At 75.0% G+C, this 57,671-nt stretch carries 49 protein-coding genes (2 of these 49 only partly in view); 20 read left to right on the top strand and 29 right to left on the bottom strand.

Annotated features, from left to right (window positions below; all coding sequences use genetic code 11):
• Positions 1–1,217 carry the 3' portion of a 1-deoxy-D-xylulose-5-phosphate synthase gene (gene dxs / locus ACFY3U_RS00285; protein WP_387192409.1) on the top strand. It extends 742 nt beyond the left edge of the window, so 1,217 of the gene's 1,959 nt are visible here — the last part of the coding sequence; its start codon lies beyond the left edge, outside the window; the stop codon is at positions 1,215–1,217.
• 106 nt (positions 1,218–1,323) lie between these two features.
• On the opposite strand, the gene ACFY3U_RS00290 is transcribed toward dxs, so the two are convergent.
• Positions 1,324–2,520, bottom strand: coding sequence for a hypothetical protein (locus ACFY3U_RS00290; RefSeq protein ID WP_387192412.1), 1,197 nt, complete (start codon positions 2,518–2,520; stop codon positions 1,324–1,326).
• Positions 2,521–2,796: 276 nt separating this feature from the next.
• Here ACFY3U_RS00290 and ACFY3U_RS00295 point away from each other — a divergent pair, with 276 nt between their 5' ends.
• A complete protein-coding gene (locus ACFY3U_RS00295; protein ID WP_387194059.1) occupies positions 2,797–4,605 on the top strand; it encodes a hypothetical protein in 1,809 nt (602 codons plus the stop codon).
• A gap of 49 nt (positions 4,606–4,654) precedes the next feature.
• Here the strand turns inward: ACFY3U_RS00295 and ACFY3U_RS00300 are convergent, their stop codons facing one another.
• Positions 4,655–6,553, bottom strand: coding sequence for a hypothetical protein (locus tag ACFY3U_RS00300; RefSeq protein ID WP_387194061.1), 1,899 nt, complete (start codon positions 6,551–6,553; stop codon positions 4,655–4,657).
• A 129-nt stretch (positions 6,554–6,682) separates the two neighbouring features.
• Here ACFY3U_RS00300 and ACFY3U_RS00305 point away from each other — a divergent pair, with 129 nt between their 5' ends.
• The 6 genes from ACFY3U_RS00305 (at position 6,683) to ACFY3U_RS00330 (ending at position 12,746) form a co-directional block, all read left to right on the top strand.
• Positions 6,683–7,969, top strand: a complete 1,287-nt coding sequence (locus ACFY3U_RS00305) for a PQQ-binding-like beta-propeller repeat protein (RefSeq protein WP_387192415.1) — start codon at positions 6,683–6,685, stop codon at positions 7,967–7,969.
• Positions 7,970–8,029: 60 nt separating this feature from the next.
• Positions 8,030–9,310, top strand: coding sequence for a PQQ-binding-like beta-propeller repeat protein (locus ACFY3U_RS00310; protein WP_387192418.1), 1,281 nt, complete (start codon positions 8,030–8,032; stop codon positions 9,308–9,310).
• Between the two features lie 82 nt (positions 9,311–9,392).
• Positions 9,393–10,055, top strand: coding sequence for a response regulator transcription factor (locus ACFY3U_RS00315; RefSeq protein WP_387192421.1), 663 nt, complete (start codon positions 9,393–9,395; stop codon positions 10,053–10,055).
• Positions 10,052–11,218, top strand: a complete 1,167-nt coding sequence (locus ACFY3U_RS00320) for a sensor histidine kinase (RefSeq protein ID WP_387192424.1) — start codon at positions 10,052–10,054, stop codon at positions 11,216–11,218. Before ACFY3U_RS00315 ends, ACFY3U_RS00320 begins: the two co-directional genes overlap by 4 nt.
• An 18-nt stretch (positions 11,219–11,236) precedes the next feature.
• Positions 11,237–12,151, top strand: a complete 915-nt coding sequence (locus tag ACFY3U_RS00325) for an AEC family transporter (RefSeq protein WP_387192427.1) — start codon at positions 11,237–11,239, stop codon at positions 12,149–12,151.
• 166 nt (positions 12,152–12,317) lie between these two features.
• Complete coding sequence (locus ACFY3U_RS00330) at positions 12,318–12,746, top strand: VOC family protein (RefSeq protein ID WP_387192430.1); 429 nt, start codon at positions 12,318–12,320, stop codon at positions 12,744–12,746.
• A gap of 207 nt (positions 12,747–12,953) precedes the next feature.
• Here the strand turns inward: ACFY3U_RS00330 and miaB are convergent, their stop codons facing one another.
• A complete protein-coding gene (gene miaB / locus ACFY3U_RS00335; protein ID WP_387192433.1) occupies positions 12,954–14,459 on the bottom strand; it encodes a tRNA (N6-isopentenyl adenosine(37)-C2)-methylthiotransferase MiaB in 1,506 nt (501 codons plus the stop codon).
• 146 nt (positions 14,460–14,605) lie between these two features.
• On the opposite strand from miaB, the gene ACFY3U_RS00340 reads away from it, so the two are divergent.
• Positions 14,606–14,848 carry a DUF2277 family protein gene (locus tag ACFY3U_RS00340; RefSeq protein ID WP_387192436.1) on the top strand — a complete coding sequence of 81 codons (243 nt, stop codon included), beginning with the start codon at positions 14,606–14,608 and terminating at the stop codon, positions 14,846–14,848.
• 113 nt (positions 14,849–14,961) lie between these two features.
• On the opposite strand, the gene ACFY3U_RS00345 is transcribed toward ACFY3U_RS00340, so the two are convergent.
• Together ACFY3U_RS00345 and selD are read right to left on the bottom strand one after the other, a co-directional pair.
• A complete protein-coding gene (locus tag ACFY3U_RS00345) occupies positions 14,962–15,441 on the bottom strand; it encodes a hypothetical protein (RefSeq protein WP_387192439.1) in 480 nt (159 codons plus the stop codon).
• 215 nt (positions 15,442–15,656) lie between these two features.
• A complete protein-coding gene (selD, locus tag ACFY3U_RS00350; RefSeq protein ID WP_387192442.1) occupies positions 15,657–16,646 on the bottom strand; it encodes a selenide, water dikinase SelD in 990 nt (329 codons plus the stop codon).
• Positions 16,647–16,819: 173 nt separating this feature from the next.
• Here selD and ACFY3U_RS00355 point away from each other — a divergent pair, with 173 nt between their 5' ends.
• From ACFY3U_RS00355 to ACFY3U_RS00370, 4 genes are read left to right on the top strand one after another with little or no spacing between them, the layout of a single operon-like run.
• Positions 16,820–17,566 (top strand): amino acid ABC transporter ATP-binding protein, encoded by a 747-nt coding sequence (locus ACFY3U_RS00355; RefSeq protein WP_387192445.1) that lies wholly within the window; start codon positions 16,820–16,822, stop codon positions 17,564–17,566.
• 57 nt (positions 17,567–17,623) lie between these two features.
• Positions 17,624–18,502, top strand: a complete 879-nt coding sequence (locus ACFY3U_RS00360; RefSeq protein WP_387192448.1) for a glutamate ABC transporter substrate-binding protein — start codon at positions 17,624–17,626, stop codon at positions 18,500–18,502.
• A 39-nt stretch (positions 18,503–18,541) separates the two neighbouring features.
• Entirely contained in the window at positions 18,542–19,249 is a 708-nt protein-coding gene (locus ACFY3U_RS00365) for an amino acid ABC transporter permease (protein WP_387192450.1), read from the top strand.
• Positions 19,246–20,211 (top strand): amino acid ABC transporter permease, encoded by a 966-nt coding sequence (locus tag ACFY3U_RS00370; RefSeq protein WP_387192453.1) that lies wholly within the window; start codon positions 19,246–19,248, stop codon positions 20,209–20,211. Before ACFY3U_RS00365 ends, ACFY3U_RS00370 begins: the two co-directional genes overlap by 4 nt.
• Before the next feature lie 53 nt (positions 20,212–20,264).
• On the opposite strand, the gene rny is transcribed toward ACFY3U_RS00370, so the two are convergent.
• From rny to ACFY3U_RS00425, 11 genes are all read right to left on the bottom strand, one after another.
• Complete coding sequence (rny, locus tag ACFY3U_RS00375) at positions 20,265–22,031, bottom strand: ribonuclease Y (RefSeq protein WP_387192456.1); 1,767 nt, start codon at positions 22,029–22,031, stop codon at positions 20,265–20,267.
• A gap of 974 nt (positions 22,032–23,005) precedes the next feature.
• The gene (locus ACFY3U_RS00380; protein WP_387192459.1) at positions 23,006–23,710 is read right to left on the bottom strand and encodes a 3-keto-5-aminohexanoate cleavage protein; all 705 of its coding nucleotides are present in this window, start codon (positions 23,708–23,710) and stop codon (positions 23,006–23,008) included.
• A gap of 4 nt (positions 23,711–23,714) precedes the next feature.
• Positions 23,715–24,410: a regulatory protein RecX gene (locus tag ACFY3U_RS00385; RefSeq protein WP_387192461.1), complete on the bottom strand. Its 696-nt coding sequence runs from the start codon at positions 24,408–24,410 to the stop codon at positions 23,715–23,717.
• Between the two features lie 13 nt (positions 24,411–24,423).
• A complete protein-coding gene (gene recA / locus ACFY3U_RS00390) occupies positions 24,424–25,470 on the bottom strand; it encodes a recombinase RecA (RefSeq protein ID WP_387192463.1) in 1,047 nt (348 codons plus the stop codon).
• A gap of 184 nt (positions 25,471–25,654) precedes the next feature.
• On the bottom strand, positions 25,655–25,855 hold the full coding sequence (locus tag ACFY3U_RS00395; protein ID WP_387192466.1) for a DUF3046 domain-containing protein: 201 nt from the start codon (positions 25,853–25,855) through the stop codon (positions 25,655–25,657).
• A 4-nt stretch (positions 25,856–25,859) separates the two neighbouring features.
• Positions 25,860–27,161: an MFS transporter gene (locus ACFY3U_RS00400; RefSeq protein ID WP_387194064.1), complete on the bottom strand. Its 1,302-nt coding sequence runs from the start codon at positions 27,159–27,161 to the stop codon at positions 25,860–25,862.
• 80 nt (positions 27,162–27,241) lie between these two features.
• Positions 27,242–28,384, bottom strand: a complete 1,143-nt coding sequence (locus ACFY3U_RS00405; protein ID WP_387192468.1) for an acyl-CoA dehydrogenase family protein — start codon at positions 28,382–28,384, stop codon at positions 27,242–27,244.
• Positions 28,385–28,404: 20 nt separating this feature from the next.
• Positions 28,405–28,989, bottom strand: a complete 585-nt coding sequence (locus ACFY3U_RS00410) for a hypothetical protein (protein ID WP_387192471.1) — start codon at positions 28,987–28,989, stop codon at positions 28,405–28,407.
• Positions 28,986–29,534: a hypothetical protein gene (locus ACFY3U_RS00415; protein ID WP_387192473.1), complete on the bottom strand. Its 549-nt coding sequence runs from the start codon at positions 29,532–29,534 to the stop codon at positions 28,986–28,988. The genes ACFY3U_RS00410 and ACFY3U_RS00415 overlap by 4 nt, the downstream gene beginning before the upstream one ends.
• A gap of 88 nt (positions 29,535–29,622) precedes the next feature.
• The gene (locus ACFY3U_RS00420) at positions 29,623–30,324 is read right to left on the bottom strand and encodes a UdgX family uracil-DNA binding protein (protein ID WP_387192476.1); all 702 of its coding nucleotides are present in this window, start codon (positions 30,322–30,324) and stop codon (positions 29,623–29,625) included.
• 77 nt (positions 30,325–30,401) lie between these two features.
• Positions 30,402–31,742 (bottom strand): aminotransferase class I/II-fold pyridoxal phosphate-dependent enzyme, encoded by a 1,341-nt coding sequence (locus tag ACFY3U_RS00425; protein ID WP_387192479.1) that lies wholly within the window; start codon positions 31,740–31,742, stop codon positions 30,402–30,404.
• Between the two features lie 38 nt (positions 31,743–31,780).
• Between ACFY3U_RS00425 and ACFY3U_RS00430 the strand changes: the two genes are divergently transcribed.
• The gene (locus tag ACFY3U_RS00430; protein ID WP_387192482.1) at positions 31,781–33,025 is read left to right on the top strand and encodes a bifunctional pyridoxamine 5'-phosphate oxidase family protein/GNAT family N-acetyltransferase; all 1,245 of its coding nucleotides are present in this window, start codon (positions 31,781–31,783) and stop codon (positions 33,023–33,025) included.
• Positions 33,026–33,027: 2 nt separating this feature from the next.
• On the top strand, positions 33,028–33,693 hold the full coding sequence (gene leuE / locus ACFY3U_RS00435) for a leucine efflux protein LeuE (RefSeq protein WP_387192485.1): 666 nt from the start codon (positions 33,028–33,030) through the stop codon (positions 33,691–33,693).
• A gap of 88 nt (positions 33,694–33,781) precedes the next feature.
• Here the strand turns inward: leuE and ACFY3U_RS00440 are convergent, their stop codons facing one another.
• The 10 genes from ACFY3U_RS00440 to ACFY3U_RS00485 all read right to left on the bottom strand — a co-directional run bounded on the left by ACFY3U_RS00440 (position 33,782) and on the right by ACFY3U_RS00485 (position 44,184).
• Positions 33,782–34,702, bottom strand: coding sequence for a sporulation protein (locus tag ACFY3U_RS00440; RefSeq protein WP_387192488.1), 921 nt, complete (start codon positions 34,700–34,702; stop codon positions 33,782–33,784).
• A gap of 351 nt (positions 34,703–35,053) precedes the next feature.
• Entirely contained in the window at positions 35,054–36,118 is a 1,065-nt protein-coding gene (locus tag ACFY3U_RS00445; protein ID WP_387192491.1) for a hemolysin family protein, read from the bottom strand.
• A complete protein-coding gene (locus tag ACFY3U_RS00450; protein WP_387192494.1) occupies positions 36,115–37,488 on the bottom strand; it encodes a hemolysin family protein in 1,374 nt (457 codons plus the stop codon). Before ACFY3U_RS00450 ends, ACFY3U_RS00445 begins: the two co-directional genes overlap by 4 nt.
• Positions 37,489–37,649: 161 nt before the next feature.
• Entirely contained in the window at positions 37,650–37,985 is a 336-nt protein-coding gene (gene mnhG / locus ACFY3U_RS00455) for a monovalent cation/H(+) antiporter subunit G (RefSeq protein ID WP_387192497.1), read from the bottom strand.
• A 55-nt stretch (positions 37,986–38,040) separates the two neighbouring features.
• A complete protein-coding gene (locus ACFY3U_RS00460) occupies positions 38,041–38,304 on the bottom strand; it encodes a monovalent cation/H+ antiporter complex subunit F (protein ID WP_387192500.1) in 264 nt (87 codons plus the stop codon).
• Positions 38,301–38,873: a Na+/H+ antiporter subunit E gene (locus tag ACFY3U_RS00465; protein WP_387192503.1), complete on the bottom strand. Its 573-nt coding sequence runs from the start codon at positions 38,871–38,873 to the stop codon at positions 38,301–38,303. Before ACFY3U_RS00465 ends, ACFY3U_RS00460 begins: the two co-directional genes overlap by 4 nt.
• A complete protein-coding gene (locus ACFY3U_RS00470) occupies positions 38,870–40,375 on the bottom strand; it encodes a Na+/H+ antiporter subunit D (protein WP_387192506.1) in 1,506 nt (501 codons plus the stop codon). The genes ACFY3U_RS00465 and ACFY3U_RS00470 overlap by 4 nt, the downstream gene beginning before the upstream one ends.
• Positions 40,372–40,848 carry a Na(+)/H(+) antiporter subunit C gene (locus ACFY3U_RS00475; protein ID WP_387192508.1) on the bottom strand — a complete coding sequence of 159 codons (477 nt, stop codon included), beginning with the start codon at positions 40,846–40,848 and terminating at the stop codon, positions 40,372–40,374. Before ACFY3U_RS00475 ends, ACFY3U_RS00470 begins: the two co-directional genes overlap by 4 nt.
• Positions 40,845–43,676, bottom strand: a complete 2,832-nt coding sequence (locus ACFY3U_RS00480) for a Na+/H+ antiporter subunit A (protein ID WP_387192511.1) — start codon at positions 43,674–43,676, stop codon at positions 40,845–40,847. Before ACFY3U_RS00480 ends, ACFY3U_RS00475 begins: the two co-directional genes overlap by 4 nt.
• 127 nt (positions 43,677–43,803) lie before the next feature.
• Positions 43,804–44,184 carry a hypothetical protein gene (locus ACFY3U_RS00485; RefSeq protein WP_387192514.1) on the bottom strand — a complete coding sequence of 127 codons (381 nt, stop codon included), beginning with the start codon at positions 44,182–44,184 and terminating at the stop codon, positions 43,804–43,806.
• 218 nt (positions 44,185–44,402) lie between these two features.
• On the opposite strand from ACFY3U_RS00485, the gene ACFY3U_RS00490 reads away from it, so the two are divergent.
• Positions 44,403–49,226, top strand: a complete 4,824-nt coding sequence (locus tag ACFY3U_RS00490) for a DEAD/DEAH box helicase (protein WP_387194068.1) — start codon at positions 44,403–44,405, stop codon at positions 49,224–49,226.
• A 57-nt stretch (positions 49,227–49,283) separates the two neighbouring features.
• Here the strand turns inward: ACFY3U_RS00490 and ACFY3U_RS00495 are convergent, their stop codons facing one another.
• Positions 49,284–49,835, bottom strand: coding sequence for a hypothetical protein (locus ACFY3U_RS00495; RefSeq protein ID WP_387192517.1), 552 nt, complete (start codon positions 49,833–49,835; stop codon positions 49,284–49,286).
• Positions 49,836–49,929: 94 nt separating this feature from the next.
• Between ACFY3U_RS00495 and ACFY3U_RS00500 the strand changes: the two genes are divergently transcribed.
• The 4 genes from ACFY3U_RS00500 to ACFY3U_RS00515 all read left to right on the top strand — a co-directional run bounded on the left by ACFY3U_RS00500 (position 49,930) and on the right by ACFY3U_RS00515 (position 56,054).
• Positions 49,930–50,751 carry an S-adenosyl-l-methionine hydroxide adenosyltransferase family protein gene (locus ACFY3U_RS00500; protein ID WP_387192520.1) on the top strand — a complete coding sequence of 274 codons (822 nt, stop codon included), beginning with the start codon at positions 49,930–49,932 and terminating at the stop codon, positions 50,749–50,751.
• Between the two features lie 44 nt (positions 50,752–50,795).
• Positions 50,796–51,038, top strand: a complete 243-nt coding sequence (locus tag ACFY3U_RS00505) for a CPCC family cysteine-rich protein (RefSeq protein WP_387192523.1) — start codon at positions 50,796–50,798, stop codon at positions 51,036–51,038.
• Positions 51,039–51,278: 240 nt separating this feature from the next.
• The gene (locus ACFY3U_RS00510; RefSeq protein WP_387192526.1) at positions 51,279–52,205 is read left to right on the top strand and encodes a zinc finger domain-containing protein; all 927 of its coding nucleotides are present in this window, start codon (positions 51,279–51,281) and stop codon (positions 52,203–52,205) included.
• Between the two features lie 171 nt (positions 52,206–52,376).
• The gene (locus tag ACFY3U_RS00515; protein ID WP_387192528.1) at positions 52,377–56,054 is read left to right on the top strand and encodes a hypothetical protein; all 3,678 of its coding nucleotides are present in this window, start codon (positions 52,377–52,379) and stop codon (positions 56,052–56,054) included.
• A gap of 14 nt (positions 56,055–56,068) precedes the next feature.
• On the opposite strand, the gene ACFY3U_RS00520 is transcribed toward ACFY3U_RS00515, so the two are convergent.
• A complete protein-coding gene (locus ACFY3U_RS00520) occupies positions 56,069–56,875 on the bottom strand; it encodes a hypothetical protein (protein ID WP_387192531.1) in 807 nt (268 codons plus the stop codon).
• Between the two features lie 23 nt (positions 56,876–56,898).
• Positions 56,899–57,671, bottom strand: partial view of a PspA/IM30 family protein gene (locus tag ACFY3U_RS00525; protein ID WP_387192534.1) — the 3' portion only. The gene runs 106 nt beyond the window's last position; 773 of the gene's 879 nt are visible here — the last part of the coding sequence; its start codon lies beyond the right edge, outside the window; the stop codon is at positions 56,899–56,901.

Raw genomic sequence — 57,671 nt, forward strand, 5'->3', positions numbered from 1 at the left:
CGATGTTCGAGGACCTCGGCATCAAGTACGTCGGCCCGGTCGACGGCCACGACGTGCCGGCGGTCGAGGCGGCGCTGCGCGCGGCGAAGAACTTCGGCGGCCCGGTGATCGTGCACGCGGTCACCCGCAAGGGCTACGGCTACCGCCCGGCCGAGGACGACGAGGCCGACTGCCTGCACGGTCCCGGTGGCGCCTTCGACGTGGAGACCGGCAGGCTGGTCGCCGCCCCGTCGGTGAAGTGGACCCACGTCTTCGCGAACGAGCTGGTGGCGATCGCCGACGAGCGGCCGGACGTGGTGGGCATCACCGCCGCGATGGCCGAGCCGACCGGCATCGCCGCGCTGGCCCGCAAGCACCCCGACCGGGTGTACGACGTGGGCATCGCCGAGCAGCACGCCGCCACCTCGGCGGCCGGCCTGGCTATGGGCGGGCTGCACCCGGTGGTGGCGGTCTACGCGACCTTCCTCAACCGCGCCTTCGACCAGGTCCTGCTGGACGTGGCCATGCACAAGCTCCCGGTGACCTTCGTGCTGGACCGGGCCGGGATCACCGGCCCCGACGGGCCCAGCCACTACGGCATCTGGGACATGTCCGTCTTCGGGGTGGTGCCCGGCCTGCGGATCGCCGCGCCGCGGGACGCCGACAGCCTCCGCGAGGAGCTGCGCGAGGCGCTGGCCGTCGACGACGGCCCGACCATCGTCCGCTTCCCGACCGGCACGGTCGCCGCCGACCTGCCGGCGATCCGCCGGGTCGGCCCGGTCGACGTGCTGGCCGAGTCGGCGCGCACCGACGTGCTGCTGGTGGCGGTGGGCTCGTTCGGCCAGCTCGGCATGGAGGTCGCCGCGCGGCTGGCCGAGCAGGGCTACGGGGTCACCGTGGTCGACCCGCGCTGGGTCCGCCCGGTCCCGGCCGAGCTGGTCGAGCTGGCCGCCGGCCACCGGCTCGTGGTCACCGTCGAGGACGGCGTCCGGGTCGGCGGGGTCGGTGACGCGCTCGGCCAGGCCATGCGGGACGCCGACGTCCGGGTCCCGCTGCGTGACCTCGGCGTGCCGGCCGACTGGCACCCGCACGGCACCCGGGCGCAGATCCTCGCCGACCTGCGGCTGACCGCCCAGGACGTGGCCCGGGACGTGACCGGCTGGATCTCCGGCCTGGACGGCGACGCCCCGTCGGTGGAGACGGTCCGGCTGCCGGCCCGGGACGCCAGCCCCAACTGATCGCGTACGACCCGACGGGCGGTCCCGGTTCCTCCGGGGCCGCCCGTCCGGCTGTCGCGGCCAGCCACGGTCCGGGTCGCCGCCGGCGTCGGTGTGCGCCGGACGGTCAGCGGCCGCCGACCGAGCGGTAGTAGGTCTTCTCGGCCGTGGCCAGGCTGAACGCCTGCTTCGCGGTGGGCATCGGCACCACCACCAGCCCCGGCCGGTCCACCAGCCGGGGCGTGCCCGGCGGCACCGACAGCGAGGCGTCCCGGGCGGGCCGCCAGGTGAGCACCACCAGCGGCTGCCCCGGCACCGGCAGCACGTACGTCTGTAGCGGGTTGGAGCGGTCGGCGGGCGATACCACCGGCGTCCCGTCGCCGGCCGGCCGGTACACCACCGACGTCATCGTGCCGGCCGCGGTCTCCCAGGTGAGCTGCTCCAGGTCGCCCGGGTCGTGCCCGCCGCCCAGGGTCATCTCGCTGATCGCCCGCATCGTCAGCTTCTCCACCGGCCACGACTCCGGCGCCGAACGGTCCGCCGTGCCGTCCCCGATCCGGCGCGGGACGCTGCTGAACGGCCCCTTCGCGCCGGCCAGCACGCAGGTGTCCAGCCCGTCCAGCGCCCGCCGGCCGGAGCCGGTCTCGTCCCGGACCAGCGGGTAGCGCGGGTCGGCGGTCGCGGCACCGAGGTCGAGCAGCCGCTCGGCGGCCCGTCCTCGGGGCAGCGACTCGGTGGCCCGCAGGGTCGCGGTCACCGGCACCGCCGCGCAGGCCGGCACGGTCACCGGGCCGGTCAGCCCGTCGGTGACGGCCAGCGACCGGCCGTTCGGGCCGAGCAGCCGCTGCACCCGGCCGGAGGTCAGGTAGTGCCGGCCGTCGCTCAGCTGCACCGGCAGCACGTCGGCGTAGGCCAGGTAGCCGGGGTCGGTGTACTCGGCGGCGCGGGTGACCACGTACCGGCCGTCGGCGCCGGTCACCTGGAGCAGCCAGGAGGCGCCCTCACCGGGCACGTCGGCGGCGACCAGGGCCAGCGGGGCGCCGGCCGCCTCGCCGGACCAGAGGATGCCGGAGGTCGGCAGGTGCGCCCGGTCGTCGATCGGGGACCGCCAGGCGCGTACCGCCTCACTGATCGCGGCCGTCGCCGCCGCGTCGCCGGCGAGCCGCCCGCGCGCCGGCCACACCCGCAGCGTGCCGTCGAGGCTGTCCACGCCGGCCCGCAGCCGGTCGGCCTGCCGGCCGGTCACCGGGGCACAGCCGGTGCCGGTCAGCGCCACCGCGAGCAGGGCGGCGACCGTTCCGCCGAGGGCGCGCGCCGATCCCACCCGTACACCCCCGATTGCGTGGTCGTCCTCCGCCGGAAGCTGCCATCGTACGCAACGGCCGGCGCCGGACCGCAGTCCGTGCCGGGTGGCCACAAGGGACACCAGAGCCACATTCGGACCAATCGCGGGCTCCGGTAGACTCCGGCGACTGTGACGTCTGCCCAGCCGCGCGGCCCGTACGCGCCGGACACCGACGCCGCCCCGAACGGCGTCCGCGGCGCCACGGCGACCGTGACGGCGCCCCCGCCGGCCCCCACCCGCCCCGACCCGCCGCGCGTGAACGGCGTACCGGGGCGGCCAGCCGCGCCCGACCCGGCGGCCACGCCCGCGCGATCCCGGCGGTGGCGGTGGACCTCCCGCCGCAAGGACCTGGCGGTGTACGGCGTCTTCCTGCTCGTCGCGCTCTGGGTGACCGGCCCGATCTGGGTCGACCCGGCCGGCCGGGTGGCCTCGCTCTACAGCAGCGACCCGGCGCAGGTGCAGTTCTTCCTGGCCCACTCGGTACGGGTGGTGCTGCACGGGGAGTTCCCGTTCTTCACCGACCGGTTCAACTACCCCGACGGCGTGAACCTGATGGCCAACACGGCGGTGCTGGCGCTGGGGATCCCGATGGTGCCGGTGACCCTGCTCTTCGGGCCGGCGGTGTCGTTCGTGGCGCTGGTCACCCTCGGCCTCGCCGGCACCGCCGCCGCCTGGTACCACGTCTTCTCCCGGCACCTGGTCGGGCGCCGGCTGGCCGCGGCGGTCGGCGGCTGGTTCTGCGGCTTCTCCCCGGCGATGCTGTCGCACGCCAACTGGCACCCGAACATCATCAGCCAGTTCCTGCTGCCGTTCATCGTCTGGCGGGTGCTGGTGCTGACCCGCTCGACCCGACCGGTGCGCGACGGGGTGCTGCTCGCCCTGCTGGTCACCGCGCAGGCGTTCATCAACGAGGAGATCCTGCTGTTCACCGCGCTCGCCTGCGGGGTCTTCCTGACCGCGATGGTGGTGCAACGGCCGGCGCTGTGGGCCCGGGCGTGGCGATCGCTGGCCGTCGGGCTCCCGGTGTGCGCGGTGCTGGCCGGGGCGCTGCTGGCGTACCCGCTCTACGTCCAGTTCGCCGGGCCGATGGCGTACCACGGGCTCAGCGACGCGGTCCGCGACTACGGCAACGACATCGCCGCGTTCTTCGCCCCCGGCTCGCCGACCTTCGGCGGCAACGAGCGGGCCAACGTCAACCTGGCCCCCAACTACTCGGAGGAGAACGCCTTCTTCGGCTGGAGCCTGTCGCTGATCGCCGTCGGCATCGTGCTCTGGCTGCGCCGGGAGGTGATGGTCCGCGCGCTCGCCGCGACCGGGCTGTTCTTCGCGGTGCTCTCCCTCGGCGAGCGGGTCTCCTGGTGGGACCGCGACCTGTTCACCGGCCCGTGGGACCTGCTGGTCCGGCTGCCGCTGCTGGACGCGGTGGTGCCGACCCGGTTCGCCCTGATCACCTCGGTGGTGATCGGGGTGCTGCTGGCGCTGGGCGTGCAGCGGGCCTTCACCCTGAACGGGCCCGAGTGGCGGCACGCCCGGACGGTCGCGGTGGCCGCGATGGTGCTGGCGCTGCTGCCGATCGTGCCGATGCCGCTGAAGGTGACCACCCGACCGCCGGTGCCCGAATTCGTCACCGCCGGCCGGTGGCGGGAGTACGTCGGGCCGGACCAGACGCTGGTGCCGGTGCCCGTGCCGAGCATGGGCAACACCCACGGGATGCGCTGGGCGGCCACCACCAACCTCGACTTCCGGATCCCGGGCGGATACTTCCTCGCCCCGCGCAACGGCAACACCGGCGACCCGGGCCGCTTCGGCGGCCGGCCCAGCGGGATCGGCGACCTGCTCGACGAGGTGGCCACCACCGGGCGTACGCCGAAGCTGAACGACCGGCAGCGCCGCCGCTTCCTGGACGAGCTGCGGCACTGGAACGCGGCCGTGCTGGTGCTGCCGGTCGGTCAGCACAACGCCGAGCCGCTGCGCCGGACGGTGGAGCAGCTGGTCGGCCCCGGCCGCGAGGAGCTGGACGTCTGGGTGTGGGACGTCCGGCGGCTGAGCGCCCGCTCCGCCTGAGCCGCCGCTCGTCCCCGGTCCCGGCCCCTCGGGCCCGCGGCCCGGCCGGTCAACCGACCAGCGGGCGGACGTCCCAGAGCCACACGTCGTCGACCCGGCGGGCCGGGCCGAGCAGGCCGGTCATCAGCTCGCGCAGCACCGCCTCACGGGGGTGCGCGCCGAGCACCACCACCGACGCGTTCCAGTAGCGCAGGTCGGCCACCGCCCGACGGCGGTCCTCGTCGGTCAGCGGCGGCACGGTGCCGGCGTCCATGGTGGCGTAGATCAGCGTGCTGGTCGGCCGGTTCGGCGCGCCGAACACGCCCTCGCCGTCCGCGTTCGGCCCGATGAAGTAGCCGCCCGGGATTGGGAACGCCTGCCCGGTCAGCGCGCTCCAGCGCAGCGTGGACAGGCCGTGCACGTTGCTCGGGACGGGCACCGGCACCAGGGTGCGGCCGGCCGGGACGTACCCCCGCCAGCCGCCCGCGGTGATGAAGTGCGGCGGCGGGTCGACGTGCTGCGCCGGCAGCGGACGGGGGGTCAGCGGCAGCACGGCCAGCGCGATCGCCGCGTAGCCGGCCGGCCGGACCCAGCGCCGCCCGGCGCGGGCCGGACGCCCGTCGGCCGCGCCGGCCGCCGGCCCGCGGTCGGTCGCCGTCGAGGGCGCGTCGTCCGGCGCGGTCCGCGGGGCGGGCACCACGGGCGCCGGCGCGGCGGCCGCGCGGCCGTGCCCGGCCAGCGCGTCCCAGGCCAGCGCCAGCAGTACGCCCACCGCGGCGGCCACCACCAGGGTGAGCCGGGTCGGCATCATCATCTCCACCAGCGGCAGGTCGTCCGGGACGTACGCCCAGGGGCCGGCGATCCCGGTCTCCTCGCCGTCGAAGCGGACCACCGGGCCGATCGCGGCGACCGTGAAGACCAGCACCAGCACGCCGGCGATCCGGGCGGCCAGGCTGCGCCGCCAGAGCAGCACCAGCGCGGCCAGCCCGACCAGCACCAGCGGCCAGCCGAACCAGGTGTTCTGCTCGGTCACCCCGATGGTCTTCTCCACCGCCTCGGTCCCGGCGACGGTGTCCCGGGCGAAGGTGACGAAGGCCATCAGGTCCTCGCCCCAGCTGTGGAACACCCCGCCCTGCAGGCCGCGGTAGGACTGCGGGCCGTCGAACTGGAACCAGATCGGGTAGGCGGTGAGCAGCAGCGCCAGGCCGCCGCCCACCCCGAGCGACGCCAGGAAGCCGCCGGCCCGCCGGCCCGCCGCCCGGGGCCGCTGCGCCGCGTACGCCAGCACCACCACCAGGCAGGCCAGCGCGGTGAGCAGCAGCATCTCCTCGTTGATGAAGACCTGGTACGCCACCAGCAGGCCGAGCACCAGCCCGTCGCGCAGCCACCGGCCCGGCGCGCCCAGCCGCAGCACCCGGGCCACGATCAGCGGCAGCAGGAAGTTGGAGACGAAGTTCGGCTGCCCGTTGGCGTGGTGCACGATGCCCGGTGCGAAGCCCAGGAACGCGCCGCCGACGAACGCCGCCGCCCGCGAGCGCACCACGTGCCGGGAGAGCATCCAGTACGAGGTGGCCGCGGTCGCCGCCAGCGCGCCGCCCAGGTAGAGCGCGTACGTCACCTGCGGGCCGAACAGCCAGGTCACCGGGGCCAGCGGCAGGGTCACCCCGAGCAGCGAGGTGTTGGCCATCATGTTCACCCCGTCCGGCGCGTTCTGCCGGGCGCTGAACAGCGGGTTCTCCAGGTGCCGCAGCGAGTACGCGCCGTGCGAGAAGAGCCACTCGAACCAGCTGTGGTCGGTGGGCAGGTGCGAGGAGACCCGGTGCTGGACGTCCACCCAGTAGTTGAGGCAGACGAAAACGCCCAGCAGCACATAGGCTCCGATGGCCAGCGCGTCGGCCCGCCCGGGGCGCCGTCGGGGTCGCTCCGCGGCGACCGGCTCGACCCGGTCGGGCACGGACGTCTGGTTCAACGAGGGGTCTACCACCGGCACAGCCACGACGCGCCATCGTACAGGCGGTGCCGGGTCGGCCCGGGTGGGCCGCTGAGCGTCCCACTCCGGCGCCCGGGTGGTGGTGGCACGACGGTCGGGGAGGTCGGCGTGACGGTCATCGAGCTGGGCGAGCTGCGCGACGAGGCCGGCCCGGAGCCGCCCCGCCGCGCACCCCGCCCGATCGGCCGCCCGGCCCGGGCCGCGCTGGTGCTGGTGCTCGCCCTGCTGGCGCTGGCCGGGGCGGCCGCGCCGGTCCGCCGGGAGGTGTTCGCGGTGGCCGCCCCGTCGGGCTCGGCCGCCTTCCTGAGCGCCGGCCGGTTGTTCGTGACGGAACCGGCCGGCCCGTCCGCCGGGCGCGCCGCGCGGCTGTCCGCGTACGCCGTGCCGGCCGCCGGTCGCGGCCCGCTCACCCCGCTGTGGCAGGCGCCGATCCCGTTCGCCACCCCGTACGGCGAGGTCGGCGTCCGCGACGGGGTGGTGCTCTTCGTCGGCGGTGCGGACGCCGAGGGGCCCTACCGCACGTACGCGTTCGACCTGGCCACCGGCGAGCGCCGCTGGGAGGAGGACGGGGCGGGGTTCGACGTGCCGGGCGGCCTGCTCATCAGCGAGGGGGAGGAGCCGGCCAGCCGCACGCTCCGCTTCGTCGAGCTGGCCACCGGGCGGGTGCGGTGGACGCTGCCGGTGCCCGGCCCGGTCGGCTACCGCGCGGGCCCCGACGGTGTCGACCGGATCGTCACCACCCCGCCGGGTGGCCCGACCCTGGTCTACGACGCCCGCACCGGTGCCCGGCTGACCGCCGCCCGGATCGACCCCGCCGCCCTGCCCGGGGAGTTGTGGGGTCAGCCGGTGGGCGACCTGCTGCTGCTGTCCCAGGAGAACGCGACCCGGCTCACCGCGTACGGATTGGACCGGCTGGACCGGCGGTGGGAGGCCCGGGTGGGTCGGGTGTGGTACGTCTCCGGCTGCGGGCCGGTGCTCTGCGCGTACCTGCAGCCCGGCGGGATGCGGGGACTCGATCCGGCGACCGGCGCGGTCCGCTGGTCCTCTGCCACCTGGACGGGGACGCTGCTCGAGCGGGGCGGGCGGTTGCTGGTGGCCGACGAGCCGGGGTCGGGTGCCGAGCAGCGGGTGGCGTACCTCGACGCCGCCACCGGCCGGGTGCTCGCCGAGCCCGGCCGGTGGTGGCTGGTCAGCCGGCGGCCGACGGACCGGCGGCTGGTCGCGGTGCGCCGGGCCGACGACGGGCGGGCGGTGGTGGCCGAGCTGGACGTCGCCGCGGCCCGGGCACGCGTCCTCGACGTGTTGTCCGGCGTCGCCGGCGCCTGCGTGGCCGACGGCGACCTGCTGGCCTGCCGGCGGTCGGACGCCGGGTACGGCGTCTGGCGGCTGCGGTGACCACGGCACATCGAGCGGGGGCCCGGGGACGAGAACCCGGGACCGGAGGGACGGGTGGCCATGACGCTGATCGACCTGGGGGACGTGACCGACGGCGCCGAGCCGGCACCGGCCGACCGTCGGCCACCGCCCTCGGTCGGCCGGCCGCTGCGGGCCCTGCTGGTCGGCCTGCTCGCCCTGCTCGCACTGGCGGCCGCGGCGCCCGCGCCGAGCGGCCCGACGCTGCTGTTCTCCCGGGACGACTCCGCGGCGGTTGGATACTCCCTCGGGGACAGCTACCTCCTCGGGGATCTGTTCGTCGTCGTGGAGGGCGGCGAGGGGCCGCTCCGGGTGCGGGGCCTGACCGCGGTGGGGCTCGCCGACGAACGACCCCGCTGGCGGTGGACCCCGCCGGACGGCGGTCAACTCCGCCGGATGGAACCGCGGGGCGACGGCCTGCTGGTCTCCACCGGCGCCGAGGGCGGCGGCGAGGAGACCGTCCTGCTCGATGCGGCCGACGGGCGGGTGCGCTGGCGCGTGCCCGGCACCGTTTCCCTGCCGAGCGGGGATGTCCTGCTGCTGGAGAGCGTGCGATCCGACTCGGTGACCGTACGGGCGGTGGACGGCGCGACCGGCGCGATCCGGTGGACGGCGAGCACCGGCGCCGGGGCAGTCGGCTACGGCACGGCCGGGGACACCGTGACGGCGGTGGTGCTGGTGACCCGGGCCGGCCGGGCCGAGGTACGCGACCCGCACACCGGCGCGGTGCGTACCACCCTGCCGGTGCCGCCGGCCCGAGACGGCCAGGAGACGGCCCGGGTCGCCGGCGACCTGTTGCTGGTCGACGAGGCACCGGACCGGCTCGCCGGCTACGACCTGGTCACCGGCGCCCGGCGCTGGCGGGTGCCGTCCGAGCAGACGGAGCGGATGTTCGCCGGGCCCTGCGCCGACGCGATCTGCCTGTACGGGATCGGTGGCTCCCGGGTGCTCGACCCGGCCACCGGCCGGCCCCGCTGGCCGAGCGACGTCTGGCAGCCGCTGCGGATGCAGGGTGACCGGATGCTCGCGGTGCGGGTGGACCCGGGCGACGAGCGGCTCGGCCTGCTCGACCCGGCGACCGGCCGGGTGATCCTGGACCTGGCCGGCTGGCAGCTCGGCGGCTCGCCGGACGACGGCGCGACGCTGCAGCTCACCCGGCCGGTCTCGGCCGGTCGGCTGCTCCTGGCCGAGCTGGGCACCGACGGGGAGGTGCGACCGCGCGACCTGCTGCCGGAGCGCGCGGAGGGCTGCGGCGGTCGCGATCGCCTGCTGGTCTGCTGGCAGCGCAGCGGTGGGCTGCGGGTGTGGCGGTTGCCCGGCTGATTCCGCCGTCCGGCCGGCCCTGGCCCGTCGCCGGTTTGGCGACCCCGGCTAGGTTGTCGGGCAGGTCGGCGAGGAGGTCGGGATGCGGGTGCTGGTGGTCGAGGACGAGCGGAACCTCGCCGACGCGATCGCGCGCGGACTGCGCAAGCGCGGCATGGCGGTCGACGTGGCGTACGACGGCAACGCCGGTCACGAGGCCGCCTTCGTCACCCGGTACGACGTGCTGGTGCTCGACCGGGACCTGCCCGGCATGCACGGCGACCAGATCTGCGCCGAGCTGGTCGCCTCCGGCACGCTGACCCGGGTGCTGATGCTGACCGCCAGCGACAGCGTGGCCGACCGGGTGGAGGGGCTGGGCCTCGGCGCGGACGACTACCTGCCCAAGCCGTTCGCCTTCGACGAGCTGGTGGCCAGGGTGCAGGCGCTCGGCCGGCGGGCCACCCCGGCCGCGCCGCCGGTGCTGGCCGTCGGTGACGTGGTGCTGGACCCGGCCCGCCGGGTGGTCACCCGCGCCGGCGCGCCGGTCGACCTGACCAACAAGGAGTTCGGCGTGCTCGCCGAGCTGGTCAAGGCGCGCGGCGCGGTGGTCTCCAGCGAGGAGCTGCTGGACCGGGTCTGGGACGCCAACACCGACCCGTTCACCACCATCGTCCGGGTCACCGTGATGACCCTGCGGAAGAAGCTTGGCGACCCGCCGCTGATCGAGACCGTGGTCGGCGCCGGCTACCGCACGGTCAAGCCATGACGGTGCGGCCCACCCTGCGGCTGCGGTTGACGCTGCTCAACGGGGTGTTGCTGATCGGCGCCGGGGCGATCATGGTGGCGCTGGCCTGGTTGCTGGTCCGCGACGCGCTGCGCCCCGCCGACGAGCTGCGCGCCGGCACCACCGTCTCGCTGGCCGACGGGCGGACCCTGGACGCCGCAGCCTGGCAGCGGCAGCTGGTGGACGCGGCGTCGCAGGAGCTGCTGCTGCGGGGGTTGCTCGCGCTGCTGCTGATCAGCGTGGTCGGGGTCGCCGGGGCGTACCTGGTGGCGGGGCGGACGCTACGCCCGCTGCGGCAGGTCACCGCGACCGCGCAGCGGCTCGGCGAGGCCACCCTCGACCAGCGGATCGGCTGGTCCGGCACGGACGACGAGGTGGCCGAGCTGGCGCGGACGTTCGACGCCATGCTGGACCGGATCGCCGCCGCCTTCGAGGCGCAGAAGCGGTTCGTGGCGAACGCGTCGCACGAGCTGCGGACCCCGCTGGCGGTGATGCGTACCGAGATCGACGTGACGCTCAGCGACGACGAGGCGGACGCCGCGGAGTACCGCCGGATGGCCGTCGTGGTGCGGGAGGCGTCCGAGCGGGCCAACGGCCTGGTCGACGCGCTGCTGGTGCTGGCCCGCAGCGAGGCGCAGACCGGCCGGCGGCTGGCCCGCCGGACCGAGTGCGACCTGGCGACCGGCACCGCCAACGCGCTCTCCGCCGTGGCCCGCGAGGTGGAGCGGATCGGGTTGCGGGTGCAGACGGCGCTGAAGCCGGCCCCGGTGATCGGTGACCCGGGGCTGCTGGACCGGCTGGCCGGCAACCTCGTGGAGAACGCCGTCCGCTACAACCACCTGCACGGCCGGATCTGGGTGCGGACCGGCTCGGACGGGCGCAACTCCTGGCTGGTGGTGGGGAACACCGGGTTCGAGGTGGACCAGGCCGACGTGCCCGGGCTGTTCGAGCCGTTCCGCCGAGGCGGCCGGGAGCGCACCGGGGCACGCGGGTCGGGGTTGGGGCTGTCCATCGTCCGGGCGGTCTGCGACGCGCACGGCGGCACCGTGCAGGTGGTGGCCCGGCGCAGCGGCGGTGGCCTGGAGGTCACCGTCACCCTGCCATCGGCCGACGGGGCGGCGCCGGTCCCGGCCGTCCGGCCCTGACCGCGCCGCCCGCGTACGGTGCTCGCCGCCTTCGTGCCCGTCTGGGTGCTCACCGGGCTCGGTTGGCTGCTCGGGCGGCGTCGGCTGCTCGGCCCGGACGCCGAACGGGTGCTCGGCGGGTTCGTGTTCCACCTGGCCATGCCGGCGGCGCTGTTCAGCACCCTGTCCCGTACCCCGCTGGCGGTGCACCCGCGGGCCCTGGGCGCGTTCGCGGTCAGCACCGCCGTCACCATGGCGGCCGGCTTCGCCGTCGGCGCGGCGGCCCGCCGGTCGACCGGCGAGTCGACGATCGCGGCGATGGCCGCCGGGTACGTCAACTCGGCCAACCTCGGCATCCCGGTGGCGTTGCAGGTGCTCGGGGACGCCGCCTTCCTCACCGAGGTGCTGCTGTTCCAGGTGCTGGTGGTGACCCCGGTGATCCTCACGGCGCTGGACCGGGCCGCCGGCCGGCCGCTGCGCCCCGGCCGACTGCTCACGCTGCCGCTGCGCAACCCGGTGATCGCCGGGCCGGCGCTGGGCGCGCTCTGCTCGGGCCTGGGGTGGCGACCACCGGAGGTGGTGGCGGGGCCGCTGGCGCTGCTCGGCGCGGCGGCGGTGCCGACCGCGCTGGTCGCGCTGGGCCTGTCGCTCACCGGCTCCCGGCCGGCGACCGACGACCCGAGCCCCACCCGTGGCCGCGGCGCGGTCGCCGGGTTGAGCGGATTGAAGCTGCTGGCGCAGCCGCTGCTGGCCTGGTCGGTGGGGTCGCTCGCCGGCGTCCGCCCGCCGGTGCTGCTGGCCCTGGTGGTGTGCGCCGCGCTGCCCACCGCGCAGAACACCTACATCTTCGCCCGGGAGTACGGCCGGGGCGCGGCGGTGGCTCGGGAGACGGTGATCGTGACGACCGCGCTGTCGATGGTCACCCTGGCGGTGGTGGGCGCGCTGCTGGGTTGAGATTTCCGGTTGCCGCTCACGGCCGGCGGTGGCAAGATCCTTCGCTGTCAGCCCGAGCGATGGAGAGGGGGTGCGGTCGATGTTCGCCTTGACCCGTTTCGCGCCCCGCCCCGCCCGCTGACCTCTCATCCTCGCGGGGCGCGTCCATCCTTCGTGGAGGAACACCGTGAGCGCACGTATCCACAACGTCGGCTTCGACTGCCGGGACACCTACGCCCTGGCCGGCTTCTGGGCCCAGGTCCTCGACTGCTCCCGTGAGCCCGACGACTTCCCCGGCGACCCGGAGGCTCTGCTGCGGCCGCCCGGCGGTCCGGAGATCATCTTCCTGGCGGTGCCGGAGGAGAAGACGATCAAGAACCGCCTGCACCTCGACCTGGAGCCCGCCGACCGGACCCGGGACGAGGAGGTCGAACGCCTGCTCGGCATCGGCGCGGTGCAGGTCGACGACCGGCGCCGGCCCGACGGCACCGGCTGGGTGGTGCTGGCCGACCCGGAGGGCAACGAGTTCTGCGTACTGCGCAGCGCCGCCGAGCGGGCCGCCACCACGCCGCCCGCGGCCACGGCGGAGCCGGCCGGCGCGGCGGACGAGGGCTGACCCGGGCCGGGGCCCGGCCCCCCCGGGGGGGGGGGGGGGGGGGCCCCCCCCGCCGCCGGGGGGGGGGGGGGGGGGGCGGGGGGGGGGGCGGCGGGGGCGCCCCCCCGCCCGGGGGGGGGGCGCCCCGGGCCCCCCCCGCCCCGGGCCCCCCACCCCGCCCCCCCCCCGCCCCCCCGGGGGGGGCCCCGGCCCCGCGACCGTCCGGGTTCAGTGCGCGGCGCAGCCGCCGGTCGCCGCGGGCACCGCGGCCGGGGCCCCGACCGTGGGCAGCCCGAGCAACACCCCGGGGGTACGCGGGGAGCGGCCCGCCTCGGCCGCGTCACCGGCCCGGGTACGCCGGTGCGACAGCGGCTCGCCGTCGGCGTTGAGGTGGTGCGGGGCGGCGTACGTGACGGTGGTGTGCACGATGTCGCCCGGCCGGATCGCCCCGGCGAACGACCCGGCGTCGCTGTGCTGGCCGTTCGCTCCCGTCGCGAAGTGGACCAGCCGGCCGTCGCGGGCGCGGCCGGACATCCGGCCGGTGCGCTCGTCCTTGCGCCCCTCGCCGATGGCGACCAGCACCTCGACGGGCTGGCCGACCAGCTTCTTGTTCTCCGCCCAGGTGATCTCCTCGACGCAGGCGATCAGCCGGTCGTAACGCTCCTGCACGACCTGCTTGGGCAGCTGGTCGTCCATGGTGGCGGCCGGGGTGCCGGGGCGCTTGGAGTACTGGAAGGTGAACGCCGAGGAGAACCGGGACTCGCGGACCACGTCCAGGGTGCGCTGGAAGTCGGCCTCGGTCTCGCCGGGGAAGCCGACGATGATGTCGGTGGTGATCGCGGCGTCCGGCATGGCCGCGCGGACCTTATCGATGATGCCGAGGTACTTCTCCGACCGGTACGACCGCCGCATCGCGCGCAGCACGTCGTCCGAGCCGGACTGCAGCGGCATGTGCAGCGAGTGGCAGACGTTCGGCGTCTCGGCCATCGCGGCGATCACGTCGTCGGTGAAGTCCTTCGGGTGCGGGCTGGTGAACCGCACCCGCTCCAGCCCGTCGATGTCCCCGCAGGCGCGCAGCAGCTTGCCGAACGCGTACCGGTCGCCGAACTCGACCCCGTAGGAGTTGACGTTCTGCCCGAGCAGGGTCACCTCCAGCACGCCCTCGTCGACCAGGGCGCGCACCTCGGAGAGGATGTCGCCGGGGCGGCGGTCCTTCTCCTTGCCGCGCAGCGACGGGACGATGCAGAAGGTGCAGGTGTTGTTGCAGCCCACCGAGATCGACACCCAGCCCGCGTACGTCGACTCGCGCCGGGTGGGCAGGGTGGAGGGGAAGACGTCCAGCGACTCGAGGATCTCCACCTCGGCGGCGGCGTTGTGCCGGGCCCGCTCCAGCAGCACCGGCAGCGAGCCGATGTTGTGGGTGCCGAACACCACGTCCACCCAGGGCGCCTTGCGGACGATCTCGCCGCGGTCCTTCTGGGCCAGGCAGCCGCCCACGGCGATCTGCATGTCGGGGCGCTGGTTCTTGGTCGGGCGCAGCCGGCCGAGGTTGCCGTAGAGCCGGTTGTCGGCGTTCTCCCGGACCGCGCAGGTGTTGAACACCACCACGTCCGGGTCGTCGTCGAGCCCGGCCGCGCGCACGTAGCCGGCCTGCTCCAGCAGGCCGGAGATGCGCTCGGAGTCGTGCACGTTCATCTGGCAGCCGTACGTCACGACGTTGTAGGTCCTAGCCACCTGCTCGGCGCCCCTTTCCTCGGGGTACCAGGGTAGCGGCCCGGCGAGCGCCCACCTCCTCGCGTCGGCACCGATCGGGCGGGACAATGGGCGGGACCCGCTCATCGCCCGGCCGGACCGGCCGCACGAGCCGCAGGAGGACAGCCATGTGCCGGAGCATCAAGACGCTGCGTGAGCCGTACGTTCCCGAGGTGTCCCCGGCGGACATCGACGCCGCGGCGCTGCAGTACGTCCGCAAGATCTCCGGGTTCCGGGCACCCGCCGCGCACAACGCGGCGGCCTTCGACGCGGCGGTGGCGGCGGTGTCGGCCGCCACCGCGACCCTGCTCGACCAGCTGGTGGTCCGGGGTGGTCAGCCGGCGGGGAGTCGGGGCTCCGCACCGGCCTGACCGTCGACCGGGCCGGCGGACGGCCGGCGCCCGGTGGTACGGGCCGGAGTCGACCCGTACCCGCGGGATGCGGTCGAGCGCGCGGGGCGGCCGGCGCGACCCCGCGGCTGCGGTCAGGCCGCGGCCAGGGCCGGGTTCACCGAATCCGGCGCCCAGCGCGAGCGGTGGCAGCGGGACCAGCCCCGACAGCCGGGGTGCGCCTCGGTGCACAGCCGCCGGTTGCTGAGGATCTCGCCGTCGTCGGTCTCGGTGACGTCGAAGTGCACCGGGCGGATGGTGCCGTCCGGGCCCACCAGCAGGTGCCGGCCGGCGTCCAGGGTGTCGTCGGTGAGCAGGCAGTCCCGGCCGAGCAGCCGGGCCAGCGCCGCGACGCTGGTGCGTTCGTCGAGCCGGTCCGGCACGCCGTAGCAGTCGACCATCGTGCCGAACTCGCCCGGCGCCTCCCACACGTCGCAGATCACCGCGTACGTGGGCAGCCGCGTCGGGTCGGCCACGGCCAGCGGCATCACCACCCGGCCGAGCGCCTCGGCCAGCGCCGGGTAGACCTCCACCGGGGCCACCCGGTCGATTCTCCAGTTCCACAGCTCGGTCACGCCGCCTCCTCGCTGCGTTCGTCCCACCGGCCTCCGGATCGGGCCTTACTGACGATGGTGGGGGGCATATGACCGCAGCCGGGGGCAAGTTACCGGTCTGTGACCATTCCGGGCAAAATTTCCCTGAGCATCGTTGCTCCGAGTAGCGGAAAGATGACAGTTTATCGGGTACGGTGCCCGTTCGCGCGGCTCCCACGCCGGGCGTGCGGCGCGTCTCAGCGCAGCACGACCATCGATCCCCCGCGGGGCACCAGCTCACCGATCACGGTGCCGCCGGGCACCTCGCCGGCGACCAGCAGCCCGCCCGAGGTCTGCGCGTCGGCCAGCAGCAGCCGCTCGGCCTCGTCGTACGACCCGAAGTCGGTCCACGGCGTCACCCAGTCGAGGTTGCGGCGGGTGCCGCCGCTGACGTACCCGTCCCGCACCGCCTCCCGCGCGCCGGCCAGGTACGGCACCTTGGCCGGGTCGATCGCCACCGTCAGCCGACTGGCCCGGGCCAGCTTGCTGGCGTGCCCGAGCAGCCCGAAACCGGTCACGTCGGTGCCGCAGCGGATGCCCGCGGCGACCGCCGCCCGGGCCGCGTCCCGGTTCAACGCGGTCATCGACGCGACCGCCTCGGCGAACACCTCACCGGTGGCCTTGTGCCGGGTGTTCAGCACCCCAACGCCCAGCGGCTTGGTCAGCGACAGCGGCAGACCGGCCCGCCCGGCGTCCAGGGTGATCAGCTCGTCCGGCCGGACCACGCCGGTGACCGCCAGGCCGTACTTCGGCCCGTCGTCGTCGACGCTGTGCCCGCCGGCCAGGTGACAGCCGGCCTCGCGGGCCACGTCCTGGCCGCCGCGCAGCACCTCCCGGGCCAGCTCCAACGGGAGCGTCTCGCGCGGCCAGCAGAGCAGGTTCAGCGCGACCAGCGGGGTGCCGCCCATCGCGTACACGTCGGAGAGCGCGTTGGCGGCGGCGATCCGGCCCCAGTCGTACGGGTCGTCGACCACCGGGGTGAAGAAGTCGGCGGTGGTGACCAGGCCGGTCCGCTCGTCCAGCCGGACCACCGCGGCGTCGTCGCCGTGCTCCAGCCCGACCAGCAGGTCGGCGTTGCCGGTCGCCGGGCCGAGCCCGGCGACCATCGCCTCCAGCTCGCCGGGCGGGATCTTGCAGGCGCAGCCGCCGCCGCGGCCGTGCTCGGTCAGCCGGAACCGGTCGCTCATCCCCTCATGATCTCCGCCCACCGGCGCGGCTGCCACTCGGGCGCCGACCGGGGACCGGTGTTACCGCTCCGTGACCATCTGACTTGCGTTCCGCCACGGGACCCCGCCTACAGTGGCCCACAACCGAGGGTCGACCACCCCGGCTCGCCAACGACGACAGGGACGGTGTGCACGTGACGAAGGGCGAACCGCTCATCGTGCTGGACGGGGTCAACAAGTGGTTCGGCCCGCTGCACGTGCTCGACGACGTGTCCCTCTCCGTCGGCAAGGGCGAGGTCGTGGTCGTGATCGGCCCGTCGGGCTCCGGCAAGTCGACGCTCTGCCGGGCGATCAACCGGCTCGAGCCGATCAACTCCGGCACCATCACCTTCGACGGCGAGCCGCTGCCGGCCGAGGGCAAGGCCCTGGCCAAGCTGCGCAGCGAGGTCGGCATGGTCTTCCAGTCGTTCAACCTCTTCGCGCACAAGACCATCCTGGAGAACGTCACCCTCGGGCCGATCAAGGTCCGCAAGGAGAAGCCGGCCGCCGCCCGGGAGCGCGGCCTGGCCCTGCTCGACCGGGTGGGTATCGCCAACCAGGCCGACAAGTTCCCGGCGCAGCTCTCCGGCGGCCAGCAGCAGCGGGCCGCGATCGCCCGCGCGCTGGCCATGCAGCCCAAGGCGATGCTCTTCGACGAGCCGACCAGCGCGCTCGACCCGGAGATGGTCGGCGAGGTGCTGGACGTGATGACGTCGCTGGCCAGTGAGGGCATGACGATGGTGGTGGTGACCCACGAGATGGGCTTCGCCCGGCACGCCGCCAACCGGGTCATCTTCATGGCCGACGGGCAGCTCGTCGAGGACGCCCCGCCGACCGAGTTCTTCGCGAACCCGCGCAGCGAGCGGGCCCGGGACTTCCTCTCCAAGATCCTCACGCACTAGGCGTCCGAAGTGGAGCGTGCCGGCTCCGGTGGGTTCCGACCGAAGAAGGAGATCAGTATGGGTATGAAGCGCATGGCGGCAGTCGCCGCGGCGGCCACCCTGGCGCTCGGCCTCGCCGCCTGTGGCGGCGACGACGCCGAGGAGGGCACCGGCGCCGGCAGCAAGTCCTTCGCCGCCGGCAGCACCATGGAGCGGCTGAACAAGGCCCAGGCGATCAAGGTCGGCACCAAGTTCGACCAGCCCGGCTTCGGCCAGAAGGGCCTCTCGGGCAAGCCGGAGGGCTTCGACGTCGAGATCGCGAAGATCATCGTCAAGGAGCTCGGCATCCCCGAGGACAAGATCGAGTACGTCGAGACCCCGTCGAAGGTCCGCGAGGACAAGATCATCGACGGCAGCGTCGACCTGGTCGCGGCGACGTACACGATCAACGACAAGCGCAAGGAGCGGATCGCCTTCGCGGGGCCGTACTACGAGGCCGGCCAGAACATCCTGGTGAAGAAGGACGACACCGCGATCACCGGGCCGGACTCGTTCAAGGACGGCACCAAGAAGGTCTGCTCGGTCACCGGCTCCACCCCGGCCGAGAACATCAAGAAGTCCGTCAAGGACGTCGGCTCCCAGCTGGTGCTCTTCGACACGTACGACAAGTGCCGCGACGCCCTGAAGAACGGGCAGGTCGACGCCGTCACCACGGACAACGTGATCCTGCTCGGCTTCATCGCCAAGGACGAGAACGCGTTCAAGCTGGCCGGCGACAACTTCACCAAGGAGCCGTACGGCATCGGCGTGAAGAAGGACGACACCGCGTTCCGCACCTTCATCAACGACACGCTGGAGAAGGCCATGCAGGACGGGCGCTGGAAGAAGGCGTGGGACGACACCGCCGGCAAGTTCGGCGCCGAGCTCGGCAACGCGCCGACCATCAACCGCTACTGATCTGTCCTTGATCTGGAGGGTGGGGAGGACGACCGACCCGTGAACGTGCTCATCGACAAGTTCGACGTCTTTGCGGGTGGTTTCTGGCTCACCCTCCAGATCTGCGTGCTCGCCGCGATCGGCGCCCTGATCCTGGGCGCCGTCGTGGCGGTGCTCCGCATCTCGCCGGTGCCGCCGCTGCGCGCCGTCGGCACCGGCTACGTGAACGTCTTCCGCAACATGCCGCTGACCGTGGTGATGTTCTTCGCCGCCTTCGGCCTGCCGGCGCTCGGCTCCAACGCCGACTTCCTCCGCATCCCCGGGGTGGACGCGCTGTTCAAGCGGCTCGGCACCGACCTGCCGTACTTCCGGTTCGCGCTGATCGCGCTGGTGCTCTACACCGCCGCGTTCGTCTGCGAGGCGCTGCGCTCCGGGGTGAACGCGGTGCCGGCGGGCCAGGCCGAGGCCGCCCGCTCGCTCGGCCTCACCTTCGGGCAGAACCTGCGGTACGTGGTCCTGCCACAGTCGTGGAAGGCCTCGATCGTGCCGCTCGGCTCGGTGATCATCGCGATGATCAAGAACTCGGCGCTGGTCGGCTTCTTCGGGGTCGTCGGTGACCTGTCGGCCACCGCTGACCAGCTCACCGGGGCCGAGGGGTACGCCTTCATCCCGGTCGCCATCGGCATCTCGATCGGCTACCTGATCATGACGGTGCCGCTCGGCGCCCTGCTCGACCGGATCGAGAAGCGACAGGCGGTGGCCCGATGAGCCAGCAGAGCGTCCTGTACGACGTCCCCGGCCCCCGTCAGCGCCGGGTCACCCTGATCGCCAGCGTGGTGGCCGCGGCGCTGCTGCTCGTCGCGGCGTACTTCCTGATCTACCGGCCGCTGGACGCCAAGGGCCAGTTCTCGATGGAGCTGTGGGGGCCGCTGGTCGACCCCTCCAACGAGAACTTCGCCCAGGTCTGGCAGCGCATCGGCCTCGGCTTCCGGCACACCCTCACCGCCGCCGCGCTGGCCATCGTCTCCTCGCTGGTGATCGGCACCCTGCTCGCCGTGCTGCGGATCCAGCTCAAGAGCCTGACCCGCCGCCGGTTCACCGGCCTGGCCACCCCGCTGGCGTACCTGCTGCGCGGGCTGAACGTCGCGCTCTCCGCGATCACCCGGGTGTGCGTGGAGGTGTTCCGCGGCCTGCCCGTGGTCATCACCATCTTCTTCGTGGCCCGCGGCTTCCCCGAGTTCGGCGTCTCGATGGACGCCCTCTGGTACCTGGTCATCGGCCTGACCATCTACAACAGCGTGGTCATCGCCGAGATCCTCCGCTCCGGCATGGAGGGGCTGCCCGGCGGGCAGGCCGAGGCGGCCGCCGCGATCGGCCTCTCCCCCGCCCAGACCACCCGGATGATCCTGCTGCCGCAGGCCTTCCGGATCATGCTGCCGGCGCTGATCAGCCAGCTGGTGGTGGTGCTCAAGGACACCTCGCTGGGCTTCATCATCAGCTACGAGGAGACCCTGAACATCGGCAAGCAGATCATCGGCGTGCTGGAGAACCCGATCCAGGTGTACGTGGTGATCGCGGTGATGTTCATCGCGGTCAACTACACGCTGTCGAAGCTGGCCCAGTACGTCCAGCGCCGACTGTCCCGCGGCCGCAAGAGCGCCAACACCCCCGCCCAGAACCCACCGCCCGCGGCCGTCATGTCGCAGGCCGAGGGCGCGGGCGGCAACTGACGCCGACGTTCACGAAAGGGCCGGTCCTCTCGGACCGGCCCTTTCGTTACCCGTCAGCGGGCGATCTCGGTGACCCGGGACTCGCGGACCACGGTCACCCGGATCTGACCCGGGTAGGTCAGCTCCTCCTCGATCTGCTTGGCCACGTCCCGGGCCAGCACCGCCGCGCCGATGTCGTCCACGTCGTCCGGCTTGACCATCACCCGGATCTCCCGGCCCGCCTGCATGGCGAAGACCTTCTCCACGCCGAGCTTGCCGGCCGCGATCTCCTCGATCCGCTCCAGCCGCTTGACGTACGCCTCAAGGCTCTCCCGCCGCGCCCCCGGCCGCCCGCCCGAGCAGGCGTCGGAGGCCTGGGTGAGCACGGCCTCGATGGTCTGCGGCGGCACCTCGTTGTGGTGCGCCTCGATCGCGTGCACCACGTCCTCGCTCTCGCCGTACCGGCGGGCCAGGTCGGCGCCGATGATCGCGTGGCTGCCCTCGACCTCGTGGGTGAGCGCCTTGCCGATGTCGTGCAGGAACGCCGAGCGCTTGATGGTGGGCACGTCCAACCGCAGCTCGGCGGCCATGATGCCGGCGATGTGCGCGGTCTCCACCAGGTGCTTGAGCACGTTCTGCCCGTACGACGTGCGGTAGCGCAGCCGGCCCAGCAGGGCGACCAGCTCGGGGTGGATCTCGGTGATGCCCACCTCGACCAGGGCGTCCTCGGCGGCCCGGTGGCAGAGCTCCTCGACCTCGTGCCGGGCCAGGTCGTAGACCTCCTCGATCCGGTGCGGATGGATCCGCCCGTCCAGGACCAGCTTCTCCAGGGTGACCCGGCCGACCTCCCGGCGGACCGGGTCGAAGCAGGACAGCAGCACCGCCTCCGGGGTGTCGTCGATGATCAGGTTGACCCCGGTCACCGACTCGAAGGCGCGGATGTTGCGCCCCTCCCGACCGATGATCCGGCCCTTCATCTCGTCCCCGGGCAGGTGCAGGACGCTGACCACGCTCTCCGCGGTCTGCTCGCTCGCGACCCGCTGGATCGCGTCCACCACGATGTGCCGAGCGCGCTGGTCCGCGGTGGTGCGGGCGTCGGCCTCGATGTCCCGGACCAGCAGGGCGGCCTCCCGCTTCGCCTGGGTCTCGATCGCCTCGATCAGCTCGGCCCGGGCGCTGTCGGCGGTCAGGCCGGCGATCCGTTCCAGCTCGCGGCGGCGACGCTCCTCGGCGAGGGTCAGCTCGGCCTCCCGCTCGGCCAGCGCCGCCTCCCGCTCGGACAGGGCGGCGCTGGCGGCGGTGAGCTGCCGCTCGCGCTCGGCGAGGCGCTCCACCTCCTCGGTGTGCAGCCGCTCCCGCTCGTCCATCCGGGCCGCCCGGCGCTCCACCTCGGCGGCCTGCTCCCGGGTGGTCGCGGCAAGCACCGCCACCTCCCGCTCACCGCTGCGCCGGGCCGCCGTACGCAGCTGCTCCGCGTCGTCCTCGGCCTGCTTGTGGGCGCGCTCCAGCACCGTGTCGGCCTCGGCGCGGGCGTCGTCGAGCACGCGGCGGGCCTCGGCCCGGGCCGCCTTCGCCTCGGCCTTGGCGGCGGCCGCCTCGGCCCGGGCGGCGGAGGCCGCCGACTTCGCCACGTCGATGGTGCTGTTGACCTCGTCGGCGGCGTTGCGCAGCGCGGCGAGGGACTGCTCCTGGCGGTCCTTCTCGGCGATGAACGCCGGGTCCTCCGGGGCCGGGGCGGCACCGATTCGGCGCAGCGCGCGCACCCCGAACAGCACCGCGCCCACCACGACCACCACGAGGATGAGGACCACCACCACCAGCAGCACGTCGAACGCGTTCATGCCCGCACTCCGGGATCCGCGACCAGACGTCCGCGACCGACCCGCCAGCCGGGGGCCGCGAGCCGCGCGCCGTCTCCGGGCCACCGGGCCGCGAGCCGCGCGCCATCTCCGGGCCACCGGGCCCCGAGCCGCGCGCCATCTCCGGGCCACCGACCGACGGACGCGGGCTGCCGCGGGTCGGGGGCGCAGTGCCGCCCGCCGCCGCCCCCTGGGGACCATCGGTCCCTGTGCCGCGCCACCATGGCCGCCTCCCCCTGAACGTCGACACCGCAGGGGACCGTGCCGCGGGCACGAACCTCTGCGGCTCTGGACGCCCGACCGAGCGGCTGGCCGTTTGGGTGTAGCTCTCCGTCGGCGGTGCCCGCAGGCACCGTCGACAGCCGGGTGCAGTTGTCGGCCGACCCCGGACAGGGTGTCCGGAGCTGCCGTCAAAGGCCGGTGGAGCTGGCCAAAAGTGATGCTGTTCTGTTACGCGATCTATGTTGTGCGCTTAGCCTGCGCTGGTCGGGCAACGTGAGCCTGTATGGCGAGGCTAGGTCGCCGAAGGCCGTTCGGTCAACTACTCATGATCAAACCCCCCGACGGAGCGAAGTCGAGCCGCTACCAAGGGTCAACAGCATGCCGGACACGAAAGGACAAACATCACGGAATCACGGGCCGGATTCGCCTTCCGCCCCTGCTCAACCCGCCCCGCCCGCTCCTGTCGTCGGTCCCCGGGCCGGCCAGGTGCCCCAACCCCTGAGCGGATACGCGTCAGCGACTCGACACGCCGGGGATGCTGCCGCTGACGCGTATCCGATCAAGGAAAGCCGCCCGCCCGACGCGGCTGCGCCCGGAGGCGCCGTGGGGCGCCGTGGACGCGGCTGCGGGGCGCCGGGGGCGCGGCCGTGGGGCGCCGGGGGCGCGGCCGCGGGGGGGGGGGGCGCCGACGCCCGGGGGTTGTGGGTCGCCGGACGACGGACCTGCTGGCCGGGTCAGCGGGCGCCGAGGGCCCGCGCCGCCTCGACCAGGGCGGGATTGCCGGGGGCGGGGCGGCCGTCCGGCTGGAGCAGGGTGTCCTCCAGCCCGATCCGGGTGTGCAGGCCTCGATCGACCGCCTCGGCCAGCACCGGCCAGGCGGCCCGGCCCTCGCCGTGCAGCAGCACCGGCGGCCCGCCCGGGCCGAGGGCGTCGAGCATCGCGCCCGCGTCCGCCAGCGCGGCGGCCGGCTCGTCGGGGGTGCACTCGATCAGGACCCGGCCGGCCGGCACCCGCCACCGTCGCCAGGCGCGTACCGCGTCGACCGTCCAGAGGCCGGCCTCGACCAGGATCCCGCGCTCGTGCAGGGCGGCGGCCACCGCCTCGGCGCCCTCCTCGTGCGCATTGACCGAGGCGAAGTCGGGCAGCACCGACCAGGCGTGGACGGCGGCCACCCGGGCCGCCGGGTCGGGCTCGATCCAGGCGCCGGTGCTCACCCCCACCGGCAGCCCGGGCCGGGCCGCCCGCAGCGCGGTCACCGCCTCGGCGATCACCGCCGGGGCCAGCGACTCGGCGCCGGTCGCGTCCCGGGGATGGGCGTGCACCGCGGCGGCGCCCCGCTCGGCGCAGCGCGCCGCGTCGGCGGCCAGCTCGGCCGGGGTCACCGGCACCGCGGGGTGCTCGTCGCGCCGACGACCGCCGTTGAGGCAGACCTTCAGCACCGGCTCACCCTCCGCCGCGCTCCAACTCGCCCTCCGCGTCGGCGAGCGCGTCGGCGTCGATCTGGTCGGCGAACTCGGCCGCCTCGGCGCTCTGCGCGGCCAGCGCGTCCTTCACCGCCCGGATCGCCACCCCCGGCGGGTACCCCTTGCGGGCCAGCATCCCGACGAGTCGGCGGAACACCGCGTCCGGCTCGCCCCGGGTGGTGCGCAGCTTCCGGTCGACCAGGGCGCGGGCGGTTTCCGCCTCGGTCTCCTCGTCCAGCTCGCCGAGCGCCTCGCTGGCCACCTCGCCGTCCACGCCGCGCTGACGCAGCTCGTTGGCCAGGGCCCGGCGGGCCAGCCCGCGACCGTTGTGCCGGCTGGACACCCAGGCGCGGGCGAACGCGGCGTCGTCGATGATGCCGACCTCGTCGTACCGGTCGAGCACCTGGGCCGACACCTCGTCGGAGATGCCCTTCTTCGCCAGCGCGCCGGCCAGCTCCGCCCGGGTGCGCGGGCGGACCGCGAGCTGCCGCAGGCAGATCTCCCGGGCGACCTCGGCCTCGTCGCGGGGCGCTGCCGGTGTCGCCTCCGGCTCGGTGTCGGTGGACCGGCCGCGGCGACCCCCACGGCGGGGGCGGGGCGCGGCGGTGCCGTCGTCACCCGTACGGGGTGGGCCGGCATCCCAGCCCCGCCCCGTACGGGCGCGTCGTCCTGCCACTACCGGCGGCCGATCAGAAGTCGACCGGCGGCAGCTCCGGGCCACCGGCGGCGTCGCCCGCGCCGACCCCGACGCCGAGCTTCTCCAGGATCTTCTTCTCGATCTCGGCGGCCACGTCCGGGTTCTCCTTGAGGAACTCCCGGGCCTTCTCCTTGCCCTGGCCGAGCTGGTCGCCGTCGTACGTGTACCAGGCGCCGGACTTGCGGATGATCGCCTGCTCCACGCCCACGTCGATCAGCGAGCCCTCGCGGGAGATGCCCTTGCCGTACATGATGTCGAACTCGGCCTGCTTGAACGGCGCGGCGACCTTGTTCTTCACGACCTTGACCCGGGTGCGGTTACCGACCACGTCGGTGCCGTCCTTGAGGCTCTCGATGCGGCGCACGTCGAGCCGGACCGAGGCGTAGAACTTCAGCGCCCGACCACCGGTGGTGGTCTCGGGTGATCCGAACATGACTCCGATCTTCTCGCGGAGCTGGTTGATGAAGATCGCCGTGGTGCCGGTGTTGTTCAGCACGCCGGTGATCTTCCGGAGCGCCTGGCTCATCAGCCGGGCCTGCAGACCGACGTGGCTGTCGCCCATCTCGCCCTCGATCTCGGCGCGCGGCACCAGGGCCGCCACCGAGTCGATCACGATGATGTCGATCGCGCCGGAGCGGACCAGCATGTCGGTGATCTCCAGCGCCTGCTCGCCGGTGTCCGGCTGGGAGACCAGCAGGGCGTCGGTGTCGACGCCGAGGGCCTTCGCGTAGTCGGGGTCGAGCGCGTGCTCGGCGTCGACGAAGGCGGCGATGCCGCCGGCCCGCTGGGCGTTGGCCACCGCGTGCAGGGCGACCGTGGTCTTACCGCTGGACTCGGGGCCGTAGATCTCGACCACCCGGCCGCGCGGCAGACCGCCCACGCCGAGCGCCACGTCGAGCGCGATGGACCCGGTCGGGATGATCGAGGTCTGGACGACCGGGCGCTCGCCCAGCCGCATCACCGAACCCTTGCCGAACTGCTTGTCGATCTGCGCGAGAGCAAGGTCGAGTGCCTTCTCCCGATCGGGCCCTGCGGCCATGTTTGCCACCCCTGCCTTCGCCGGCGTCTTTCCTGAGCTTCGCGTCACGCGGACACGCTAGGCGCTGGGTCCGACAGAAAACCAGCCGACGGGCCGCGAGCTGTGGACGAGCACCCCGCTGTGGACAATAGCCGAACACGTGTACGACTCGGCAAGCGACACGCGGAACCGGCGAAACGGCCGCTCAGCGTAGTCGGGCGGGCACCCGGTCGGGATAGGCGGCGCAGACCGCGCGCCACACCACGTGCGTCTGCTCGCCCGCGCGCAGCGCCTGCTCGATGGTGCGGCCGCCGAGTTCGGAGAGCACCTGGTCCCTGGCGATGCTGGCCGCGTAGCCGGGGCCGAACGCCTCCTCCAGTCGAGCCCAGAAGTCGGTGAGCCGCACGTGGTCAGTCCTCCTCGTCCGGTGCCGCGGGTGGCACCGTCCGCAACGCTAGCGCCACCAGCGGCACCACGGCGATCGCCGCCAGCAGGGTGAGCACCGGGAAGCTCGACGCCCGCAGGACGAACCCGCTCAGCGCCGCGCCCACCGCCCCGGTCAGGCCCATCACCAGGTCGGAGAGCCCCTGCACGCTGGGCCGGACGGCCGCCGGCACCGACTCGGACAGCAGGGTGGAGCCGGCCACCATGGTGCCCGACCAGCCCAGGCCCAGCAGCACCAGGCCGATGGAGAGCCGGACCGTGTCGTCGCCGGCGGTGCCGGCCACCGCGCAGGCGGCCAGCAGCAGCCCCACCCCGCCCAGGATCACCGGCCGCCGGCCGAGCCGGTCGGCGAGCCAGCCCACCACCGGGGAGAACGCGTACATGCCGGCGATGTGCAGGCTCAGCACGATGCCGACCACCCGCAGCACGTCGGCGTCGTCGTGCGAGTCGCCCAGGTGCACCGGGGTCATCGACATCACCACGACCATCACCACGTGGCCCACCGCCACCGCCGCGATGCCGAGCCGGGCCATCGGCAGCCCGCGTACCACCTGCCAGGCCGCGCCCATCCCGGCGGCCGGCGCGGCCGGGGCGACGCCCGGCGTGGTGGCCGCGGCGTCGGCCGCCGCCAGCCGGCGGGCGGTGAGCAGCGGGTCCGGCCGCAACAGCACCAGCAGTACGCCGGCGCAGAGCACGAACGCGGCGGTGCTGAACGCGAACGGCCCGGCCAGCGGCGGCAGCCCCCAGCCGGTGGTCGCCCCGTCGGCCAGCGCGGCGAAGTTCGGTGCGGCCACCGCGCCGATCGTGGTCGCCCAGACGATCAGGGAGAGCTGCCGGGCGCGCCGGGTCGGCTCGGCGAGGTCCACCGCGGCGTAGCGGGCCTGGAGGTTCGCCGCGGTGCCGCCGCCGAAGAACAGCATCCCGAGGAAGAGCAGCGGCACCAGGTGGGTGACCGCCGCGAGCACCACCAGCACGCCGCCGATCGCCCCGACCAGGTACGCCACGGCCAGCCCCGGCCGCCGGCCGCGCGCGTTGATGATCCGGGTGACCGGCACGGCCAGCAGCGCCCCGCCCACCACGGCGGCGCTCTGCGCCAGGCCGGCCAGCGCGGTGCCGGCGATCCGGGCGGCCAGCAGCGCGCCGACCGACACGCCGATGGTCAGCCCGATCCCGCCGACGATCTGGGTGCAGAACAGCAGGCGCAGGGTGCGCCGCTGGATCGGCGCGACGTCGGACGCGGCGACCGGTGCGGTGGCGACCGTGGTCATCGGCTTCTCCTGGTGGCGGTGCGGGCGGGCGGCGCCCTCATCCTCGTCCACCCACCCCGCCCGGGGGCACCTCGGTTTCGCTACAGGCCGAGCCCCCGCCCGATGATCTCCTTCATGATCTCGGTGGTGCCGCCGTAGATGGTCTGCACCCGCCCGTCCAGCCAGGCCTTCGCGACCGGGTACTCCGTCATGAAGCCGTAGCCGCCGTGCAGCTGCAGGCAGCGGTCGGCGACCCTGTTCTGCAGCTCGGTGGTCCACCACTTGGCCTTGGCCGCGTCGGTCACCGACAGCCGGCCGGCGTTGAACTCGGCCACACAGTGGTTGACGAAGGTCCGGGCGATGGTGATCTCGGTGTCCAGCTCGGCCAGCAGGAACCGGTTGTGCTGGAACGAGCCGATCGGCCGGCCGAAGGCCTCCCGGGACCGGGCGTACTCCAGGGTGATCGTCAGCAGCCGCTCGGCGGCGGCCACCGCCGCGACGGCGATGCTGAGCCGCTCCCGGGGCAGGTTGGCCATCAAGTGGTAGAAGCCGTGGTTCTCGGTGCCGATCAGGTTCTCCGCCGGCACCCGGCAGTCGTCGAAGAACAGCTCGGCGGTGTCGTTGGCCTTCAGGCCGACCTTGGCCAGCCGCCGGCCCCGGGCGAAGCCGGGCGTGCCGGTCTCCACGGCGACCAGGCTGACCCCGTGCGCGCCCTGGTCAGGCGCGGTCCGCACCACCACGATCACCAGGTCGGCCAGCTCGCCGTTGGTGATGAAGGTCTTCTGCCCGTTGAGCACCCACCCGTCGCCGTCGCGGACCGCGGAGGTGCGGACGCCGGCCAGGTCGCTGCCGGCGCCCGGCTCGCTCATCGCGATCGCGGTGACCAGGTCGCCGGAGCAGAAGCCGGGCAGCCAGCGCTTGCGCTGCTCGTCGGTGGCCAGCTCGGTGAGGTACGGCGCCACCACGTCGTTGTGCAGGCCGAAGCCGAGCCCGGAGCAGCCCGCGGCGACGATCTCCTCGTCCAGCACGGCGTTGAACCGGAAGTCCCGCTGCCCGCCGCCGCCCAGGTCGGCGTCGACGTCCATGCCGAGCAGCCCGGCCGCCCCCGCCTTGCGCCACACCTCGCGGTCGACGATGCCGTCGGCCTCCCAGCGCTCGTGGTGCGGCACCGCCTCGCGGGCCAGGAACTCCCGGCACAGGTCGCGGAACTCCTCGTGGACGGGCTCGTAGAGATGCTGCTCCATGCCGGCCAGTGTGGCACCGCTCACCCGCGCTGCCCAGCGGCCCGGCGCTCCAGCCGGCGGACCCGGCGCAGGGTGTCCGCCGCGAACCCGCCCACCAGCACGGCCACCAGCCCGAAGAAGCCCGCCCAGGACCGGTCGTCGCTCGCGTACCACCCGACGGCCGCCAGGCCGAGGGCGAGCGGCAGGCCGACGAGGAGACCGGACCAGGCACCCCGACGCAGCCAGGCGAGGTGGTCCGGCAGCGCGGCGCGCAACCGGTCGTCGTCCGGCGGCGTCCCGTGGCGTACGGCCCGACGCAGCGCCCGCTCGTCGGCCGGCCGCCGACCGGCCAGCTGGGGAGTGACGGCGATCGCGGGCGACATCGCCAGGCTCAACAGAGCGCCGGTCAGCAGGTTCTCCGGCCACGAGTCGGTGCGGTTGAAGAACAACCTGAGCAGCGCGGTCAGCGGGATGCCACACGCCCAGGCCAGCACGAAGCGCAGCAGCGGCGGAATCCGGCGGACCACGTCCGGCCCGGTCCGGTCGGTGGTCACCGGCGACTCGGCCCGGTCGGAGGACTCTGCCTGGTCCGGCGGCACCGGCGGCTCGGCGCGGTGGGCGGTCACAGGGCGACCGGGCCGGTACGGGCGGCCGGGGCGGCCCTCAGTCGGCGTACCCGGGTCAGGGTGCGGGCCGCCGAGGTGGCCACCGCGACCAGCACGGCGCCGAACACCGCGGCGCTGGTCGGGCGGTCGACGGCCAGGGCGGCCGCGGCGAGCCCGCCGAGCAGCAGCGGGCCGCCGACCGCGCCGATCAGTGCGCCGCGGCGGGCCGCCGGCAGCTGGTCGAGGACGGCGGCCCGGTCCCACTCGTCGGTCGGCAGGGCGCCGGCGCGCAGCGCGTCCTGCGTCCGCTGCCAGCCCTCGGCGCGCTCGGCCGCGGCCCGGGTACGGAAGGTGCCGCCCGCCCGGGACATCAGGAACAGGAACAGCGCCGACCAGAAGACCCCCCAGTAGCCGGCCCGGACCAGCATGAGCGGCAGCGGGCCGTCCGGGTCCTCGTACCAGCGGACGGGCAGGTAGAGCAGCGTGCCCAACACGGCAGTCGACACGTACGGCCCGGGCGCACCGAGCGGGACGAACCACATCGGGGAGCGGAAACGGTCGGCCATGACGGACGGATACCCATCCGGACGCCTCGACACTCCGCTGTGGACTAACCACGAGCACAGCCTGGTACGACCGCCCGGGCCGGGCCGGTCAGCTCGCCAGGGCGCGGGCGGCCACGGTGAGGTCGGCGACCAGCCCCTGGTACGCCTGGTCCTGGTCGTCGGCGCGCAGCACCGCGGACGGGTGGATGGTGGCGAGCAGCCGGGCGGCTGGCGCGTCGGCGACCTTCCCGGCGCTGTCCACCGGCACCCGGGCGAAGTCCTCGGGGTGCTGGGCCGACGCCGGCCAGGGCAGCAGCTCGCCGCGCTGCCGGGTGACCCGGAACGACGGGCCGAGCAGCGCCTTGGCGGCGGTCGCGCCGAGCACCACCACCAGCTCGGGGTGGAGCCGGGCGAGCTCGGCGACCAGCCACGGCCGGCAGGCGGTGATGTGCACCCCGTCCGGGGTCTGGTGGATGCGCCGCTTGCCCCGCAGCTCGTGCCGGAAGTGCTTCACCGCGTTGGTGATGTAGAGCTGGGCCGGGTCGATGCCGGCCTCGTCGACCGCCTTGCGCAGCAGCCGGCCGGCCGGGCCGACGAACGGCAGCCCCTTCTGGTCCTCCAGGTCGCCGGGCTGCTCGCCGACGAACACCACCCGGGCGCTCTCGTCGCCCCGGCCGAAGACGGTCTGGGTGGCGTCCCGGTAGAGGTCACAGCCCTGGCAGCCGGTGGCCGCGGCGCGCAACGCGTCGATCGTGTCCGCCTGCGGCGGGATGAACTGCTGGGCCCCCGGGGCCTCGATCTGCTCGGCCATGCCGACCGTTCTACCCCGCGGGCGACGGTCCACGCGGCAACCCGTCCGGCGCGCCGGGCCCGACCGACCCGGGGGGCTCAGGTGGTGAAGGGGACCGGCCTGGCCGGGTGTACGGCGTGGACGACCGCGTCGGCGAGCGGCGCCAGATCGGCGTCGGCCAGCGAGCTGACCGTGACCCGGACGGCGGGACCGGCGCCGAGCCGGTAGAGCGCGCCGGGGGCGACCGACCAGCCCGCGTCGCGCAGGGCGGTCACCACGGCCGTCTCGTCGGGCACCGGCAGCCAGACGTTGATCCCGGTACGCCCGTGGGCGGTCACGCCGCGAGCGGCGAGCGCGTCGCGTAGGCCGTCGCGGCGCCGGTCGTACTCCCCGGCGGCCCGGGCGACCAGCGCGGCGGTGGCCGGGTCCCGCCAGAGCCCGAGGACCAGGCGTTGCAGCACGGTGGATACCCAGCCGGCGCCGACCCTGGCCCGGCCGGCGACCCGGGCCACGGTGGCCGCGTCCCCGGCCAGCACGGCCAGCCGCAGGTCGGGGCCGTACGGCTTGCTCACCGACCGGACGAAAGCCCAGGAGGGCGTCGCCCCGGCGAGCGGGTGCAGCGGCACCCGGGCCAGCTCGGCGGCGTGGTCGTCCTCGATCAGCAGCAGGTCCTGGCGGCCGGCGAGCAGGTCGCGCAGCGCCGCCGCGCGGTCGGCGGAGATGGCCGCGCCGGTCGGGTTCTGGGCGCGGCTGGTCACCACCAGGGCCCGGGCGCCCAGGGCGAGCGCGTCGCGGACCCCGGCCTCGGTCGGGCCCTCGTCGTCGACCGGGACCCCGACCGGGCGCAGGCCCAGCGCGGCGACCAGGTCGAGCAGGTTGGCCCAGCCCGGATCCTCCACCGCGACCGGGTCGCCGGGGCGCAGGTGCGCGGCGAGCAGCCGCTCGATGCCGTCCAGGGCGCCGCCGGTCACGGTGATCTCGTCGGCCGGCACACCGTCGGCGGCGAGGCGTTCCCGGGCCGCGGCGGCCAGCGCCGGGTGCACGGCGTCCGTCGCGTACCCGGTGGGTGGGCCGACCTCGGCGGCGAGCGCGGCCAGCCGCGGGCCCAGCGGCGGCAGCAGCCGGGGGTCGGGCTGACCCAGGGACAGGTCGTGGGTGCCCGGCGCGGGCGGCGGGTGCAGCGCGGAGCGCTGGGCGGCGACCGGCGGGCGGGGGCGCACCCGGGTGCCGTGCCGGCCGGCGGCGTCGACCAGCCCGCGCCGGCGCAGTTCCTGGTACGCCCGGGCGACGGTGGCCGGGCTGACGCCCAGCTCCCCGGCGAGCGAGCGGACCGCCGGCAGCGCCTCGCCCGCCGCCAGGGCGCCGGTGCGGATGCCGGTTTCCACGCTCGCCGAAATGGCGGCCGACGTCGCGCCGGCGATCTGATAACGTACTGCCACATTTTCAGGATTGTACTAGCACGAAGGCGGGATGTCGCATGTACTCCCCGACCCCTCGCACCACGGCGAGTCGCCTGCGCGACCGGATGAGCTACGACCGGGCCGCCGCGCACGCGGTGCTCGACGAGGCCTGGCACTGCGCGCTCGGGTTCGTCGTGGACGGTGAGCCGCGCCTGCTGCCCACCCTGCACGTCCGCGTCGACGACACGCTCTACCTGCACGGCTCCACCGGCAGCCGGCCGCTGCTGGCCGCCCGGGCGGCCGACGGGCTGCCCGTCTGCGTGTCGGTCACCCTGCTCGACGGGCTGGTCTACGCCCGCGCCCAGTTCAACCACAGCGCCAACTACCGCTCGGTGGTGGCGCACGGCACCGCCCGCCTGGTCGTCGACGACACCGAGAAGGCCCGGGTGCTGACCGCGCTGGTGGAGAAGGTGGGCACCGGCCGCAGTGCGGACAGCCGGCCCCCGAGTCGCCGCGAGCTCGCCGAGACGGCCGTGCTGGCGCTGCCGCTGCACGAGGTGTCGGTGCGGTCCCGCGCCGGCGGGGTCGGCGACGATCCGGCCGACCGCGACCTGCCGTACTGGGCCGGCGTGGTGCCGATGACCCTGACGCCGGGGCTGCCCGAGCCCGTCCCGGGGGTCGGCCTGCCGGTCCCGGCATACCTGCGAACGGCCGGATCCCCGTGGCGGGAGGCGCCGGCGCTGCGCGGGGAGCACGTGTGGCTGGAGCCGCTCGACCTGGCCCACGCCGACGAGCTCTTCGCCGCCACCGCCGAGCCGCAGGTGTGGGCACACCTGGGCACCGCGCTGCCGTCCGACGTGGCAGACATGACCGCCGTGGTCCGCGACGCGCTGGCCGCCGCGCACCGCGGAGAACGGGTGCCGTGGGTGCAACGCTGCGCCCGGACCGGCGCGCTGGTGGGCAGCACATCGTTCTACGACATCGACCCGCAGCGGCGGTCCGTCGCCATCGGGTACACCTGGCTCGGCCGGCCCTGGTGGCGCAGCGGCATCAACACCGAGGCCAAGCTGCTGCTGCTCGGGCGGGCCTTCGACGAGCTGGGCGCGGTGCGGGTGGTCTGGCACACCGACCTGCGCAACACCCGCTCACAGGCGGCCATCGAACGGCTCGGTGCCACCAGGGAGGGCGTGCTGCGGATGCACCGGCAGCGCCCGGACGGCTCCTGGCGGGACACCGTGCAGTACGCGATGACCGTCAACGAGTGGCCGAACGCACAGTTCACGCTCCAGGAAAGACTTCGCCGCGCGGCACCGGTGGGGTGAGGATGGCGGGCGTGCTGGGCATCACCGACATCTGGACGTACGTGCTGGGCACCGTGGCGATCATCCTGCTGCCCGGGCCCAATTCCCTCTTCGTGCTCTCCACCGCCGCCAAGCGCGGGGTAGGGGTGGGTTACCGGGCTGCGGGCGGGGTGTTCGTCGGCGACTCGGTGCTGATGATCCTCTCGGCGGCCGGGGTGGCGTCGCTGCTCAAGGCGTACCCGCCGCTCTTCCTGGTGATCAAGTACGCGGGCGCGGCGTACCTCGGCTATGTCGGGGCGATGATGCTGCGTGGCGCCTGGCGGCGCTGGCGCGACCGCAACGACCCGGAGGCGCCGCGGCTGATCGACGCGGCCGAGCCGGCGGCGCTGCGCAGCCCGTTCCGCCGGGCCCTGGTGATCAGCCTGCTCAACCCGAAGGCGATCCTCTTCTTCATCTCGTTCTTCATCCAGTTCGTCGACCCCGGTTACGCCTGGCCGGCCCTGTCGTTCCTGCTGCTCGGCCTGATCGCCCAGGTGACCAGCGCGCTCTACCTGACCGCGCTGATCTTCGCCGGCACGTTCCTGGCCACCCAGTTCCGCCGCCGGCGGCGGCTGGCCGTCGGCGCCACCACCGGGATCGCCGTGCTCTTCCTCGGCTTCAGCCTGAAGCTCGCCACCGCGTCGGTCTGAGGCTGCCCACGGCCGCGCGGGCCGCGTCGGTCGTCCCTGCGCCGGCCGCCGCCGGCCTCGGCGGCGGCCCGCACCGCCCGATGACCGGTCAGGTGCCGTCGCCGCCACCGCCGACTCCCCCGCCCCCGGCGGTGCCGCCCAGGCCGTAGCCGGGGGCGACCGGCTCGTCGGGCGCCCGGCTGACGTGTGCCGACTCGGTGATCCTGGCCCCCCAGTGGGCGTCCGACGCGGCGTCGGCGTGCCGGTTGATCGCCGCGCGCAGCCAGCCGTTCACCACCTCCACCCAGTCCCGCCGGTCGGCCCCGGCGTGCCAGGTGCGGAAACGGCTGATGCTCTGGTGGCTGATCCCGGTGAGCGACAACCGGCGGTCCATCCAGAGGATCACCTCCAGCCCGGCCGAGTTCGTCACGAAGATCACCTCGAGTTCGGTGATCGGGCCGGCGTAGAGCGGCCCCACCCAGTAGCCGAGCCGCTGGTGCACCGGCAGGGTCTGCTCGACCCCGGGCAGCCGGCCGTGCGCCAGGCCGACCTGGCGCATCAGGAAGCCCAGGGTGTCCAGCGCGGCCAGCACGTGCTGCTGGGTCGGCACGGGGTGGACGAAGACCGGCACCATCGCGCCCTGGTCCAGCTCCGGGTCGACCGAGACCTCGGTACGCAGGCCGGTGCGCATGCTCATCAGCGGCACCCCGCCGAAGATGGTCAGCGGCGTCTCCCAGGGCAGCGGCAGCGCGAAGTCGATCGCCCGCCGCCGGCCGGCCGGCACCACGAACCGCCCACCGACCGGCACCTGGTGGTACTGCACCAGCCGGCGCGGCGAGCGCGGGTCGTCCGGTTCCGCGGTGGCCACCAGCCCGAGCCGGACGTGCCGGACCGGTACGTCGTCCGGCCCGGCGGCCAGGACGATCCGGCCGGGCAGGCGCAGCCCGGGCCGGGTGCTCGGATTGGTCAACGTGGTGGTCACCGACAGCCCGGTCCAGCCGGACTCCCGCGACACCCCGGTCAACCGCATCCGCCCGCTCCCCCCACGCCCGCCGGCCGTCCCGGGCGCTTTCCCACCGACCGCCCCGCCACTCCTGCCCCCGCCCGAGCGCGCGCCCCGCCCGGCCGTCGCACCGGGGACGCCCGCCGAGCGCCACTCGTCCGTCCACGACGTTCGCACTGGAACCAGGAAGTAGTGGCCTCCCTCGGCATGTCGGCATTGGATGCCACTACTTCCTGGTTCGAGCGCGATCATGGGCGTGATCATGGGCGTGCGGGGCGTGATCGGGGCGTGATCGGGGCGTGCCGTGGACAGCGGGCCCGGAGACGGGCCGGCCGCCGGACCCCGAGGGGAGCCGGCGGCCGGTGCGGCGGACGGTTGTCAGCGCAGGCGTCGCCCGCGGGGCACCGGGTCCGTCTCATCATCGAACTCGCCGATGACCTCCTCGAGCAGGTCCTCCAGCGCCACGAAGCCGATCGGTCGGGTGGGGCCGCCGCCATTGCGCACCAGCGCCAGCTGGGACTGGTCGGCGCGCATCGCCGCCACCGCCTGGGTGATCGATGAGGTGCCCGGCAGGGTGAACGAGCGGGTCATCAGCTCCCCGGCGGTCGCCGGCCGGCCGGTGGTCACCGCCCGGACCGCCTCCCGTACGTGCACCAGCCCGCAGACCTCGCCGTTCGGGTCGACCACGGCCAGCCGGGACCGGCCGCTGTCCCGGCTCACCTGCTCGATCCGCTCGGCGGTGTCCTCCCGGCGGATCGTGACGATCTTCTCGAACGGCTCCATCACGTCCGCCACGGTGGTGCCCTGCAGCTCCAGCATGCTGGTCAGCAGCTCGTGCTGTTCCGCGCCGAGCAGGCCGTGCTCGCGGGACTGCTCCAGCAGGATGCGCAGCTCGTCCGGGCCGTGCACCTGGGCGAGCTGGTCCTGCTGGTGCACCCCGACCAGCCGCAGGATGACGTTGGCCAGCCCGTTGAGCGCCGACAGCACCGGCCGGGCGACCCGGGCGAAGGCCCGGAACGGCAGGGCCAGCAGCATGGCCGAGCGCTCGGCGTCGGTGATCGCCCACGACTTCGGGGCCATCTCGCCGACCACCAGGTGCAGGAACGTCACCAGCCCCAGCGCGAACACCAGCGCGATCACGTGGCTGGCCGCGTCGGGCAGCCCCACCGCGTGCAGCACCGGGCTGAGCAGATGCTCGATCGCCGGCTCGGCGAGCGCGCCGAGGCCGAGCGTGCACAGCGTGATGCCCAGCTGCGCGCCGGCCAGCATCAGGCTGAGCTCCCGGACGCCGTCCAACGCCGCCTTGGCGGCCCGGCCGCCACCGGCGGCCGCCTGTTCCAGGCGGTACCGCTTGGACGCCACCAGGGCGAACTCGGCGGCCACGAAAAAGCCGTTCAGGGCGAGCAGGAGCACCGAGATCATCAGCGCCACGACGGGGCTCATGCGGCCTCCTCCCCGCGCTCCGGAGGCGCGCCGGCGACCGAACCGGCCAGCCGCAGCCGGACCGAGTCGGCCACGTGCCGGTCCACCGCCAGCACCTCCACCAGCGCCGTCGGCCGGTCCGCCGGCTCCTCGCCGTCGGTGGCCAGGTCGATCTCCAACCGGTCGCCCACCTCGGGCACCCGGCCCAGCTCGCGCATCACCAGGCCGGAGAGCGTGTCGTACTCCGGCGCCTCGGGCAGCTCGATGCCGGTGCTGTCGGCGACCTCGTCGATCCGCCAGCGGGCCGGCACCACCCACGAGCCGTCGTCCTGCCGGGCCGGGGCGCGCTCGGGCGGGTCGTCCTCGTCGCGGATCGGCCCGACCAGCTCCTCGGCGATGTCCTCCAGCGTGATCACGCCGGCGAAGCCGCCGTACTCGTCGACCACGCAGGCGAGCTGCCGGTGCCCGGACCGCAGCCGGTCCAGCACCGTCGGCAGCGGCAGCGTCTCCGGCACCAGCAACGGGGGTACGGCCACCGCGCTCACCGGGGTGCTGCCACGCTCCGCCGGCGGCACACCCAGCACGTCGGCGATGCCGACCACGCCGATCAGGTCGTCGACGCCCTCCGCGCCGTGCACCGGGAACCGGGAGTGGCCGGTGTCGAGCAGGTCGACCACCCGGCTGACCGGCTCCTGCGCCCGTACGGTGTGCACGTCGACCCGGGGGACCATGGCCTCCCCGGCGGTCAGCTCGCGGAAGTCGAGCCCCCGGTCGAGCAGGTCGGACATCTCGGCGTCGAGGCTGCCCTCCTCGCGGGACTCGGCGATGATCTGTTCCAGGTCCTCCGGGGTGGCGCCGCTGGGCAGCTCCTCGATCGGCTCGATGCCGACCCGGCGCAGCAGCCGCACGGCGGCCCGGTCGAAGAGCGTGATCAGCGGGCCGGCCAGCCTCAGGTACATCAGGGTGGACCGGCTCAACGCCCGGGCCAGCGGCTCGGCGCGGGCGATGGCCAGGTTCTTCGGGGCCAGCTCGCCGAGGACCATCTGCACGACGGTGGCGATGACCAGGGCCAGCACCACCGACAGCGGCAGGCTGACCGCGGTGGAGACGCCGGCCACGCCGAGCAGCTCGGCCAGTCCGGCACCCAGGTACGGCTCGGCGACGTAACCGACCAGCAGGGCGGTCACCGTGATGCCCAGCTGGGCTCCGGAGAGCATGAAGGAGAGCCGGCCGGTCACCTGCAGCGCCCGGGCGGCGGCCTGGTCCCCCGCCTCGGCCTGCTGCTTGAGCCGGCCCCGGTCCACGGCGACGTAGCCGAACTCCTGGGCCACGAAGTAGCCGGTGGCGGCGGTGAGAACGATGATGAGAAGAAGGCCTACGACGATCAACACGGGTCGCTCAGGGCTCCCGGGGACGTCGGGCGGTGGGATTGCCGGGCATGACCCGGCTGGCTACTGCTGCCCTCCTGGGCAGAGGAGTCGATCATGCAGGCAATTCTATCGGCGGTTGCTGAACGCCCGCTGAAGGTGGGGACAACCGGCCCGCTCGTCCCCTATCGCCGCTGCTCGGCCAGGTCGTCGGTCTCGAGCAGGCTGCGGTCCACCCGCCCCGACCGGTAGGCGGCCCGGCCGATCATCTGCGCGGCCACCGGGGCGGTGGCCAGCTGGAAGACCGCGACCAGCGCGATCATCCCCAGGTCCGCCGGGGTACGCAGCCGCAGCGCCAGCCCGACCAGCAACAGCAGCACCCCGAGCACCTGCGGCTTGGTGGCCGCGTGCATCCGGTCCAGCACGTCCGGGAAGCGCAGCACGCCGATCCCGGCGACCAGGCTGAGCAGCGCACCGGCCACCAGCGCCACGGCCCCCAGCCAGTCGGCGACCATGCTCATGAGTCCTCCCTTGTTCGCGACTGCGGGGCTCGCAACCCCGGCTCACTCCTCGCGCTCACGATTCTTCCCGCACGGCGAAGCGGACCAGGGCGACCGAGCCGACGAAGCCGAGCAGGGAGAGCACCACCAGCACCGGCAGGGAGGTGGCGTGCCGGTTCACCGCCGCCTCCGCGCCGACCGCGCCGAGCATGGTGGCCAGCAGCAGGTCGGCGGCGATCACCCGGTCCAGCAGCGACGGGCCGCGGTAGATCCGGACCAGGGCGAGCAGCGCGGTGACCGAGAGCAGCACGGTCAGGGTGACGGCGAGGACGGTGGTCACGAGGGCCTCCGGTCGGTGGACGGACGGGTGAGTTGGCGCAGCTCGTCGGGGGAGCCGACGGCCCGGACGATGCGCGCCTCGACGGCGAGCACCCGGGCCCTGCTGTCGGTGACGTCGGCCGGGCCGCGTACGTCGAGCACGTGCACGTAGAGCACCGCGTCGTCCCGGTCCACCTCGATGATCAGGGTGCCCGGCACCAGCGAGAGCAGCTCGGCGGTGAGCGCCAGGTTCAGGTCGGTGCGGACCCGCATCGGCACCGCGACGATCGCTCCCCGGGGGCGGTACCCGGGGCGGATCGCGATCACGGCGACGTGGATGCTCGCGCTGACCAGCTCCGCGACGAAGCTGCCGGCCAGCACCAGCAGCCCGCGCGGGCGCAGCCGGCCGCCGAAGGAGACCGGCGGCAGCGGGAAGAACAGCAGCACCGCGCCGCCGACCAGGACCCCGCCGATGAGGTTGCCGAGGGTGAAGTCGCCCCAGAGCAGGTTCCAGACCAGCACCAGCCAGGCGAGCGCGACCGCCTGGTCGCGGCGGCGGCCGTACCGGCCGGGAGGCGGGGGCCCGCTCACGGCGTCCCGTCCGGGTAGACCGCGCGGACGTACGGGGTGCGCTGGCGCAGGTCGGCGGCCGCGTCGGCGGTGACCCGGAACAGCGGGCCGGCGGCCAGGGTGAGGGCCAGGCCCAGCACCACCAGGGCGGCGGTGGCCCCGACCATCAGGGTGGGCAGCCGGACGAGCGGTTCGTCGGTGGCGATCCGGGGCGCCCGCCAGAACGCGATGTTCCACACCCGGGAGGCGGCGTACAGGGTGAGCAGGCTGGTCACCGTGCCGGCGGCGACCAGCGTCCAGGGCAGCGGGCCGCCGCTGGCGACGCCGGCCTCGAGCAGGCCGACCTTGCCCAGGAAGCCGGAGAACGGTGGGATCCCGGCGAGGTTCATCGCCGGTACGAAGAACAGCACCCCGAGCAGCGGTGCGACCCGGGCCAGCCCGCCGAGCCGACGCAGGTCGGTGCTGCCGGCCCGCTCCTCCACCAGACCGGCGACCAGGAAGAGCGTGGTCTGGACGGTGATGTGGTGGACGACGTAGAAGATCGCGCCGGAGAGCCCGGCGGCGGTGCTCAACGCCACCCCGAAGATCATGTAGCCGATGTGGCTGACCAGCGTGAACGAGAACAGCCGCTTCATGTCCGACTGGGCCACCGCGCCGAGCACGCCGACCAGCATGGTCAGCCCGGCCACCACCATCAGCAGGCCGGAGACCTGCCCACCGGGGAACAGCAGCGTCTCGGTCCGGATGATCGCGTAGACGCCGACCTTGGTGAGCAGGCCGGCGAAGACCGCGGTGACCGGGGCCGGCGCGGTGGGGTAGCTGTCCGGCAGCCAGGCCGACAGCGGGAAGACCGCCGCCTTGACCCCGAAGGCGAGCAGCAGGGTCAGCTGCAACGCCAGCCGTACGCCGTCGGGCAGCGCGTCGAGGCGGCCGGCCAGCTGGGCCAGGTTGAGGGTGCCGGTGGCCGCGTACACCAGGCCCACCGCGGTCAGGAAGATCATCGAGGAGAGCAGGCTGACCAGCACGTACGTGGAACCGTTGCGGATCCGGTCCACGGTGCCGCCCAGGGTGATCAGCACGAAGCTGGCGGCCAGCAGGATCTCGAAGCCGACGAACAGGTTGAACAGGTCACCGGCCAGGAAGGCGTTGCTGATGCCGGCGGCCAGCACCAGGTAGGTCGGGTGGAAGATGCTCACCGGCGCCGACTCGCTGGTCTCGCCCTGCCCCTGGCCGATCGAGTAGAGCAGCACGCAGAGGATCACCGCGGAGGAGACCACCAGCATCAGCGCGGCCAACTGGTCGGCCACCAGCACGATCCCCACCGGCGGGGCCCAGCCGCCCACCCGCACCACCTGCGGCCCGTGCCGGTACGCCTCGGTCAGCAGCACCGCCGACACCACCAGGTTGCCGGTCAGGCAGACCACGCTGGCCGTCCGCTGCACGGCGGGCCAGCGGACCAGGATCAGGGTCAGCGCGGCGCCGAGCAGCGGCAGCACCACCGGCAGCGGCACCAGCTGTCTCACCCGGCACCGCCCGACCGGCGCGGTCGCCGGGGTGCCGGCTGCGGGTCCACCTGCTCCGGGTCGTCGCCCGGCCCCTCCCCGCCGAGGTCGCGGCTGCCCACCTCGTTGCGCGCGGCCAGCCGGATGATCTGCTGGTCCTCCAGGTCGTCCTGCACCTCGTCGTCCCCGGTCAGGTACCAGCTGCGGTACGCCACGGCGGCCAGGAACGCGGTCAACCCAAAGGTGATCACGATGGCGGTGAGCACCATGGCCTGCGGCAGCGGGTCGCTGAAGTCGCCGACCGGGCCGGAGCCCACCAGCGGGGCGCCGCCGGAGCGCCCGGCCACCAGCAGGAGCAGGTTCACCCCGTTGCCGAGCAGGATGACGCCGAGCAGGATCCGGGTGAGGCTGCGCTCCAGCAGCAGCGTCACCCCGGTGGCGGCCAGTACGCCCACGGCGAGCACCAGCACCAGGGTCGGCCCGCCGCCGGTCACCGGTCCCCCTCGGCATCCACGACCAGCCCGCGCTGGGACTTGCCGGCGGCCTCGATGTGCCGGTCCACCTCGGCGCCGAGGCTGCGCAGCACGTCCAGCACCAGCCCGACCACCACCAGGTAGACGCCCATGTCGAAGAAGAGCGAGGTCACCACGTACGGGCCGCCGAGGCCGGGCAGCGGCAGGTTCACCTTGGTGCTGGACAGCACGTCCGCGCCGGACAGCAGCGCCACCACGCCCGAGCCGACCGAGAGCGCCAACCCAACGCCGAGGATGGTGCCGGCGCCCACCGGCGCGGACTCGGCCAGCTCGTACCGGCCGCCGGCGAGGTAGCGCAGCGCGAGCGCCAGCCCGGCGACCAGGCCGCCGGAGAAGCCGCCGCCGGGCGCGTTGTGCCCGGAGAAGAGCAGGAACAGGGAGAACAGCACGACGGTGTGGAAGATCAGCCGGGTGACCACCTCGAAGACGATCGACCGGCGTCGCTCCCGCAGGGTGGCCCCGCCGCGCAGCCAGACCGGCCGGGCGTCGCGTCCGGGCCGGGCGGGTTCCGCGCGTCGGGGTCGCGGGCCGGTGCGGGACCGCTCGAAGATCAGGCTGGCCACGCCGGTGGCGGCCACCACCAGCACGGAGATCTCGCCCATGGTGTCCCAGGCCCGGATGTCCACCAGGGTCACGTTGACCACGTTGCGGCCGTACCCCTGGGTGAGCGCGAGGTCTCCGAACGCGGCGGAGATCGGCGTGGCGGTCCGCGCGCCGGCCGCGACCAGGGCCAGACCGGCGAGCACCACCCCGACGCCGAGCCCGATCAGCCGGCGGACCCAGCGGCTGCGGCGCAACGGGCGGGCCGAGAAGCGTTCCGGCAGCCGGCGCAGCACCAGCACGAACACCGCGATGGTCGTCGTCTCCACCAGGAACTGGGTCAGCGCCAGGTCCGGCGCGCCGTGCAGCACGAAGAGCATCGCGGTGCCGTAGCCGGTCACCCCGACCAGCAGCATCGCGGTCAGCCGCCGGCGGGCGGACACCGCGAACACCGCCGCGACGGCGATCACCAGGCCGACCACCAGCTGCACCGGGGTGTCCCAGAGGGCGATCCGTTCCTGCCAGGGGCGGGTGGTCAGCAGCGCGCCGCCGGGCACCACCACCAGGACCAGCAGCACCGTGCCGAGGTACTGCGGCAGCGAGCCACGCTGGGTGGCGCCGGTGACCTCGATCGCGAACCGGTCGAACTGGTGGGTGGTCCACTCGTACCCCTGGTTGCCGCCCACCGGGAAGCGGAGCCGAGCCAGCGCGGGGGCGAGCGGGCCGCGCACCGCGTGCAGCACCGCGCCGCCGGCCAGCGCGAGGGCGGAGAGGCCGAGCGCGGGGGTCGGGCCGTGCCAGAGCGCCAGCTTCTCGTGCGGCGGCCCGAAGAGCTCCGCGTACGGCCGCAGCAGGCCGTCCAGCCCGGCGACGGTGAGGCCGGCGACCAGGCCGCCCACCGCGAGCAGCGCCGGCGGCAGCAGCATCGGCACGGGCACCGGCGCCACCTCCGTGGCGGGCTTCCCCGCCCGGGTGCCGAAGGCGCCCCAGACGAACCGGATGCTGTACGCCACGGTCAGCGCGGTCCCGGCGACCAGCCCGGCCAGCACCACCGGTCGCTCGGCCAAGGCGGTGAAGACGGCCTCCTTGGCCACGAAGCCGAGCAGCGGCGGGATCCCCGCCATCGACGCGGCGGCCAGGATCGCCACCCCGGCCAGCACCGGCGCGCGCCGTCCGACCCCGGAGAGCTCCCGCAGGTCGCGGGTGCCGACGTCGTGGTCGATGGCGCCGACCACCAGGAACAGCGCGGCCTTGAACAGCGCGTGCGCCAGCAGCATCACCACCCCGGCGAGCGCGGCGTCCGCGGTGCCGGCGCCGATCACCACCGCGAGCAGGCCGAGCTGGCTGACCGTGCCGTACGCCAGCAGCAGCTTCAGGTCGCACTGCCGCAGCGCCGCCCAGCCGCCGGCCAGCATGGTCGCCACGCCGAGGGTGAGCACCACCGGTCGCCACGGGCCGACGGTGGCGAGCACCGGGGCGGTCAGGCCGATCAGGTACACCCCGGCCTTCACCATGGCCGCCGCGTGCAGGTACGCGCTGACCGGAGTCGGCGCGGCCATCGCCACCGGCAGCCACGAGCTGAACGGCAGGATCGCCGACTTGGCCAGCGCGCCGGCCAGGATCAGCAGCACCGCGACCACCAGCGTGCCGCCGCCGGGCAGCGGCGCGCCGGCGATCTGAGACCACCGGTACGTCCCGGCGTGCCCGCCGAGGATCAGGAAGCCGACCAACATGGCCAGCCCGCCGACGGTGGTCACGGTCAGCGCCTGGGCGGCCGCCCAGCGGCTGGCGCGCCGCTCGGTGCTGTGCCCGATCAGCAGGTAGGAGAAGACCGTGGTCAGCTCCCAGAAGACGTAGAGCAGCAGCAGGTCGTCGGCGAGCACCAGGCCGAGCATCGCCCCGGCGAAGGCGACCAGCACCGCCACGAAACGGGCCAGTCCCACCGATCCCCGGTCGAAGTACCGGGCACAGTAGACCAGGACCAGCGCGCCGACCCCGCCGACCAGCAGGGTCATCAGCCAGGACAGCGTCGTCATCCGCAACGCCACGTCCAGGCCGAGCTGACCGATCCACGGGTACGTCTCGACGACCGCGCCGCCGGAGCGGACCGTCGGGGTGCGGGCCACCGCCCAGCCGACGGCGGCGGCCGGCACGAGTGCCAGCGGGTAGCAGGCGCGCGGGCCCCACCAGCGCACCAGCAGCGGCGCGACGAGCGCGGCCACCAGGTGCAGGAGCAGCAGTGCGAGCACGCGTCCTCCCCGTCGAGCTGGCGGCGCGCGCCGGTTCGGATTGTCCCGGCCAGCACCGATCAGACGCCAGATTGGGCGACGACGAGTGGTTTTTCCGGAAATAGCCGAGGAGTCGGATGGCTCCGGGTCAGCGGAGCGCGGCCTCGCCGGCGGCCACCGGGCGGGCGACCAGGGCCGGGTGCGTCTCGACCAGCAGGTCAGGCCGGCCGAGCTGGCGGGCCGTCTTGTCGGCCACCCGCTGGGCGGCGGCGAGCGACCGCACCGAGAGCAGGTTTCCCCGACTCTCCCGCCGGAGCACGAAGTAGTGCACGGCGACCCGCACCTGGCCCCGGTCGGCCGCGCTGGCCTGGGCGGTGCAGGCCACCAGCTCTCGCAGGCAGCGGGCGACCCGCTCGGCGAGCTCCAGCTCGGGGCCGCGCAGCGTGGCGCGCAGCGTGGCGAGGTGACTGTCGACCTTGCGGATGAGCACGTCGGTGCCGGGCTCGAAGCCGTGCCCCTCGACGATCATCCGCCCTCCTCCACCCGACGCTGCGTTCCGGGTGAAGTTACTTTATGTTGCGGGGCGCAAGCAAGCAGTTAAGTAAGACTTAACGCGTCAAGTGGCACTTCCATCCCCTAAGACCCCGCAGCCGGACAGAACCGCGCCGGCCCCGACCGAATGTCGGACCGCCGGGGCAGGATGGGTGCGTGACGAAGCGGGTGAGCGAGCCGGACGCGGCGCGGGTGATGGCGGGCTTCGGCTCGGCGACCCGCGAGTGGTTCGGTGCCGCCTTCGCGGCGCCCACCCCGGCGCAGACGGGCGCCTGGCGTTCGGTGGCCGCCGGGCGCAACGCCCTGGTGGTGGCGCCGACCGGTTCCGGCAAGACGCTGGCCGCCTTCCTGTGGTCGCTCGACCGGCTGGCCAAGGAGCCGCCGCCGACCGAGGCCCGGCAGCGCTGCCGGGTGCTCTACGTCAGCCCGCTCAAGGCCCTGGCCGTCGACGTCGAGCGCAACCTGCGCGCCCCGCTGGCCGGCATCCGGCAGGCGGCCACCCGGCTCGGCGTCGCCCCGCCGGACATCACCGTCGGCATGCGCACCGGCGACACCCCGGCCGACGAGCGGCGCGCCTTCGCCCGCACCCCGCCGGACATCCTCATCACCACCCCCGAGTCGCTGTTCCTGCTGCTCACCTCCGCCGCGCGGGATTCGCTGCGCGGCGTCGAGACGGTGATCGTCGACGAGGTGCACGCGGTCGCCGGCACCAAGCGCGGCGCCCACCTAGCGCTCTCCCTGGAGCGGCTGGACGCGCTGCTGGAGCGGCCGGCGCAGCGGATCGGCCTGTCCGCCACCGTGCGTCCGATCGACGCGTGCGCCCGCTTCCTCGGCGGCGCCCGGGCGGTCGACGTGGTCCAGCCGGCCACCGCCAAGACGATCGAGGTCAGCGTCCAGGTCCCGGTGGAGGACATGACCCGCCTCGACGAGACCGAGCACCCGCCGGAGGACGACCTGGGCGGCCCCGGCCCGCGCCGGGCGTCCATCTGGCCGGCCGTCGAGGAGCGGGTGCTCGCGCTGATCCGGGCGCACCGCTCGACCATCGTCTTCACCAACTCGCGGCGCAGCGCCGAGCGCCTCTGCGCCCGGCTCAACGAGCTGGCCGCCGAGGAGATCGCCGCCGCGAGCACCCTCGACGCCGCGCCGCCGGGCGGGGGCCGGGAGGACGCGGAGGCCCTCGACGGCACGTCGCCGGGCGGGGGCCGGGAGGACGCGGGCGGGCGCGACCGCGCCCCGTCGAGCGGGCGCGTGGTCGACGGCGGTGAGTCGGTGGGCGTACCGGAGAGGGTGCCGGGGGACGACGGCCCGGCGGTCGCCGACGAAGGCTCGGCCGGGGACGGGCCCGGGCGGAGCGCGGACGCAGCCGGCGGCCCGGTGGGCGGCCGGCGCGGCGCGGACGCCTGGGGTGGGCCGGTCGGGCCGGTCCGGGTCAACCGGCCGCCGGCGCAGGTGATGGCCCAGTCCGGGGCGGCCGGCGGCGCGCCACCGGTGATCGCACGCGCCCACCACGGCAGCGTCTCCCGCGAGGAGCGCAAGCAGATCGAGGAGGCGCTCAAGTCGGGTCAGCTGCCCGCCGTGGTGGCCACCTCCAGCCTGGAGCTGGGCATCGACATGGGCGCGGTCGACCTGGTGGTGCAGATCGAGGCGCCGCCCAGCGTGGCCGCCGGCCTGCAACGGGTCGGCCGGGCCGGGCACCAGGTGGGCGCGGTCTCCCGGGGCGTGGTCTTCCCCAAGCACCGCGGCGACCTGCTCTCCTGCACGGTGGTGGCCGAGCGGATGGCCGAGGGCGCGATCGAGGAGCTGCACTACCCGCGCAACCCGCTGGACGTGCTGGCCCAGCAGATCGTCGCGATGGTCGCGCTGGAGCCGTGGCGGCTCGGCGACCTGGCGGTGCTGGTCCGGCGGGCGGCGCCCTTCGCGGAGCTGCCCGACTCGGCGCTGCACGCGGTGCTCGACATGCTCTCCGGGCGCTACCCGTCGACCGCGTTCGCCGAGCTGCGACCCCGGCTGGTGTGGGATCGCGCGACCGACGAGCTCACCGGCCGGCCGGGCGCCCAGCGGCTGGCGGTGACCAGCGGGGGCACCATTCCCGACCGGGGCATGTTCGGGGTCTTCCTGGCCGGCGCCGAACGGGCCGCCCGGGTCGGCGAGCTGGACGAAGAGATGGTCTACGAGTCCCGGGTGGGCGACGTGTTCCTGCTCGGCTCGTCGTCCTGGCGGATCGAGGAGATCACCCCCGACCGGGTGCTGGTCACCCCCGCCCCCGGCCAGGCCGCCCGGATGCCGTTCTGGAAGGGCGACCAGCTGGGCCGCCCGGTCGAGCTGGGCCGGGCCATCGGAGCCCGGGTCAGGGCGCTGGTCCGCTCCGACGACGAGCAGGCGCTCGGGGCGCTGCGGGCCGGCGGGCTGGACGACTGGGCCGCCGGCAACCTGATGGCGTACCTGCGCGACCAGCAGGCGGCCACCCGGTCCCTGCCGGACGACCGGACGGTGCTCGTCGAGCGGTTCCGTGACGAGCTGGGCGACTGGCGGTTGGCCGTGCACAGCGTGCTGGGCGCCCGGGTGAACGGGCCATGGGCGCTGGCCATCGGCCGCCGGCTGGCCGAGCGGTACGGGGTGGACGCGCAGGTGATGCCCTCCGACGACGGCATCGTGGTCCGGCTGCCGGACACCGCGGACGAGCCGGCCGGCGCCGACGTGGTGGTCTTCGAGCCCGACGAGATCGCGCAACTGGTCGAGGAGTCGGTCGGCACCTCCGCGCTGTTCGCGTCCCGATTCCGGGAGTGCGCCGCCCGGTCGCTGCTGCTGCCCCGCCGCGACCCGCGCCGCCGCCAGCCGCTCTGGCAGCAGCGCCAGCGCGCCGCCCAGCTGCTCGACGTCGCCCGCGAGTACGCCGACTTCCCGGTCACCCTGGAGGCCGCCCGGGAGTGCCTGCAGGACGTCTTCGACCAGCCGGCCCTGGCCGGGCTGATGCGCGACCTGGCCAGCCGCAAGGTGCGCCTGGTCGAGGTGCAGACCGAGCGGCCCTCGCCGTTCGCCCGGTCGCTGCTGTTCGGCTACGTCGGCGCGTTCCTCTACGAGGGCGACGCGCCGCTGGCCGAGCGCCGTGCCGCCGCGCTCGCGCTGGATTCCGCCCTGCTCGGCGAGCTGCTCGGCCGGGTCGACCTGCGGGAGCTGCTCGACCCGACGGTGCTCGCCGAGACTGAGCGGCAGCTGCGCTGGTCGACCGAGCAGCGCCGCCCGCGCGACGCGGAGGACGTGGTCGAGCTGCTGCGGGTGCTGGGCGACCTGTCCGAGGCGGAGCTGGCCGAGCGGGGCGCTCCGGTGGCCTGGCTGGAGGAGTTGGCGGCGGCCCGCCGGGTGCTGCGGGTCCGGATCGCCGGCGAGGAGCGCTGGGTGGGCGTCGAGGACGCGGCCCGGCTGCGCGACGCGCTCGGCGTGGCGTTGCCGGTCGGGGTCGCGGAGGCGTACCTGGCGCCGGTGGCCGACCCGCTCGGTGACCTGGTCGCCCGGTACGCCCGCACCCACGGTCCGTTCGCGGCCTCGACGGCGGCGGCCCGCTTCGGGCTGGGGGTCTTCGTGGTGGAGCAGGCGCTGCGCCGGCTGGCCGCCACCGGCCGGGTGGTCTCCGGCGAGTTCGCACCGGACACCGTGGGCACCCAGTGGTGCGACGCCGAGGTGCTGCGGCTGCTGCGCCGCCGGTCGCTGGCCGCGCTGCGCAAGGAGATCGAGCCGGTGCCGCCCGCGGCGCTCGCCGCGTTCCTGCCCCGCTGGCAGCAGGTCGGCTCGTCCGCCCGGGGGGTGGAGGCGCTGGCCGCCACCCTGGAGCAGCTGCAGGGCGCGGCGGTGCCGGCGTCCGCGCTGGAACGGCTGGTGCTGCCGGCCCGGGTGGCCGACTACTCCCCCGCCCAGCTCGACGAGCTGTGCGCCAGCGGCGAGGTGCTGTGGGCCGGCTCGGGGGCGATCTCCGGCGGCGACGGCTGGCTCACCCTGGCGTACGCGGACACCGCACCGCTGCTGCTGCCCCCGCCGGACGAGGCGCTGAGCCCGACCCCGTTGCACACCGCGGTGCTCGACGCGCTCGCCGACGGGCAGGCGCTGTTCTTCCGGTCGCTGTCCGACCGGGTGGGCGCCACCGACGACGCGGCCCTGACCGCGGCGCTGTGGGACCTGGTCTGGGCCGGGCACCTGACCAACGACACGCTCGCCCCGCTGCGCGCGGTGCTCGGCGGCGGCGGCGCGCACCGGGCCCGCACGGGCACCGCCCCGCGCACCCGGTACCGCCGGCCGGGCCGGGTGGCGCTGCCCAGCCGGGGCGGCCCGCCCACGGTGGCCGGCCGCTGGTCTCGGCTGCCGGAGCGCGACCTCGACCCGACCCGGCGGGCCGCCGCGCTCGCCGACCTGCTGCTGGAACGGCACGGCGTGGTGACCCGGGGCGCGGTGATGGCGGAGCAGGTGGTCGGCGGCTTCGCCGCGGTCTACCCGGTGCTGTCCGCGTTGGAGGAGCGCGGTGCGGCCCGGCGCGGCTACTTCGTCGAGGGGTTGGGCGCCGCCCAGTTCGCGGTGCCCGGCGCGGTGGACCGGATCCGGGCGCTCGCCGACCCCGCCGACGGGCGCGGGCGGGGCGGGCCGACGGTGGTGCTCGCCGCCACCGACCCGGCCAACCCGTACGGGGCGGCGCTGCCCTGGCCGGAGCGGGTGGTCGACTCCGGGGACGGGGCGGCCCCGGCGACCGGCCACCGGGCCGGGCGCAAGGCCGGCGCGCTGGTCGTGCTGGTCGGCGGCGACCTGGTGCTCTATGTCGAGCGGGGCGGCCGGACGATCCTCTCCTTCACCGACGACACCGACGCGCTGACCGCGGCCGGCAAGGCGCTCGCCGACGCGGTGCACTCCGGCGCCCTGGGCGCGATGTCGGTGGAGCGCGCGGACGGCGAGGCGGTGCACTCCTCGCCGCTGCGCGACGCGCTGACCGCCGCCGGCTTCCGGGCCACCCCGCGCGGCCTGCGGCTGCGCGGCTGACCAGCGCCACGGCCGACCGAGCGGCCGGCCCGGGTGCGGCGGGCGGCGGGCGGCGGGTCAGCCGAGCTTGGCCAGGATGTCGTTGTAGCGCTTCTGCTCCGCCACCGGCGTCCGGGTGCCCAGGTAGTTGAGCACCACGGCCCCCTTGCGGTACGCCTCCTTACCCCAGATGTCGGTCTGGTTGGTGGCGAGCGCCTCGTCCGGGAAGACGTACACCGCGACGGCGTCGGTGATCAGCAGCTGGGCGCAGCCCACGCCGAGCCCGTTCGGGCCGCAGTCGGCGGACCGGTCCCGCCGGTTGGCTGCCTTCAGGCCGCCGGCGGCGAACGCGTCGACCACCTTGGCCGCGGCGGGCGCGCCACTGGCCTTGGTGGGCAGCACGTACGGCGGGGTGGACGGGCTCTCGGTGGCCGCCGCCGGCCGGCCGCCCTTGGCGGTGGCGGCGGGCTCCTTGGCCGGGGCGGCCGGGCTGGTGGCCGGCGCCCGCTGCTTGCCGTCAGCCCAGGAGCCGCCGTCCCGCTCGTCGGCGGCGTCGCTGCCGCAACCGGGAAGGGCGAGCGCGAGGGCGAGGACGGCGAGTGTCCACCGGACACGAGGGCGTTTCGTCACCCCGGCAGTCTGCCCGATCCGGGCCGGGCGCGGGCACCGGCCGGTCGGCCGATCGCCGCCGCGCGGGGCCGACCCGGCGGTTAGCCTTCCGGGCATGACCCCGACCGCCTGGATCTCCCTGACCACCGACTACGGCCTGACGGACGGTTTCGTGGCGGCCTGTCACGGCGTGATCGGGCGGATCGCCCCGGCGGTACGGGTGATCGACGTGACCCACCAGGTGCCGCCCGCGGACGTCCGGCGCGGCGCGACGGTGCTCGCCCAGACCGTGCCGCACCTGCCGTACGGGGTGCACGTCGCCGTCGTCGACCCGGGCGTCGGCACCGACCGGCGGGGCGTCGCCCTGGTCGCCCCCGGTGGGCTGCTGGTCGGGCCGGACAATGGCCTGCTGCTGCCCGCCGCCGCGGCGCTGGGCGGGGTGACCGCCGCGGTGGAGCTGACCAACCCGGACTGGCTGGCACCCACGGTGTCCCGCACCTTCCACGGCCGGGACGTGTTCGCCCCGGTCGCGTCCCGGCTGGCGCTCGGCGCCCCGGCGGCGCAGGCCGGCCCGGCGGTCGACCCGGCCGCCCTGGTGGAGCTGCCCCCGCCGGTGCTGCGCGGGGAAGCCGACGGCTTCACCGCCGAGGTGCTGACCGTGGACCACTTCGGAAACGTCCAGCTGGCCGCCGGCGCCGACCTGCTCGCCGGGCAGCCAGAAACGGCCACGGTGGACGGCCGGCCGGCCGTGGTCGGGGCCACCTTCGCCGACGTGCCGGCCGGGGCGCTGGTGCTGCTGGTCGACTCGGCCGACCGGCTCGCGGTGGCGGTGAACGGTGGCCGGGCGGCGGACCTGCTCGGGGTGGCCCCGGGCGACCTGGTGACGGTGCGGTCCGGGCGGCATCCGGCGGGTCGGGACGGGCGTTCCACTGGGTGAACGCCGGCACCGGCCGGGGACCGCCGGTGTGGAATGCTTCTGCGGTGGGTGAAGTCGAGGTTCCCGTCGCCTGTCCGTGCTGCGCCTCCCGCACCGGTGGGGGCACCTGCCCAGTCTGCTTCTGGACCGACGACGGCCAGTCCGACGCCGACGCGGACGTGGTGCGCGGCGGCCCGAACGGCGACCTCAGCCTCACCGCCGCCCGGTTGAACTTCGCCGTCTACGGCGCCAGCCACCCCCGCTACCAGGAGATGGTCCGCCCGCCGCGCCCCGACGAACGGCCCTGAGCCACCCATCGGGGCGCTGCCGCGAAGGTCAGCAGCGCGGCACCGAGCCGCCGTAGACCGCCGACACGTACGCGTGGCTGAGGTACTGCCCGGTGGCCAGCCGGACAGATCGGGTAGGACTGGCAAAGGTCATCTCATTCTCCTCAGAACGCGCTGATAGTCCTGTTTCCAGCAATCAGGGGGAAGTCCGGCTACACATGGCGACACACGCGAATCGACCCCGTAGGGCAGGATGGAGCGGTGCCCGAAGGTGACACCGTCTGGAACACCGCCCGCGTCCTGCACCGGGCGCTGGCCGGCAGTCGGCTCACCGGCAGTGACTTCCGGGTGCCCCAGCTGGCCACCACCGACCTGACCGGGTGGACCGTGCGCGAGTCGGCCAGCCGGGGCAAGCATCTGCTGCTCCGCCTGACCGCACCCGCCGACCGTGCGCCCACCGCCGGACCGGGCAACGGGCCCGCCGGGCGGTCGGGCGCCGGATCCGGTGACGGACCCGCCGGGCGACCGAGCGCCGACGAGGGGCGACCGGAGCCCGACGGGCGGCACTGGACGCTGCACTCGCACCTGCGGATGGACGGCGCCTGGCGGGCGTACGCGCCGGGTGAGCGGTGGAGCGGCCGGCCCGGGCACCTGATCCGGGTGGTGCTGCGCAGCGCAGGCGCGGTGGCCGTCGGTTACCACCTGCACGAGTTGGCCCTGGTGCCCACCGCCGAGGAGGAGTCGCTGGTCGGGCACCTCGGCCCCGACCTGCTCGGCGCCGACTGGGATCCGGCCGAGGCCGTCCGCCGGTTGGCCGCCGACCCGGACGTCACCGTCGGCGAGGCGCTGCTGGACCAGCGCAACCTGGCCGGGGTGGGCAACCTCTACAAGTGCGAGGTGCTGTTCCTGCGCGGCCTCTCGCCGTGGACGCCGGTCGGCGCGGTGCCCGACCTGACCGGCACGGTGACGCTGGCGCAGCGGTTGCTCGCCGCCAACCGGGGCCGGTGGACGCAGAGCACCACCGGCTCGCTGCACCGCGGGCAGACCAGCTACGTCTACGGGCGGCGGGCCCAACCCTGCCGCCGGTGCGGCACCGCCATCCGCAAGGAGGAGCTGGGCGAGCGGGTCACCTACTGGTGCCCGACCTGCCAGCCGGAGCGGCCGCCGGCCGGAGCGACGGCGGACTGAGCGCCACCCTCTCGGCTACCGGGACGACCCCGAAGATCCGGACGATTGGGTAATTCCTATCCGGCCGCGCAGGTCGCATGCTGCGGTTGAGTGCTCACCGTTCGTCATCGCCGGGCGCGCTCGCCCGCCACGCCGGGGTGGTGGTCGTCGCGCCCCGTTCCCGGGAGAGCCATGGCCCTGTTCCGCAGACTGCTACCCCGCTGGACGGACCTCCCGGTCCGCGCCGACCAGCCGCGCACCGACCAGCCGCGCACCGACCAGCCGGCCGGCGCCGATCAGGACGATCGCGCCGACCGGCGGAGGGGCACCGACCAGCCGCGCCGGCCCGACCGGGCGGCGGTGCCGGCGGCCCGGTCCGCCGAGCCCGCCGAGCCGGCGCCACAGAGCCTGGACCCGGCCGCCGCGCCGCGCTGCTTCGGCCCGGTGCCGAACTTCGCCCTCAGCCCGCTGCCGGCGCTCGACGCCGCCGGGCGGGTGGTGGCAGGCACCGGCATCCGCAAGTTCGTCGACGCGCTGCCGCTGCCCGGGCCGGCCGGCCGCAACGGGCTGGGCGCCCTGCTGCCGGTCGCCGTGCCGGACACGATCAGCTACCCGGGCTGCGACTACTACGAGATCGGCCTGCGCGAGTACCGGCAGCGGCTGCACCGGGACCTGCCGACCACCCGGCTGCGCGGCTACCGGCAGCTCAACCTCGGCACCGACCCGGACGGCCACAACACCGTCGCCCCGCCCGACCGGCCCTACCACCTCGGGCCGATGATCCTCGCCCGGCGCGGCCGGCCGGTGCGGATCAAGTTCATCAACCAGCTGCCCACCGGCCGGGCCGGCGAGCTGTTCCTGCCGGTCGACACCAGCCTTCCCGGGGCGGGGGTCGGGCCGCTGGACGGGCCCGCGCCGTACCCGCAGAACCGGGCGGTGCCGCACCTGGCCGGCGCGCGGACCGGCTGGATCAGCGCCGGCAACCCCTGGCAGTGGGTCACCCCCGCCGGCGAGATCACCCCGTACCCGACCGGGCCGGCGCTGCGGCACGTGCCGGACATGCCGGCCCCCGGCGCCGGCGCCACCACGCTCTACTTCCCGAACGAGCAGAGCGGCCGGCTGATGTGCCTGCAGGACAACACCCTCGGGCTGTCCCGGCTGACCGTCTACTCCGGGCAGCTGGCGCCGTACCTGCTCACCGACCCGGTCGAGGAGGCACTGGTCGCCGACGGGCTGCTGCCCGCCGATCAGGTTCCGCTGATCGTCCAGGACCGCACCTTCGTCCCGGACGACGCCCAGCTCGCCGAGCAGGACCCGACCTGGGACCGGGAGCGCTGGGGCACCCGCGGCAACCTGTGGCACCCGCACGTCTACCAGCCCCGGCAGAACCCTGAGTCGGGGCACAACCCGACCGGCCGGTGGGACTACGGCCCGTGGCTGGCGGGCGCCGAGCCGACCGGGCCGGTGGCGAACCCGCACCACGACCCGGTGACCGCGCCGGAGGAGCCGACGCTCGCGCCGGGGGTGCCGCACCCGAGCGCCACCCCGGACGCGTACGGGGACACCCCACTGGTCAACGGCGCCGCCTACCCGTACCTGACGGTGGCGCCGAAGGCGTACCGGTTCCGGATCCTGAACGCCTGCGCGGACCGCGCCCTGAATCTGCAGCTCTACCGGGCGCGGTCGGACGGTCCGATGTGGCGGGCCGACGGCTCGCTCGCCGGGCCGGGCGCCGGGGAGGTGCCGATGGTCGAGGCCGTCCGCGCCCCCGGCCGGCCCGCCGGCTGGCCCACCGACGGTCGCGAGGGCGGGGTGCCCGACCCGCGCTCCGCCGGCCCCAGCATGATCCAGATCGGCAACGACTGCGGGCTGCTGCCCGCCCCGGTGGTGGTGCCGAACCGCCCGGTGACCTACCGGTACGACCGGCGCGACCCCACCGTGCTCAACGTGGACTCGCACGCGCTGCTGCTCGCCCCGGGCGAGCGCGCCGACGTGCTGGTGGACTTCTCCGCCCTGCCGCCCGGCGCCGTGCTGATCCTCTACAACGACTGCCCGGCGCCGCTGCCCCGCTTCGACCCCCGGTACGACCACCACACCGGCGCTCCGGACCGCACCGCCGAGGGCGGCCCGGCCGGCACCCGCCCCGGGTACGGCCCGAACACCCGTACCCTGCTGCAGTTCCGGGTGGCCGGCACCCCGTCCCCGCCGTACGACCTGGCCCGGCTGGCCGAGCGGCTGCCCGGGGCGTACGCGGCGAGCCAGCCGCCGCCGATCGTGCCGCAGCCCGAGTACGACGCGGCGTTCGACACCCACACCGCCCGGCGCACGCTGGTGCCGGCGCACGTCAGCTCGGTCGAGTTCACGCCGGCCGGGGCGGCCGGCCCGGGGACGTGGCCGATCGAGGTGAAGACGGTCGGCGAGGTCTTCGAGCCGGAGCACGGGCGGCTGGCCGGGCGGCTCGGCGTCGCCCACCCGTACGCCGGCCCGCTCGGCCCGGCCGCGTTGCCGCTCGGCCCGGCGGACCCGGCGACGGAGGTCCTGGTGGGCATCGACCCGGCGCTGCCGCCGAGCGGGCCGGACGACGGCACCCGGCTGTGGCGGATCAGCGGCACCGGCCGACGGACCCATCCGGTGCGGATCGACGGCTGCGACGTGCAGGTGGTCAACCGGGTGGGCTGGGACGGCACCGTGCGGCAGCCGATCGGCGGGGAGCTGGGCTGGAAGGACACCGTCCGGGTGGACCCGGCCGAGGACGTGGTGGTGGCGCTGCGCCCGGTGGTGTCGCCGCTGCCGTTCAAGATCGGCGACAGCGTCCGGCTGCTCGACCCGACCCGGCCGGCCGGGGCCCGGGTGGGCGCCACCGCGCTCAGCCCGCTGGACGGGCGACCGGCGACGGTGGTGAACCAGCCGGTCAACCTGGGTTGGGAGTACCGCTGGTCCAGCGCCGCCGCCGGGCTGCGCGACCTGGGCATGAGCCGGCCGCTGGTGCTGCGGGTCTCGCCCCGGGCGCCGACCGGGCTGACCGCCACCCCGGTGCCCGGCTCGGCGACCGCCCTGCCGGCGATCGCGCTGGCCTGGACCGGGAACGGGGGTCGCCCGCCGGCCACCAGTCACCTGCTGGAACGCGCCACCGACGCCGGATTCACCACCGGGGGTACGGCGATCACGGTGGCCGCCACCGCCACCCGGTACACCGACGCGACGGTCACCCCCGGCGTGATGTACCACTACCGGATCCGGGCGGAGAACGCGGTCAGCTGCTCCGCCTGGTCGAACGCGGTGCCGGCGGCGGTGCGGCTGACCGCGCCGGGCGGGCTGGCCGCGGCGGTGCCGCCGGCCGCACCGCTGCGGGTGGCGCTGCGCTGGGCCAACCGCTCGTTCGCCACCGGGATCGACGTGCAGCGGGCCACCAATCCGACGTTCACCAGCGGGCCGGGCACCACGGCGATCGGGGTGGCCGACAACCACCTGGACCCGGCGGTCGCGCCGGACACCACGTACTACTACCGGGTGCGCACCACGTACCTGGGCGCCGCGTCACCGTGGTCGCCGGTGGCCACGGTGACCACCCCGTCGAGGCCGGGCACGCCGACGTCGCTCTCGATCGCCGCCACCGCGCCGGGCCCGGACACCGCGACGGTGGTGCTCAGCTGGGCGTCGAGCACCCCGCCCGGGCCGGGCACCGGGTACGTCGTGCAGCGGGCCCTGGACCCGGCGTTCAGCCGGCAGCCGGCCAGCTTCACGGTCGCCGGCCGGGGCTTCACCAACACCGGCCTGATCCGCGGCGTGACCTACCACTACCGGATCCGGTCGTTCAACGTGGTGGGCAGCTCACCGTGGACCGGTGCGGTGCCGGTCCGCACCCCCTGACGGGTTCGGCGGGGTCAGCGGGCCTCGGCCACGCCGGCCCCGCCGACCGGGTGCAGCGGGTCGCCGACGGCGCGCAGCTCGGCCAGCGCCGCGGCGACCCCGTGCAGCAGGTCGGTGGCCTCCCGCAGCCGGGCGGCCGACGGGTCGGCCCCGCTCGGGTGGGCGTCCTCGGCGACGTACCCGGCCGCCGCGACGACCAGCCCCTCGTAGGCGGTCACCCCGGAGTCCAGCTGGTCGAGCAGGGCCCGCTGCGCCTCGGCGAGCCGGGGGCGGGCCTCGGCCGGGGCCAGGTTGAGGGCGCGTTCCACACCGGCCACCCGACCGGCCAGGTCGCGCAGCGAGCGGTCCGCGGCGGCGGCCTCCAGCACCGCCGGCTCGGCCAGCCCGGTCAGCCGGGGGGCCAGGCCGGCGAGGGTGAGCGCGGCCCGGTCCAGCCGGGCCCAGGCCGCGGCAGCGGTGGTGCCGCGCAGCGCCAGCCGGGACCGCAACCGGCGCGCCTCGGCGACCACGCCCGGGCCGACGGGCAGCCGCTCGACGGCCGCGACCAGCCGGGCTCGGGACCGGGCGGCGGCCTCGGCGGGGTCGAGCGCCGGTGGTGCCGGCCGGGCGGCGAGGGCACGCAGGTCGATCCAGCGCCAGGCGGCCAGCGCCACCGCGCTGCCCGCGGCGCCGGCCCAGGCCGCGTCCGGCAGGCCCAGCCCCGCGTACGGGGTCAGCACGGCGGCCGCCCCGCCCAGCCCGCCGGCCAGTACGCTCCACCGTCGGGCGGAACGCCGCAGCCGGTCCAGTCGACGGAAGTGTCGCGCTCGCTCGTCCGCCACCTGCGTACCTCCTCGTGCCGCGCTCAGCCGGCGGCGGTGGTGTCCCCCTGGCCACGGTCGCGGGCCATGCTGGCCCGCAGCTCGTCCAGCCGGGCGGCGGCGGCCGGGTCGGCCGCCGGCGCCGCCGACTGCGGGGTCTGCTGCTGCAACGCCGGGCGGTCCTGCCGGCCGGCGAGCTGCTCGCCGGCCATGCTGGCCCGGATCTGCTCCAGCCGGGAGGAGCCGGCGCTGTCCAGGGTGGACTTCTGGATCTCCAGCATCCGGCCCTCGACCGAGTTTCCGGCCAGCTCGGCCCGGCCCATCGCGTTGGCGTACCGCCGCTCGATGCGGTCGCGCACCTCGTCCAGCGAGGGGGTGTTGGTGGGCGCGGTGACCGCGGACATCGACTCCAGCGAGCGGGCCACGCTCTCCTGCATCTTGGCCTGCTCGAGCTGGCTGAGCAGCTTGGTGCGCTCGGCCAGCTTCTGCTGGAGGATCATCGAGTTGTTCTCGACCGCGCGGCGGGCCTGCGCGGCGGCGCCGAGCGCCTGGTCGTGCAGGGTCTTCAGGTCCTCGGTGGCCTGCTCGGCCGAGACCAGCTGGGTGGCGAGCACCTGCGCGGACTGCTCGTAGCGGGTGGCCTCGGCCTCCTCGCCCCGGGCCCGGGACTGGTCGGCGAGCACCAGCGCCTGCCGGGCGTTGCCCTGCAGCCGCTCGACCTCGGACATCTGCCGGGACAGCTTCATCTCCAGCTGGCGCTGGTTGCCGATCACCGCCGCCGCCTGCTGGACGAGCGCCTGGTGCTGGCGCTGGGCAT

The organism is Micromonospora sp. NPDC000089 (assembly GCF_042899365.1).
Classification (GTDB): Bacteria; Actinomycetota; Actinomycetes; order Mycobacteriales; family Micromonosporaceae; genus Micromonospora.

Excerpts from the sequence above, each read along its gene's own strand:
- ACFY3U_RS00310 (WP_387192418.1), top strand. The coding sequence starts at position 8,030 with ATGACGCTGATCGACCTGGGGGACGTGACCGACGGCGCCGAGCCGGCA.
- ACFY3U_RS00315 (WP_387192421.1), top strand. The coding sequence starts at position 9,393 with ATGCGGGTGCTGGTGGTCGAGGACGAGCGGAACCTCGCCGACGCGATC.
- ACFY3U_RS00320 (WP_387192424.1), top strand. The coding sequence starts at position 10,052 with ATGACGGTGCGGCCCACCCTGCGGCTGCGGTTGACGCTGCTCAACGGG.
- ACFY3U_RS00340 (WP_387192436.1), top strand. The coding sequence starts at position 14,606 with ATGTGCCGGAGCATCAAGACGCTGCGTGAGCCGTACGTTCCCGAGGTG.
- selD (WP_387192442.1), bottom strand. The coding sequence starts at position 16,646 with ATGAGCGACCGGTTCCGGCTGACCGAGCACGGCCGCGGCGGCGGCTGC.
- ACFY3U_RS00360 (WP_387192448.1), top strand. The coding sequence starts at position 17,624 with ATGGGTATGAAGCGCATGGCGGCAGTCGCCGCGGCGGCCACCCTGGCG.
- ACFY3U_RS00370 (WP_387192453.1), top strand. The coding sequence starts at position 19,246 with ATGAGCCAGCAGAGCGTCCTGTACGACGTCCCCGGCCCCCGTCAGCGC.
- rny (WP_387192456.1), bottom strand. The coding sequence starts at position 22,031 with ATGAACGCGTTCGACGTGCTGCTGGTGGTGGTGGTCCTCATCCTCGTG.
- recA (WP_387192463.1), bottom strand. The coding sequence starts at position 25,470 with ATGGCCGCAGGGCCCGATCGGGAGAAGGCACTCGACCTTGCTCTCGCG.
- ACFY3U_RS00400 (WP_387194064.1), bottom strand. The coding sequence starts at position 27,161 with ATGACCACGGTCGCCACCGCACCGGTCGCCGCGTCCGACGTCGCGCCG.
- ACFY3U_RS00405 (WP_387192468.1), bottom strand. The coding sequence starts at position 28,384 with ATGGAGCAGCATCTCTACGAGCCCGTCCACGAGGAGTTCCGCGACCTG.
- ACFY3U_RS00415 (WP_387192473.1), bottom strand. The coding sequence starts at position 29,534 with ATGGCCGACCGTTTCCGCTCCCCGATGTGGTTCGTCCCGCTCGGTGCG.
- ACFY3U_RS00420 (WP_387192476.1), bottom strand. The coding sequence starts at position 30,324 with ATGGCCGAGCAGATCGAGGCCCCGGGGGCCCAGCAGTTCATCCCGCCG.
- ACFY3U_RS00430 (WP_387192482.1), top strand. The coding sequence starts at position 31,781 with ATGTACTCCCCGACCCCTCGCACCACGGCGAGTCGCCTGCGCGACCGG.
- leuE (WP_387192485.1), top strand. The coding sequence starts at position 33,028 with ATGGCGGGCGTGCTGGGCATCACCGACATCTGGACGTACGTGCTGGGC.
- ACFY3U_RS00440 (WP_387192488.1), bottom strand. The coding sequence starts at position 34,702 with ATGCGGTTGACCGGGGTGTCGCGGGAGTCCGGCTGGACCGGGCTGTCG.
- ACFY3U_RS00445 (WP_387192491.1), bottom strand. The coding sequence starts at position 36,118 with ATGAGCCCCGTCGTGGCGCTGATGATCTCGGTGCTCCTGCTCGCCCTG.
- mnhG (WP_387192497.1), bottom strand. The coding sequence starts at position 37,985 with ATGAGCATGGTCGCCGACTGGCTGGGGGCCGTGGCGCTGGTGGCCGGT.
- ACFY3U_RS00485 (WP_387192514.1), bottom strand. The coding sequence starts at position 44,184 with ATGATCGTCGAGGGGCACGGCTTCGAGCCCGGCACCGACGTGCTCATC.
- ACFY3U_RS00490 (WP_387194068.1), top strand. The coding sequence starts at position 44,403 with ATGGCGGGCTTCGGCTCGGCGACCCGCGAGTGGTTCGGTGCCGCCTTC.
- ACFY3U_RS00500 (WP_387192520.1), top strand. The coding sequence starts at position 49,930 with ATGACCCCGACCGCCTGGATCTCCCTGACCACCGACTACGGCCTGACG.
- ACFY3U_RS00515 (WP_387192528.1), top strand. The coding sequence starts at position 52,377 with ATGGCCCTGTTCCGCAGACTGCTACCCCGCTGGACGGACCTCCCGGTC.